Consider the following 54,546-nt stretch of genomic DNA (forward strand, 5'->3'; position numbering starts at 1 on the left):
CCCCGGGCGCGGCCGGCCCGCCGGGCGCCCGCCAGGGTCAGCGACGCCAGGCCGCGGGTGCCGCCGGTGAGGGCGTGGAGCCGGGCGGAGGACCGGCCCGCGACCCGGGCGAGGCCGACGAGGAGACGGGGTGCACGGGTCATCGGGCGGGCCATCGGGCCTCCCTCCGGTGGTGTCCGCTCATGGGGTTCTCCTCGCGTCCAGGCGGGCCAGGAGGGCGTCCTCCCGGCGGTCGAACTCCGCCTCGTCGATCTCGCCGGCCTCGAAGGCCGCCACGAGTTCGGCGAGTTCCCGCTGGACGACGCCGGGGTCGTAGTACTCCCGCTCCGCCACGTCCACGACCTGCCGCAGCACCCAGGCGGTACCGCGCACGGGCGCGGCCGGCAGCAGGAGGATCTCCTTGAGCAGTCCCATGAGGTCAGTCCGTCTCGACGAAGCTGTACGGGGGCAGCGGCCCCGTCACCTGCTCCTGGAGGTGGGTGTGCTCCTGGTGCAGGTCGCGCACGGCGTCCAGGAACTCCTGCCGCCGTTCGCGCTCCACCAGGAACGACAGGTTCGCCAGCCGGCCGGTGCCCTCGGGGCCGTGCACCATCGCGGCCGCGTACGGGGCGAGGGTCCGCTCGACCAGCTCCGCGTCGGTCCGCTCCCGTTCGGCGACGGCCCGCGCCACCAGCTCGCCGAAGGCCAGCTTGTCCTCGTGACTGCCGCCGCCCGCGGCCTTGTTCGCGGCGTGGCGGGCCCTCAGGTCGGCGTCGTCGGCGAGCACGGCCTGGAGCACGGCCTCCTCGTCGTGGTGCACCTTCACGTTGAACTCGTCCTTGCCGTCGAGCGCCTTCAGCCGCTCCAGGTAGCGGTCGTGGTGCTCCGCCAGGACGGCGGCGACCGTGTCGTCGTCGGGCGACACCCCGCCGAACCGAAGCGGCAGCACCGGGCCGTCCTGGCCGGCCCGGATCACGACGTGCTGGTGCGCGAGCAGGTCGCGGCGCTTGGGCTTGAGTTCGGCGGGCGCGTCGCTGCACAGGGCCACCAGCTCGCCGCTGCGGACGGTCCGCACCGGCCGCGGCGGGTCGCCGATGCCCTCGATGTCGCCCGGGACCGTCCGGTCGGCGGGCGCGATGGCGTAGACGTACGTGCTCATTCCTTCTCCTCCCCGCGGGTCGAGGTGCGCCGGCGCGAGCTGCTGCCGCTCTTCTCCTCCGCCTCGTCACGCGCCTGCGTGAAGGCGTCGGAGATGGTCTGCGCGGCTCCGCTGAGGGCGCCCTTGGTCTTGCTGCGCGCGCCGGACTCGGTGGCCTCGCCGACCAGTTCGGGCAGGCCGGGGTTCTTGCGCGGACCGGCTTCCAGGTCGAGGCGGTTGCACGCCTCGGCGAAGCGCAGATAGGTGTCGACGCTGGCCACGACGACCCGTATGTCGATCTTCAGGATCTCGATGCCGACCAGCGAGACGCGCACGAACGCGTCGATCACCAGGCCACGGTCGAGAACCAGTTCGAGTACGTCGTAGAGGCCGCTGGAGCCGCCTCCGGAGGCGGCCGGAGCGGTCTGGGTGGGAACGACGGTCATGATGCTCGGTCTCCCTCTCGTCTCGGGACGGACGGACGGGTACGGGGCGGGGGCGGGCCGCCGGGCTCAGCGGCGGTCCGCGCGCCCCCGCTCGTACCGGTGGGTGCGCCGGTGGCCGACGAGCTGCCCGTCACGGTCGACGTCGACCTCGTACGACGCGAGCAGGCTCATGGTGTCCGGGACGCGCCTCAGTTCGAGGACCTCCACGGTGAGGTGCCAGCCGCCGTCCTCGCCGCGCGCGCAGGAGCTGACGGACTCCGCCGGCTGGTCGAGCAGCTGCGCGAGCTGCTCCATCGCCGTCCGGCTCACCTGGGCGAGCGGCGGCGGACGTTCGGGCTCGGCGTCGGCCGCCTTGCGGTCGGTGCGGCTGTCCGCCGGGCTGTCCGATGACTGGGCCACGGTGCTCTCCTCTCTCGTGTCTCTCCCGTCATGGGGTGCGTTTCGGGCGAACGCTCCCGATCCGCCTGCCCGCCGCGCGCCACTCCACGCCCGGTCCTTCGGCATTCGCGTCCCGAGACGCACGGGTAGGGTCGGCGGTCGGGGGAAGCCGGGCAGGGTCCGCCCGATCAGGGGAACGGTCCGAGCGCGTCGCACGGGCCGGCCCCGCGGCCGCCGTAGCGTGTGCGAAGTGGAGGCACTGAGATGACCGGTCTGCCCGGCACTTACGAGTCGTACTGGATGGAGTCCGCACCGGGGTCCGCGTACTCCGGCCCGGCCGGTGACCTGGAGGTCGACGTCGCGGTCGTCGGCGCCGGCATCGCCGGCATCTGCGCGGCCTGGGAGCTGGCCCGCGCGGGCCGCCGGGTCGCCCTGCTCGAAGCGGACCGCGTCGCCGCGGGCGTCACCGGCTACACGACCGCGAAGCTCTCGGCCCAGCACGGCGCGGTCTACGCACGGCTGCGGGACTCGCTGGGCGCCGAGAAGGCGGCGCTGTACGCGCGTTCCCAGCTGGAGGCCATCGACCGGGTCGGCCGGGTGGCGGCCGAGCTCGGGATCGACTGCGAGCTGGAGACCGCGCCGAGCCACGTGTACACGCAGCGGCCGGACGCCGTGGACGAGCTGAGGGAGGAAGCGGACGCGGCGCGCGAGGCGGGCCTGCCGGCCTCCTTCGTCACGGAGACCGAGCTGCCGTTCCCGGTCGCCGGCGCTGTGCGGGTGGACGGGCAGGCGCAGTTCCATCCGCGGAAGTACCTCCTGGCGCTCGTCGCCGACCTCGTCGAGCGGGGCGGCATCGTCCGGGAACGCACCCGGGTCGTCTCGCTGGCCGAGGGCGAGCCCTGCCGGCTCACCACCGAGCAGGGCGCCGAGATCGTCGCCCGCGACGTGATCGTGGCCACCCACTACCCCGTCTTCGACCGGGCGCTGCTGTTCTCCCGGCTCGAACCCCGCCGCGAACTCGTCGTCGCGGCGGACCTGCCGGCGGAGCTCGCCCCGCAGGGCACGTACCTCACGCACGAGCAGAGCACCCGCTCCGTGCGCACCGCGCCGTACGGGGACGGGCGGCGGCTGCTGATCGTCACCGGCGAGTCCTTCACCCCGGGAGAAGGCGAGGTGGGCGCGCGCTACGAGCGGCTGGCCGCCTGGACCACGGAGCACTTCCCGCAGGCCCGTATCACCCACCGGTGGGCGGCGCAGGACAACTCGACGACGGACAAGGTGCCGTTCGTCGGCCGCTTCCACCCGGGCGCCCGGCACGTGTACGTGGCGGCCGGGTTCGGCGGCTGGGGCATGAGCAACGGCGTCATGTCCGGGCGTCTGCTGGCGGCCCGCATCGCGGGCGAGGAACTGCCCTGGTCCGCGCTGTACGACCCGGGCCGCTTCCACGTCCGGGAGACGGGGTCCCTGCTGAAGCTTCAGGGCACGGTGGCCAAGCACTTCGTCGGCGACCGGCTCGCCTCCTCCCACGTGGACGGCGTCGAGGACATCCGGCCGGGGACGGGGGCGGTCGTACGGGTCGCCGGACGGCGCTGCGCCGTCTACCGCGACGAGCAGGGCACGCCGCACGCGGTCTCGGCGCGCTGTACCCACCTGGGGTGCCTGGTGCACTTCAACGACGCGGAGCGGGCCTGGGAATGCCCCTGCCACGGTTCGCGGTTCGCCCCCGACGGCAGTGTGCTCCAGGGCCCCGCCGTCCGCCCGCTCGAACCCCGCCCGCTCCCCGGCACCGACGGCGCCGGGGACGACAAGGGCGAGGAGCGCGGCGACGGCTGAGGACGACAAGGGCCGCGAGCACCGGCGAGGGCGGGGACGAGAAGGGCGGCGAGCACCAGCGAGGGCGGGGACGAGAAGGGCGGCCAGCACCGGCGAGGGCGGGGACGAGAAGGGCGGCCAGCACCGGCGAGGGCGGGGACGAGAAGGGCGGCCAGCACCGGCGAGGGCGGGGACGAGAAGGGCGGCGAGGGCGCTCGTCAGCGGACCGCTCCCGTCCCTGACGCCGACGCACGGTCCTCGTCAGTGCGGCGGCGGCAGCGGGTCCAGGGCGTTGCCGACGGTGCAGCCGCCCTCTCCGGGCATCCGCTGGATCCGGGGCGGCGACCACACCTCGGTGGCGCCGGGGCCCACGCGGGCCAGCAGGCAGTCCTGCGGGTCGAAGCCGTTGCCCTGGACCGCGAGGAGCACACCGACCCGGTCGCCGTCCGTCTTCACCTCGGTGCGGATCGCCGGGTCCAGGTCCAGGGCGTCGAGCGTGCGGCGCACCTCGGCCTCGTCCGCGCGGCCGCCCTCCGGCACCCGGGGAAGCCGCGCGCGGAGCTCCTCGTACGGCAGCCGGGGCGGGTCGGGCGGCGGGGCGAACGTCAGCGGAGGGCCGCTCGGGCAGTCCACGTCACGGGGCTCCTCACGCCACTCCGACTTCGGCGAGACGCGCACCGCGAAGCAGCGCCGTACGGTGACCTCGTCGACGTCGAGCCATCCGTTGTACGCCGAGCCGTACGTACGGACGATCACGTCGACGCCGTCCCCGTCGTGGGTCGAGGTGCCCGACAGCCGCAGGACCTCCACGCCGTCGATCTCGGACGCGGAGCGCCCCACCTCCTCCGCCGTGCGCGGACGCTGGCCGTAGAGCCGCTCCCCCGCCTTCCTGGCCACCTCGCGCGCGGCGTCGGTCGCCTCGCCCTCGGAGGACTGCACCACCCCGCAGGCGGCGGTGCACAGCAACAGCGGGGCGAGCAGCAGCAGTCGGCGCATGGCCCCATCCTCAGGAAAACTTCTCCGGGAGGCGAATCCTTTCCGGTGTTCCCCGCCTCTTATGTGCGTCCCGGCCGAACGGGCCGGCCGAACCGGGAGGAAACAGCGATGATCACTGCCCTCGTCGTCGTGGGAGTGCTGCTCGTGGGCGCGTGCGCCTGGCATCTGACGCGGCGCCACCGGAGCCGGGGCTGAGCCGGGCCCGCCCCGTGAAGCCACGTTTCGCCTGGCCGGACGAGCCGCTGATCCGGGCCGCCCAGGACGGCGACCTCACCTCGCTCACCACGGTCGTCCTGGCGTCGCAGCCTCATGTGCGCCGGTTCGCCCGGTCGCTGTGCGCCTCGCCACAGGACGCGGAGGACGCGGCGCAGGAGGCGCTGATCATTCTCTACCGGAAGATCGGCACCTTGCGGGCCACGGGCGCGCTCGCCTCGTGGATGTTCCGGATCGTGCGCAACGAATGTCTCCGGCAGGTGCGGCTGCTCGTCTCGCGGAGCGACGACGAGCAGCCGGCCGGGCCCGGAGCGGACACGGCCGCGGAACCGTCCGCCGAGGACGCGGTGCTGCGCCGGCTGGAGGCCGAGCGGATCGCGGCCGCGGTCGCCGCCCTGCCGCGCGACCAGCGGCAGGTGCTGGTCATGCGGGACGTACAGGGCCTGCCCGGCCGCGCCGTCGCCCGTGCGCTCGGGCTGAGCGACGCGGCGATGAAGTCACGGCTGCACCGGGCACGCGCGGCACTGCGCCACGCGCTGGCCGCCGGCCGCCCCGTCGAAGGAGACCCACGACCGTGAAGCCCGTGAACCCCGTGAACCCCGTGAAGCCCGAGAAGACAGTGAAGGCTCTGGAGGCCGTGGAGGCCGTGGAGGCCGAGAAGACAGTGATGGCCGTGGAGGCCGTGGAGGCCGTGCGGCCCGCACCGGCCACGAGACCGGCCGGCTTCGCGAGCGCGTCCGTCCCGCGCCATCTGGCGCGTGGCGCCGTCGGCTTCGGACTGATCGTCGGCGCGGTCGCGCTGGTGCCCGTCGCCGGGCTGGCCGCCCTGCTGGCGGCCGTACCGGCCCTGATCGCCTTCCGGGGCTGCCCCACCTGCTGGCTGGTCGGCCTGGCGCAGACCGTCTCGCGCGGCCGTCTGGAGCGGCGGTGCGCGGACGGCGTCTGCGGCCTTGCCGCGGCCGCCCCGCGTCAGGGGGAGGTCGTGGAGACCACGTAGACGCGGGGGAAGGCCGGGTCGGTGAGGTTGACCGTGATGTCGCTGGTGGGGCGGGGCTTCTCCCGGGTGACGGTGGTGCCGGACCAGTCGTGGTCGGGGCGGAAGTCCCAGCCGACGATGCCCGCGTCGCGGCTGCCGATGGTGACGTCGCCGGGGGTGAGGGCGGCGCGGCTGGTGCCGCTGTCGTGGAGGTAGGCGTCGAGGCCGGCGGCGGTGGTCGTGAACTGGACGTAGAGCCGGCTGGTCTTCCAGTTGCTGGTCTCGTAGTAGGCCACGTGCCAGGCGTCGGAGGGGATCGGGATCTCGTAGATCCGGCGCTTCATCAGGGAGGGCCGGTTGTCCTGGAGGCCGACGACGGAGGACTCGCGCTCCTTGTCGCGACCGCTGGCGCGGCTCTGGCCGGCGGAGATCACCAGATAGCCGGCCGGGATGCCGACGAGGAGCACGATGATGATGGCGGTGAGCCAGCGGCGGCGCAGCATGTGCCGCCGGTCCTCGGGCAGCTTGCCGTCCGGGCGGGTGGGGGGCGACGTCGGGTGGGTCACGGTCATCAGTGCGGGTCCTGGGTGGTGCGGGCGTTCCGGTCGGCGGCGGCAGCGGCGGCGCGCAGGGCCTGCGCGTAGCGGCCGTACCGCTCGTAACGCTCGACGCGGCGCCGGTTGGCGCGCCGGAAGCGGCGGGCGACGAGCCGGGAGAGGTCGGCGGCGCCGACCATGCCGGCCTCGGGGCCGAGCTGGGCGCGGGCGATACGGGCCTCGGGGCGGTAGCCGCGGCCGGTGAGGTGGCGGCGGAAGGCGTCCCTCGCGGGGCCGATCAGCAGGTCGTCGGCGGCGGAGACGCCGCCGCCGATGACGAAGCAGGAGGGATCGAGGGCGGCGGCGAGGTTGGCGAGGCCGACGCCGAGCCACTGGCCGATGTCCTGGAGCAGCTCGACGCACATGGCGTCGCCCTCGCGGGCGAGCTCGGTGATGAGCGGGCCGGTGATGTCGGGGACGCTGCCCTTGACCCGGTCGATGATGTTGTACGCGACCGGGGAGTCGGCGGCGGCGAGCTCGCGGGCCTCGCGGACGAGGGCGTTGCCGGAGCTGTACTGCTCCCAGCAGCCGCGGTTGCCGCAGGGGCAGCGGTGGCCGCCGGGGACCACCTGCATATGGCCGAACTCGCCGGCGACGCCGTACTTGCCGCGCTTGACCTGGCCGTCCTCCAGGATGGCGCCGCCGATGCCGGTGCCGAGCGTGATCATGACGAGGTGGTCCTCGCCGCGGCCGGCGCCGAAGCGCCACTCGGCCCAGGCGGCGGTGTTGGCGTCGTTGTCCACCATGACGGGGACGGCGAGCCGGTCCTGGAGGGCGTCGCGCAGGGGCTCGTTGCGCCAGGCGAGGTGCGGGGCGAAGAGCACCCGGGCCCGGTCCGCGTCGACCCAGCCGGCCGCGCCGATGCCGACGGCGTGCACGTCGTGGCGGTCGGAGAGGTCCAGGACGAGTTCCACGATGGTGTCCTCGACGACCTTGGGGCTCTTGGACTTGTCGGGGGTCTCGGTGCGGACCTTCTCCAGGATGTTCCCGTCCGCGTCGACGACGCCGGCCATCACCTTCGTACCGCCGATGTCGATGCCGACGGTCGGCACCCGGGGCGCCGTCAAGTGCGAGCGCCGCTCCCGGGGACCGATGGTCCGCAGGACCGTACCCCGGGCGGAGCCTCGGCCGGTCAGGTCACGGTAGGTACTCATCGGCTCGATTCTGCCAGGTGGGAGGTGAGAGGGGCGTCACGAAGCGGAAGGACGTTCCAGTTCGTGGCGCAGGTCTTCGAGCTCGCTGCCGCCGGCCATCTGCCGGGTCAACTCGTCCAGGGTGATGGAGCCCTTCGTATGGCTGCCCGCCATGACACCGCGCTTGAGCAGCAAGAAACGATCACCGACGAGGTAGGCGTGGTGCGGGTTGTGGGTGATGAGGACCACGCCGAGGCCCTGGTCACGTGCTGCCGCCACATACTTCAGGACCATCCCGGACTGCTTCACGCCGAGTGCGGCGGTCGGCTCGTCCAGGACGAGGACCTTGGCGCCGAAGTGGACGGCGCGGGCGATCGCCACGCACTGGCGCTCGCCGCCGGAGAGGGTGCCGATGGGCTGGTCGACGTCGCGCAGGTCGATGCCCATCCGGAGCAGGGCCTCACGGGTGGTGGTCCGCATCAGCTCGACGTCGAGCCGCTTGAAGGGGCCCTTGCCCCGGGTCGGCTCGGAGCCGAGGAAGAAGTTGCGCCACACCGGCATCAGGGGGACGACGGCGAGGTCCTGGTAGACGGTGGCGATGCCGCGGTCCAGTGCGTCGCGCGGGTTGGCGAGGGTGACCTCCTCGCCCTCGATGCGGAAGGTGCCGCCGTCGTGCCGGTGCAGACCGGCGACGATCTTGATGAGGGTGGACTTGCCGGCGCCGTTGTCGCCGAGGACGCAGGAGATCTCCCCCGCGCCGACCTCCAGGGACACCCCTTCGAGGGCCCGGATGTTGCCGTAGTACTTGCTGACGGCGTCGAGCTCGACCAGGGGCGCGGCGGTCTTGGTGGTCGTGGTCACTTGGCGGCCTCCACGCGCTTGCGGATCCAGGCGTTCAGCAGGGTGGCCAGGAGGAGCATCGCCCCCAGGAAGAACTTGAACCAGTCGGGGTTCCACTCCGCGTAGACGATGCCCTTGCCGGTCATGCCGAAGATGAAGGCGCCGACCGCGGAGCCGATGGCGGAGCCGTATCCGCCGGTGATCAGACAGCCCCCGATGACGGCCGCGATGATGTAGATCAGCTCGTTCCCGACGCCCTCGCCGGACTGGACGACGTCGAAGGAGAGCAGCAGGTGCTGGCCGGAGATCCAGGCGCAGAACGCCACGCCCATGTAGAGGCCGATCTTGGTCCGGTGGACCGGGACGCCGACCGCGCGGGCGGCGTCGGCGCCGCCGCCGACGGCGAAGATCCAGTTGCCGAAGCGGGTCCGCAGCAGGATCCAGGTGGCGGCGGCGACCAGGACGAGCCACCACAGGATGGTGACCTTGAGCTCCACGCCGCCCACCGTCCAGGTGGAGGCGAACAGCGCGCGGGCGGAGGGGAAGCCCTCCATGTCGGCGATCGACTTGGTGGAGACGGTGCCGCTGATGAGTTTGGTGAAGCCGAGGTTCAGGCCGGTCAGCATGAGGAAGGTGCCGAGGGTGATGATGAAGCTCGGCAGCTTGGTGCGGGTCAGCATGAAGCCGTTGAACGCGCCGATGGCGAGCGTGACGAGCAGCGAGACGCCGACGCCCACCCAGACGTTCGCGGTCATCTGGTAGCTGAACATCGAGGAGATCAGCGCCGAGGTGGTGACCAGGACGCCGGCGGACAGGTCGAACTCGCCGCCGATCATCAGCAGGGCGACCGGCACGGCCATGATGCCGATGGTGGACGCCGCGTAGAGGACCGTGCCGAGGCTGGAGGCGCGCAGGAAGCTGTCGGCGACCACGGAGAAGAAGACGAAGACGGCGATCGCGCCGACGACCGAGCCGAGCTCGGGCCGGGCGAGCAGCTTCTTCAGCGGCGAGGTGCGCAGCAGGCGTTCGTCGACGTGGTCGAGCCCGTCGGAGGGCGGGGCGGCGGCGCTCATCGGGTGCCCCGCTCGGTGTAGCCCTTCAGCGCGCCGGCCTGGTCCTTGGTGATGATCTGGGGTCCGGTCAGGACGGGCTTGCCGCCGCCGAGGACGTCGGCGTTGTAGCGGTAGAGCCAGAGCAGGTCGACGGCCTGGTAGCCCTGGAGATAGGGCTGCTGGTCGACGGCGAAGCCGAGGGTGCCGGCCTCCAGGGCGGTGGCGACCTTGGCGTTGAGGTCGAAGGTGTCGATCTCCGCCTTGCTGCCGGCGGTCTTCTTCGCCTGGACGGCGGCGTCGGCGAAGGGCGCGCCGAGGGTGACGACGGCGTCGATCGACGGGTCGGACTGGAGCTTGGCGAGGACGGAGGCCTGGACGTCGGGCATGTTGGTGCCGTCGACGTAGAGGTTCTGCAGGTCGCCGCCGAAGGTCTTCTTCGCTCCGGCGCAGCGCTGCTCGTGGCCCACGTTGCCCTGCTCGTGCAGGACGCACAGGGCCTTCTTGCGGCCCCGCCGGTCGAGCTCCTCGCCGACGGCCTCGCCGGCGACGGTCTCGTCCTGGCCGATGTGGGTGAGGGCGCCGAAGGCCTTGGACTGCTCGGCGCCGGAGTTCACGGTGATCACCGGGATGCCGGCCTTGACGGCCTTCTCGACGGCCGTCTTCATCGCGTCGGGCTTGGCGAGGGTGACGATGAGGCCGTCGACCTTCTTCGCCACGTACGAGTCGATCAGCTGGGCCTGCGCCTGTGCCTCGTCGCTGTGGGCGTAGAGGAAGTTGATGTTGTCCTTCACGGCGGCCTGTTTGGCGCCGTTCTGGACGATGTCCCAGAAGGTGTCGCCGTCGCCCGAGTGGGTGACCATGGCGAAGGTCCAGCGAGGGGTGTCCACGGCCGCCCTGCCCTGGGCCGCGGCCGCCTTGCGGGCGTCCTCCGCGCGCTTGCCGCCGGTGCTGCTGCATCCCGCGAGCGCGGCGGTCAGCGCCACCGCGAGCACGGCGCCGACCGCCGCGCGTACCCCTCCAACAGGAACCCTGGTCACGAGGTCGTGCCCTCCTTTGTGTCCTTCTGCGTGCATTGCAGTATCGGTCATGGGGGTCGCGCCGATCTTCAGCGGGTCCTGCGTCACCTCCGGCGCGGCGGGCGGGCCGACGCGTCGGAGCGTAGCCCTGGGGGCTGGCGGCGGGAAGGTGACCGTGGCGGGGTGGTGGGGCGCGGCGGTTACGGTGGGCGGGTGATCGGGCTCGATGCCGTGGAGCGCGGCTTCCTGAACTTCCGGGGGCACGCCTTCGCCGAGCGGGGCGCGCACGCCTACCGCTGGGTGGACACGAAGGTCTTCCGCTGCCCGGCCGGGGAGCCGGACGAGGCGCTCCTCGCCGCTCTGGTCGCGCACCCGTGGTTCCGCGACGACTACGCCGGCGGCGACGTCGACCCGGACGGCACCCGGCACGGGCCGTATCGCCTCGACGCGGTGACGGCCGGGGCGTACCGGCCGGTGGAGGCGGAGGAGGCGCGGCGGGTGCTGCGCGACTGGGCGGACGAGCACGGCCCGGTGCCGGCGTCCTTGGAGGCTGAGCTGGCGGCGGTGTTCGCGGTGGTCGCGTCCGCCGACCGGTGCTACCGGCTGGCCGACCTGGGCGACGGCGCACTGCACGACTGGGGCGGGGTGCACTGCCAGTTCCACGAGTTCGTCGCCGTGGACCGCGGGCGGGCGCGGCTCACGCTGCTGGTCGCCGCCGACGACTGAAGCGGGGCGCCGGGGCCGTGGGCCAGTCTGCCGGGCGTTCCTTGACACCCGATCCGTTCCGCACCACCTTGGGCCCATGCGGATCGGACTGGTCGGGACGGGGCGGATCGGCGGCTTCCACGCGGGGGTGCTCGCCCGGCACCCGGAGGTGGAGGGGCTGGTGCTCGCCGATGCCGACGGAGAGCGGGCCGCGCGGGTGGCGGGCGCGCTGGGGGCCGAGGCGGCGCCGACGGTCGAGGCGCTGTTCGTGCACCACGCGCTGGACGCGGTGGTGATCGCGTCCGCGACGGCCGCGCACGCGGAGCTGATCGGGCGGGCCGCCGCGGCGGGGTTGCCGGCGTTCTGCGAGAAGCCGATCGCGCTCGACGTACCGGGGACGCTGGCCGCGCTCGACGCGGTCGCGGCGGCCGGCACCGAACTGCAGCTGGGATTCATGCGGCGCTTCGACGCCGGGTACCGGGCGGCGCGGGAAGCCGTCGGATCGGGCCGGCTCGGGCGGCTGCACACCGTACGGGCGGTGACCTCGGACCCGGCGCCGCCGCCCGCCTCGTACCTGCCGCTGTCGGGCGGGCTGTTCCGGGACTGCCTGGTGCACGACTTCGACATCGTGCGCTGGGTGACGGGCAGGGAGGTGGTGGAGGTGTACGCCACCGGGTCGGACGCGGGGCCCTCGATGTTCCGCGCGGCCGGGGACGTGGACACGGCCGCCGCGCTGCTGACCCTCGACGACGGCACGCTGGTCACGGCGACCGCGACCCGCTGCAACGGCGCCGGGTACGACGTACGGATGGAGCTGGCCGGGGAGCGGGCGCAGCTGGCCGTCGGCATGGACGAGCGCACGCCGCTGGAGTCGGTCGAGCCGCAGGGCCCACCGCCGCCCGCCAAGCCCTGGACCGGTTTCCTGGAGCGGTTCGCCCCGGCGTACGAGGCGGAGCTCGACGCCTTCGTCGGCCTGGTGCGCGGGGAGCGCGACAACCCCTGCGACGGGCGCGAGGCGCTCGCCGCCCTGCGGATCGCGGAGGCCTGCGAGCGCTCACGCCGCGAGCGGCGCCCGGTACGGCTCGACGAGGTCCCGGGCCAGGTCGGGCTCAGAGGCCGGTGACCTGTCTGGTGGTCGTCCGCTGAAGTCGCGGCGGCCAACCAGACGGTGAGGCCTGGGGTGATGTCGTCGATACTCGTCGCTGTGATGACCTCGTGCGCCGACAGACCGGCACCCTCACGGCAGCAGCCTCCGTCCTACAGCGGCGGTAACTTCCGGACTCCTGCAGCCCGTTCCTGAAACCCGCCCCATCAGGGGCCTGCCGTCAGGGCAGGGCCCCTCGCCGCCCCGCCCTGACCTCGGCAAGGACCACGACCCGTGTTTACCGCGATCTTCCAAGACCACTTCCGATACCTGGCGCTCTGCGTGTTCGCCGCCCTTGTGCTGGGTGGTGCGGCGTGGTGGCTCGCGCGCCGGCTGGGCAACCCGTACGGCGTGGCGTGGGCGGGGCTGGTCGGCGCCGTCGCCGGCGTTCTCGGGGTCACCTTCATGGGGGCCGGCCCGGCCGAGGGCACGTGCGTCGTCAACCACGATTTCGGCCAGCCGTTCCAGACCGTCCAAGGGCTGTGGAACCTCGCGATGATGGTCCCCCTCGGTCTGTTCGCCGCACTGGCCGTCCGCCGGCCGCTGCCCGTGCTCGTCGGCGTGATCACCCTGCCCTTGGCCATCGAGTTCACCCAGGCCACCGTCAACGGCCTCGGGCGGGTGTGCGACAGCGCGGACGCCGAGATGAACATCCTCGGCGGTCTGCTCGGCGTCGCCGCCGGTGCCCTGATCCTCTCCCTCCGGCATCGGCCGCTCGACTGGCGTGCGAGGTCGACGCCGTCACTGATCACGGCCGCTGTGATCCTCGTGCTGGGTGCGGGCGTGGCGCGTCCGGCGGTCAGCTTCACCCACGTCGACGGCACGGGCCTCTCCGCCGCGAGCACCGACCAGCGCGAAGCCGTGCAGCGGGCCGTGGAAGAGGCGTTCGGGGACCGGTACGAACTGGCACACGTCCAGGACCAGCCGTGCGTCGGCGCACCCTGCACGAACGTCATCTTCATCCTGCTCAGCCGCGACAGGAAGCACCCCCAGGTCTACGGCCACGGCACCCTGTCCTGGCCGGACGGCAAGCACCTCAACGTGCTGCTGCAAGACGGCGACCGGCCCACCGTCATGGGATACCCCGTCCCGGGCGCCAAGGCGCCCACCGACGAGGAGAGCGCCTTCCGAATAGCCGAGTCCTACATGCACGAGCGCTACCCCTGGGCCAAGCACGCCGTCACCCACAAGACGCACCCGGTGGGGGCGAGAGCCGAGCTGGGGTGGGTGACCAGCTGGCAGTGGCTCGACGGCGACGTGCTGATGCCGAGGATGCTCGACGTCGAGGTAAGCAGGACGGGCACCGTCTCACAGGTGGATGTGACCCTCGGGCCCACCGACCTCGACCTGGAGAAGCCGAAACTGAACGCGGCGCAGGCCGAGAAGGCCGTGAGGGAGGCGATGGCCGCACGGTCCCGGGCCCGGGGACACGACGCCCCCGCCGGCTTCCAGGTCAAGGCGGTCACCCTCAAGGCCCATGAACGGCAGGGAAAGTGGCGGGCGGAGTGGCTCGTGAACGTGAGCCTGGGCGCCGAAGGACAGCCGAGCGACCCCGCGGGAACGTCGGCATCCGACATGTGGCGGGTGGATGCCGTGACCGGGCAGACGTACGACGGCGTCGACACCGCGGTGGAAACCGGCTGAACGCGGCGGGTCGACGCCCCCGGCGCGTCGGCGTCGACTGTCCGCCCCCCGACTTCAGCCGCCGGCCGGCATCACCGTGCCCTGGGCCACCGCGCACAGCGTCTCGGCCCCCTCGGCGTCCACGGTCAGCAGGTCGCAGCGGACGACGGCCTGCCGCCGTCCCGCGTGGACGACGGACGCGCGGGCGCGCAGGACGGCTCCGACCGCCGGGCGGAGGTACTGGATGGTGAAGCCGCCGGTCAGGACGGCAGGGCCGAGGGCCGCGCCGCCGGCGAAGGTGAGGGCGTTGTCGGCGGCGTAGGAGAGGACTCCGCCGTGCAGGAAGCCGTTCTGCTGCTGGAGTTCCTCCCGGATGTCCAGCTCCAGGGTGGCGGCACCGTCGCCGAAGGCGGTGATCCGGGCGCCGAGGAGGCGGCTGAAGGGCTGGCTGTCGAGGACCTTCTGGGCGAGGGAGAGGGAGAGGGCGGGGTCGGGATCGGGGCCCGGGGCGGGGGCGGACGCGGGGTCGAGGTGGTCCGTCGCGGGGCTGGTGGGGTTCACGGGGTTCATTGGGCTCACAGGGTTCACGGGGTTCATGGGGTTCACGGGGCTCCTAGCGGCTCACCAGATCACGGGAAGGCGGCGGGTGCCGCGGATCAGCAGACCGGGCAGCCACTCCAACGGACCGGCGGTGGGGTCGAGTTCCAGCCGGGGGAAACGTTCCAGGAGCGACCGGATGGCGATCTTGCCCTCCAGGCGGGCGAGCGGGGCGCCCAGGCAGTAGTGGATGCCGTGACCGAAGGCGAGGTGGCCGCGCGGGTCGCGCCGGATGTCGAAGCGGTCGGGGCCGGGGAAACGGCCCGGGTCGCGGGCGCCCGCGGCGAGTCCGACGAGCACGACGGAACCGGCCGGGATGACGGCGCCGCCCACGGTGACGTCCTCGGTGGCGAAGCGGTACGTGGCGGCCTCGACCGGGCCGTCGTAGCGCAGCCCCTCCTCGATCGCGCCGTCGATGAGGTCGAAGTCGGCGCGGAGCGCGGCGAGTTGATCGGGGTGGTCGAGCAGCGCGCGGACCGTGTTGGCGATCAGATTGACCGTGGTCTCATGGCCGGCGATCAGCAACAGATAGACCAGGGCGCGCAGTTCGGGCAGGGAGAGCCGGTCGCCGTCCTCGGCGCGGGTGGCGATGAGGGCGGACAGCAGGTCGTCGGCGGGGCCGGCGGCCCGCTTGTCCTCGATGAGTCCGTCGAGGTAGCCGCCGAAGCCCTCGACGGCTTCCCGCTCGGTGATGGCGCCGGTCGGGGCGACGAGCTCGTTCGACCAGGCCCGGAAGGAGTCCCGGTCGGCGGCGGGGACGCCGAGGAGTTCGCAGATGACGGTGATGGGCAGCGGGAAGGCGAAGGCGTCGACGAGGTCGGCGCGGCCGGCCGGCGCCATCGCGTCGAGGAGTTCGTCGGTGAGTTCCTGGACGCGCGGGCGCAGGGCCTCGACCCGGCGGCCGGTGAACTCGCCGGCGACGAGTCCGCGGAGCCGGGTGTGGTCGGGCGGGTCGACACCGAGCAGGTTGGGGCCGATGACCTCGACCTCCAGCGGGACGAAGTCGACGACGGCGGAGGGGTTCTTGACGAACCGCTGGTCGGCGAGGGCGGCGCGGGCCTCCTCGTACCCGACGATCAGCCAGGCCGGGATGCCCTCGGGCGTGAGGATCTCGTGGACGGGTCCGGACTGGCGGAGCTTCGCGTAGTACGGGTACGGGTCGGCGGTGAAGTCCGGGCCGTACGCCCCCAGGTCGATGACGGACATCGCTCCAGGCTAGGCGCGGCCGTCCTGGTCGGGGAGGTCGAGGAGGCCCGCGTCGTGAACGAGCAGCGCGATCTGGACACGGTTGTTGAGGCCGAGTTTGGCCAGAATCCGCGAGACGTGGGTCTTGACGGTCGGGACGCTCATGTAGAGCCGCGCGGCGATCTCGGCGTTGGTGCTGCCCTGTCCGACGGCGAGCGCGACCTCGCGCTCGCGTTCGGCGAGCAGGGCGAGGCGTGCGGTGGCGGCGGCGCGGCGGGGAGGTTCGTACGGCGGGACGGAGGGACCGCCGGAGGCGGAGGGGCCGCCGGGGCCGCCGGAGGCGGAGGGACCGCCGGGGCCGCCGGGGTCAGCGGGACCACCGGCGCCAGCGGGACCACCCGCGCCACCGGGGGTAGAAAGGCCGCCGGAGGCGGAGGGGCCGCCGGGGTCAGCGGGACCACCGGCGCCAGCGGGACCACCGGCGCCACCGGGGGTAGAAAGGCCGCCGGAGGCGGAGGGACCACCGGGGCCGCCGGAGCCGGACCGCCCGACGGGCCCGGCAGCTCCGGACGGTCCGGCGGACCGGGACGGTCCGGTGGATCCGGCGACATGGGCCATCAGCTGGCGGGTGACGGCCGGCGAGAGGACGGGGTCACCGGCGGCGACCCGGCGTACGGCCGCGACGATCTCGGCGGGTGGGGTGTCCTTCAGGACGAATCCCGCCGCCCCTGCCCGCAGGGCCCGCAGGACCTGTTCGTCGGCGTGGAAGGTGGTGAGGACGACGACCTCGGGGGCGCCGGGCCGGGAGCGCAGCTCCTCGGTGGCGGTGAGGCCGTCGACGTACGGCATGCGGATGTCCATGAGGACGACGTCGGGGGCGTGGCGCTCGACGAGGGCGGGGACGTCGGCGCCGTCGGCGCCCTCGCCGACGATCTCGATGTCCTCGGCGCCGCCGAGCATCAGAGCGAGGCCCGCGCGGACCAGGGGGTCGTCGTCGACGACGATCAGCCGGATGGTCATGCGGGCCACGGTAGCCAGGCGTGCACGGCGAAGCCGCCGTCGGGGGTGGGGCCGTGCCCGAGCCGGCCCCCGGCGAGGGTGGCGCGTTCGGTGAGTCCGATGAGGCCCTGGCCGGAGCCGGGCACGGGCGGCACGGGCCCGACGGGGGCGGCGTTGCGGACGTCGACGGTCAGGCCCTCGCCGGGGCGGCCGCGCAGGGTGACGGTGACCTCGGCGCCGGGGGCGTGCTTGCGGGCGTTGGTGAGGGCTTCCTGGACGATCCGGTAGACGGTGCGGCCGGTGGCGGCGGGGGCGGTACCGGGGTCGGTGACCTCGGAGTCCAGCGTGATCCGCATCCCGGCCTCGCGGACCTCGGCGACGAGTCCGTCCAGGCTGGCGAGGGTGGGCTGGGGCCGTTCGGCGGCGCCGCCCTTGTCCTCGTCGGGGGCGCGCAGCACGCCGATGATCTCCCGCAGGTCCTGGAGGGCCTCGTGGGCGCTCTCGCGGATCACGCCCGCGGCGCGGGCGATCTGCTCGGGCGGGGCGTCGGGGCGGAACTCCAGGGCGCCGGCGTGCACGCTGAGCAGGGTGAGCCGGTGGGCGAGCACGTCGTGCATCTCGCGGGCGATGGCCTCGCGGGCCAGGCGCTGCGCCTGTTCGACCCGTAGCTCCGCCTCGGCCTCGGCGCGCAGGGCCCGGTCGCGCAGCGCCTCGACGAGCCGGCGGCGGGAGCGGACGAGCATGCCCCAGGCTGTGACGAGGAGGATCAGGACGATGCCGAGCACGGCGTTGAGGACGATGTTGATCTCGGGGTCGGGGCGGACGAAGACCTGGACGGTCGAGGAGGTCATGGCGACGGCGCCGATCCAGGCGACCTCGCGGAAGGGGCGGCGTACGGCGACGCTGAACAGGCTCGCGAGGAAGGCCCCGCCGGCGGTCGGCGCGACGACGCCGACCGCCGACAGGGCGAGGGCGAGCCCGACGGGCCACCGTCGGCGCAGCCAGAGGGCGCAGCAGGCGAGGCCGCCGAGGATCTGGTCGGCGAGGGCGACGGCCTCGCTGCTGTGCTGGGCGCTGGTCTCGGCGGCGAGCAGCCCGACGAACGCGGCGAGCAGGAACAGCGTGGTGTCCACGACCCAGTCCCGCACCGTCCGCCGCGTCCGCCGTCCCTCCGCCCCACCGGGCCCGCCGGGTCCGCCGGCGCGGGCGGCCTCGACCAGGTGGGAGGGGAGCAGCCAGGTGCGTGTCATGACGGCAATGTACGCAGGTGGGGGCCGGGAGGCGGGGGTGGAGCGACCGGTCGATACCAAAGTCGCGAGAGGGGCGACTTCTGTCGTACGAACGTCGTACGCGAGCCCCGCGAAACGGATACCGACGGCCGACGCGGGGCGGGCCGCGCATGGATCATGATCGGGGCATGAAGAGGTTTCTCGAAGTCGTGGGCTTCCTGGTGATGATCTTCGGCATCGCCGGAGTGATCCGCGAACTGACCGACGGCTGGTTCAAACTGCTCGGCATGACCCGCTTCCTGACGGAGAACGTCGGGTTCCTCCAGGGCCACGAGGTCTTCGCGAACATCGTGATAGCCGCCCTGGGCGTGGCGATCCTGGTGATATCGGACCGGGTGCCACGCCGCTGACCGGGCCGCCGGGCGTCAGTCCCACTGCTGGTCGGCGAGGGAGGTGACGGGCTGGGGCTTGCCGATGACGGCGAGGGCGATGAAGAAGTTGATCTGGCCGATGGCGATGGTGAGGGTCGCCAGCGCCTTCTCGTCGTAGTGCCGGGCCACCTCGGCGTACAGCTCGTCGGTGACGCGCTCGCGGCCGTGCGGGGCGGGCTGGAGGGTGGCCTCGACGAGGGCGAGGGCGGCGCGCTCGGCGTCGGTGAAGTAGGGGGCGTCCTGCCAGGAGGCGACCGCGGTGATGCGCTCCTCGCTCTCGCCGGCCTTGCGCAGGAAGCTGGTGTTGAGGACGGTCAGGTAGGTGTTGCGGACGATCTGCCCGGCGCGCAGGTGGATCAGGTTGATGGTCGTCCGGGGCACGGACTGGTTGCCGGTGGCCCGGAACAGGGCCGCGCTGACGTCCTTCACCTCCGGCACGAACTCGGCGGGGTCGGGCATGCGGGAGAGGGAGGCGGTGGTGTTCGTCATGGCTGTTCTCGCTTTCGTTCGGGCCCCTTGCGGCGGGGCCTCTCCGGCGTCTTCACAGCACTGACGGACCCGCGCGCGACGATGTGACGGGATCCGGGAAGTTTTTTCTCCGGATGTTTTCCGGGGCCCGGATCCGCACCGCGGGATCGCCCGCTATGCCTCCGTCCGGTCCTCGTCGAGGTCGGCGAGGAGCGGCGCCAGGCGGTCGGTGAGGGCGCCGCGGGTGTGGACCATCGCGCCGGCGACGGCGAAGGGGACGGAGGTGGCGAGGAGGCCGAGGAGTTCGGGCCAGTCGCGGGACTCGTAACAGTCCTCGTCGTGGTGGTACTCGTCGGCGAGCAGCGTGCCGCAGCCGTTGCCCGCGGCCGTCTCGTACGGGGTGAGGAGCAGCACCGCGCACCACACCCACAGCAGCGCGGCGACGGTCAGCAGGCCGAGCCCCCAGCCCTGGGTACGGACGGCGCGTGCGCGGAGCGTTTCGACGGGCGAGGGGACGGGACGGGGGTGGCGCGGGTGGCGTGTGGTCATGACCGGAGAACCTACCCGGCGTCCCGGTCGGCGGCCCGGCGGCCCCAACTGGTGCCCGCGAGCACCAGGACGGCGCCCGCGAGGCCGAGCGGGCCGAGGCGGTCGCCGGCCAGGGCGATACCCGCGGCGGCGGCCCACAGGGGCTCGGTGCCGAGCAGCAGGCTGACCCGGGACGGGGAGGTGCGGCGCACCGCCCACATCTGCACGAAGAAGGCGAAGAGGGTGCAGAAGACGGAGAGGAAGAGGAGTCCGGCCCATTCGCGCGGCCCGAAGTCGAGCGCGACCGCCCAGGGCGAGGCCCCGGTGCCGGGCGCGGCGGCCAGCAGAGCGAAGACGACGACGGCGGCGCCGAGTTGGACGGTGGTGAGGGAGAGCGAGTCGGCGCCGTGCACGGCCTTGATCCGGGACATCGCGAGGACGTGCACGGTCCGCGCGAGGGCGGCGAGCAGCATCAGCAGGTCGCCGAGCGACGGCGCGGTGAAGCCTGCGCCCTGGGTCAGCAGGATCACGCCCGTCACGGAGAGCGCCGCGGCGGCGAGGAAGGCACGGGGCGGCCGGACGCCGGTCACGGCGGCCTCGGCGAGCGGGGTGAAGATCATGGTGAGGCTGATGATCAGACCCGCGTTGGTGGCGGAGGTCTGGACGACACCGTAGGTCTCCAGGAGGAAGATCCCGGCGAGGATCAGCCCGAGCAGGCCCGCCCCGCGCCACTGTGCGGCGTCCAGCGCCCGCAGCCTGCGCCATCCGGCGGCCACGAGCACCGGCAGCACGACGGCGAACCGCAGGACGAGCACGGCGAGCACGGTGTGAGTGGTGGTGATGCCCTTGGCGGCGAGGTAGCTGGCGCCCCAGACCACCGCGACGAGGAGGACGGGCAGATCGGTGAGCCAGGCCCGGCGCGGGGCGCCGAGGGGCAGGGGTGCGGCAAGCGAGGACATGAGGGCGAGGTCTCCGACTCTTCGTGCGGGGTGGAGACTTCGGCGGCTCTCACGCGGGCGCGATCACGGTATCCGGCGGACACCGGTGGTGGCTACATCATTCGCCGACGGTGCCGAAGCGGGGCGGGCCGGCGAGCTCGTACGTGTGGATGCTGACGCCCGCGGCCGTGGTGCGGGCGTCGAGCAGCCGGAAGGCGCTCGGCGTGGCGCCCTCGGGGAACAGCCGGCGGCCGGCGCCGAGGACGACGGGGAAGACCAGCAGGTGGAGCCGGTCGATGAGGCCGTGGGCCAGCAGGGTCTGCGCCAGGCCGCCGCTGCCGTGCATCTGGATCTCGCCGTCGACGCGCTGCTTGAGCGCGGCGACGGCGTCGGCGGCGTCGCCCCGCAGCACCGTGGTGGTGGGCCAGTCGCCGGAGGTGAGCGTGGTGGAGACGACGTACTTGGGAAGGGAGTTGAGGGTGCTTGCCACCCGGTCGTCGGAGTCGGTCTGGTGCGGCCAGTAGCTCGCGAAGATCTCGTAGGTGCGGCGGCCGAGGAGGAAGGCGGCGGGCCGGGCGAAGACCTCGTCGACGAAACCGCCGAAGTCCTCGTCGACGTACGGGGCGACCCAGCCGCCCTTGTCGAATCCGCCGCTCGGGTCCTCCTGGGGGCCGCCGGGGGCCTGGTAGACGCCGTCGAGGGTGAGGAACTGGGTGAGGCTCAGGCTGGCCATGACGAATGCCCTCTCTTCCGCTCTTTCCGGACCATCGTGTCTCACCCGTATCGACCGCGCCCGCCCACGGATCTCATCGGTGGGCGCCTTGCCGTCCGTTTCCCGCCAGCACCGGGCTCGGCACCCGCGTTTGATTGAACTGGCAACGACAACCGAGCGTGAGGAGTACGGGGATGTCCCCGACGACGGCGATGAACGGCATGAACGGCATGAACGGCAAGGCGGTCCTGGTCACCGGCGGCAGCAGGGGCGTGGGCGCCGCGACGGCCGTGCGGCTCGCCCGGGAGGGGGCCGACGTGGCCTTCACCTACGTACGGGACGAGGTCCGGGCCAAGGAGGTCGCCGCCCGGATCGAGGCGCTTGGCCGCACGGCCCTGCCGCTGCGGGCCGACGCGGCCGACGCCGGTGACGCGGCGGGCGCGGTGGCGTGGGCGGCGGACGCGCTCGGCCGGCTCGACGTCCTGGTCAACAACGTCGGCGTGGGGGTGCTGGCGCCGCTGGAGCAGCTGGACCTGGCCGACGTGGACCGGGTCCTCGCCGTGAACGTCCGCTCCGTCTTCCTCGCCTCGCAGGCGGCGGCCGCCCGGATGACGGACGGCGGGCGGATCGTGACGATCGGCACCTGCATGACCCAGCGGGTCCCGGGCCCCGGCGGCACCCTGTACGCGATGAGCAAGGCGGCCCTGGTCGGCCTGACGAAGGCGCTGGCCCGCGAGCTGGGCGGCCGGGGCATCCACGCGAACATCGTCCACCCGGGCCCGACCGACACGGACATGAACCCGGCCGACGGCCCGTTCGCGGCCAGCCAGGCGGCCATGACGGCCCTGGGCCGCTTCGGCACCGCCGAGGAGGTCGCCGCCATGGTGGCGTTCCTGTCGGGCCCGGAGGCGCGGTACGTGACGGGCGCGGAGTTCTCGGTGGACGGCGGCCACGCGGCGTGACACGAGAGGGTGGAAGGGAGCGCGCGGCCCGGCCCCGAACCGGTCCGACGTGCTGCCCCACCCCAGGGAGTCCCGTGACGTGCGGCCCGGCCCAGGTGACCCCCGGCGTCCGGTCCCGTCCCCAGGCGATCCCGTGACGTGCTGCCCCGCCCGGCACCGATCCGACGTGATGCCCCGCCCGGCACCGATCCGACGTGCTGCCCCGCCCTCGGCGCCCACGAGCACCTCGGCGAGTGAGCCGAAGGGGTGCGCCGGGGGAACAGTGACGAACGCGCGCAGCCTCCCGAGGAACGAGGGAGGCGAGCACGTACGGCGCTGTGAGTCCGGCTCAAGCACCCCGGAGGCGAACCGAGCCACAAAAAAAATACGGGGCGCACCGGTGCTGTCGGGCCGGTGCGCCCTCGTGGGCCGGGCGGGGTGTCGTGCCCGCCCGGTTCCGGTGGGCGGGTGGGGTCAGCCGCCCAGTTCCTGGTGGCGGGCGGTCAGCCGGGCCGCGCCGGTCTCGGTGAGGGAGCCGAAGAGGCGGAGCCGGGAGATGCCGCCGTCGGGGTAGATGTCGATGCGGACGCGGGAGCCGATCGCCGGGCTGTCGAGGACGAAGCGGTGGTTGGTGTCGGGCTGGAGGCGGGTCCGGGGCAGGATCTCGGTCCAGTCCTCGGAGCCTTCGGCGGCGACGGAGAGCGCGGCCCAGCCCGCGCTGTTGCCCTTGAGGTAGGCGGTGTCGATCTCGACGGCGCGGATCTCGGACTCGGCGGCCAGGGAGTAGCGGATCCAGTCGTTGCCCTTGTCGCGGCGGCGGCGGGTCTCCCAGCCGTCGTCCATCTTGCGGGAGCGGCCGGGCTGGATGGTGTTGGTGGCCGGGGAGTAGAAGCGGTCGGAGGCGTCTTCGACCTGGCCGCCGTTCTCGAGGGCGGCGAGGTCGAAGGTGCCGAGGACGGCGAGCCATCGCGGGTCGGGGGCGACTTCGCCGTACACGCGGAGGCGGGCGATGCCGCCGTCGGGGTGCTGGTTGACCCGGAGGTGGGTGAAGCGCTGTTCGACGTCGACGGCGAAGCCGTTGGCGGCGTGGCCGCCGATGGCGGTGCGGGGGACGAGGGTGGTCCACTTGACGTCGTCGGCGAGCAGGTCCTCGGGCGAGGGGGAGCCGGCGACGGAGGTGGCCTCGATGGACACGGCCTGCGGGTAGTTGCCGCGGAAGTGGGCGGTGTCGACGACGATGCCGCGGATGACGCCGGGGGCGCCGAGGCGTACGAGGGCCCAGTCGTGGTCGTCCTCGGTGGGGTGGGGCTGTTCGGCGGAGACGCCTCGGCGGCGGCGGGTCTCCCAGCCGTCCATGATCTTGCCCTTGTGTCCGAAGTGCTCGGGGTCGAACTCGGCCGCCTCGGGCTTCAGGAGGTTCTCGCGCTCGGCGAAGAACTCGTCGTTGGCGGCGATGACGCCCGCGCCGAGGCGACGGTCGGCGAGGTCGGCGTACTGGGTGAAGGGGAAGTCGGCGGTGCGGTAGTCGGCGTAGGGGTCACCGCCGCCGTAGGGGCTGGCGTCACCGGTGAAGCGCGGTATGGCGGACACGTCAGTTGTTCCTTTCGAGGAGGCGGCCGGTGGGCTCGGTGAGGGTGCCGTGGTCGGCGATCCGCTCTCCGCGCAGCCAGGTGGAGGTGACGACGCCCTGCAGGGTCTTGCCCGCGTAGGCGGTGATGCGGTTGCGGTGTTCCAGCTCGTTGGGGTCGACGGTGAAGGTGGCGTCGGGGTCGAGGACGGCGAAGTCGGCGTCGCGACCGGCTTCGATGGCGCCCTTCTGGTGGAGGCCGGCGATCCGGGCGGGGGCCGTGGACATCCAGCGGGCGACGTCGTTGAGGTCGTGGCCGCGACGGCGGGCTTCGGTCCAGATGGCGGGCAGGCCGAGCTGGAGGGAGGAGATGCCGCCCCAGGCGGAGGCGAAGTCCGGGGTCTTGAGGTCGGCGGTGGACGGCGAGTGGTCGGAGACGATGCAGTCGATGGTGCCGTCGGCGAGGCCCTGCCAGAGCAGGTCCTGGTTGGCTGCCTCGCGGATGGGCGGGCAGCACTTGAACTCGGTGGCGCCGTCGGGGACCTCTTCGGCCGTGAGGGTGAGGAAGTGGGGGCAGGACTCGACGGTGATCCTGATGCCTTCGGCCCTGGCGGCGGCGATGAGCGGCAGCGCGTCGGAGGACGACAGGTGCAGCACGTGGACGCGGGCGCTGAGCCGGCGGGCCTGGTTGATCAGGTTCTCGATGGCCGTGTTCTCGGCGACGCGGGGCCGGGAGGCGAGGAAGTCGGCGTACTTCTCGCTGCTCTTGTGGGGTGCCGCGTCGAGCTCGTGCGGGTCCTCGGCGTGCACGATCATCAGGCCGTCGAAGCCGGCGATCTCGGCGAGGGAGGCGGCCAGCTGGTCCTGGTCGAGCTGCGGGAACTCCTCGACGCCCGAGGGGCTGAGGAAGCACTTGAAGCCGAAGACGCCGGCGTCGTGGAGCGGCCGCAGGTCCTTGACGTTGTCGGGGAGGGCGCCGCCCCAGAAGCCGGTGTCGATGTGCGCCTTGGGGCGGGCGACGTCCTGCTTGACGCGCAGGTTCTCGACGGTGGTGGTGGGCGGCAGGGAGTTGAGCGGCATGTCGAGGAGGGTGGTGATGCCGCCGGCGGCCGCGGCGCGGGTGGCGGTCCAGAAGCCTTCCCACTCGGTGCGGCCGGGGTCGTTCACATGGACGTGGGTGTCGACGAGTCCGGGCAGGACGACGTCGTCGCCGACGTCTTCCAGCCGGGCGCCGGCCGGTACCTCGGCGTCGTACGGAAGCACGGCCGCGATCTTCCCGCCGGAGACGGCGATCGACGCCGCGCGGGTCCCCTCGGGGGTGATGACGCGCGTCGAGCGCAGGACCAGGTTGACGTCCACCCGTACCCCTTCTTCTTCGGTGCTTCTTCCGCGAAGCAGAATTTCAACGAACTGTTGAAGGAGTCTGCGCGCGAGACGACATGTCGTCAAGGGCACACTTCCAGCATGGGGCGCCGAGGAACCCCACTTGGATGTTTCCATGAAGTGGAAGGGAAATTTCGTACAGTAGAACGTAGCTCCGCACATGCGGGGCGGACCAGGGCCCCTCCGAGCAGCCGCCGACAACGGACAAACACCCCCCTGACCGGCCCGGACGCGGGGACCTGGGCCGTGTGTCCGGCCCGGCGGCCCGGTAGGCTGCTGACTTGCCCGCCTGCCCCGAAAGGACCGTTGACGTGCCGACGTCCAGCGCCAGCACCACCGACGCCGCCAAGCCCGCCGCCGCGAGCGGAGGCGTCCAGTCCCTCGAGCGTGCCTTCGACCTCCTGGAGCGGATGGCCGACGCCGGCGGCGAGGTCGGGCTGAGCGAGCTCTCCGCCAGCAGCGGGCTGCCGCTGCCCACCATCCACCGGCTCATGCGCACGCTGGTCGCCTGCGGCTACGTCCGCCAGCAGCCCAACCGCCGCTACGCCCTCGGCCCGCGCCTGATCCGGCTCGGCGAGTCCGCCGCCCGGCTGCTCGGCACCTGGGCCCGCCCGTATCTGGCCCGGCTCGTCGAGGAGACCGGCGAGACGGCGAACATGGCCCTGCTCGACGGGGACGAGATCGTCTATGTCGCCCAGGTGCCGTCCAAGCACTCCATGCGCATGTTCACCGAGGTCGGCCGCCGGGTGCTGCCGCACTCCACGGGCGTCGGCAAGGCGCTGCTCGCGCACACCCCGGCCGACGAGGTCCGCGCGCTCCTCGCCCGTACCGGCATGCCGGCCGCGACCGAGAAGACCATCACCACGCCCGAGGGCTTCCTGGACGCCCTCGCCGTGGTGCGCGAGACGGGCTACGCGGTCGACGACAACGAGCAGGAGATAGGGGTCCGCTGCCTCGCGGTCCCCGTGCCCAACTCCCCCACCGCCGCCGCGATCTCCATCTCGGGCCCGGCCGGACGCGTGACGGAGGCCGCCACCGAGAAGATCGTCCCGATCCTGCACCAGGTCGCCGAGGAGCTGTCGGCGGCGCTCGCGAACACGGCGGGCAACGGCCAGGGCTGAGCCGCCGTTCCCCGCCCCGTGCGTGCGAAGGGCGCCCGGAACCGTGAGGCTCCGGGCGCCCTTCGCGTACGCGCGACCGTGCCCGGCCACGAGGCTCCGGGCGCTCGTCACCTACGCGCGACCGCCGGGCGGCGGCTCGGACCGCCGGGTGCCGGCTCAGACCGTCGCGGCCTGTGTCAGCCGACCGTCCCGCACCGACACCACCCGCCCCGCCCGCCCCACGTGCGTGCGGTCGTGCGTCACCAGGACCGTCGCCGTGCCCCGCTCCGCCGTCAGCGTCGCGAGCAGGTCCATGACGGCCGCGCCCCGCTCGTGGTCCAGGGCGCTGGTCGGCTCGTCCACCAGGAGCACCGAGGGGTCGTTCATCAGCGCCCTGGCGATGTTGACGCGCTGCCGCTGGCCGCCGGAGAGCTGGTGCGGGCGGCGGTGCGCCTGCTCGGCCAGGCCGACCGCGTCGAGCAGGTCGCGGGCCCGCTCCCGGGCCGCGCGCGGGTTCCGGCCGGAGAGGTGGGCCATGACCTGGAGCTGTTCGAGCGCGGTGAGCGAGGGCAGCAGGTTGGGCTGTTGGAAGACGATGCCGATCCGCTCGCGGCGAAGCAGCGCCTTCTCCGCCGGCCCGAGGGGCGCGGTGTCGGTGCCGGCCACGACGACCCGGCCGCGGTCCGGGGTCACCAGGGTCGCGGCCACCGCGAGGAGGCTGGACTTGCCGGAGCCCGAGGGCCCGACGACGGCGGTGAGCGCGCCCGCCGGGACGTCCAGACGGACGGCGTCGAGGGCGGTGAGGCGGCCGTCGCCGTCCGGGTAGGTCAGGGTCACGTCTTCGAGCCGCAGGCTCATCGGGCACTCCCGAGGGCGGTCAGGGGGTCGACGGCGGTGATCCGCCGGATGGACAGGGCCGCGCCGAGGACGCCGAGCACGATCATCACGGCGGCCGGACCGAGCACGGTCAGCGGCTGGAGGACGAAGGGCACGTCCCCACCGCTGATCAGCGCGCCGACGGCGACCGCGAGACCGGTGCCGAGCAGCGTGCCCGCGGTGAGCATCACCACGGCCTGGCCGAGCGCGTCCTTCAGGAGGTACGGGGTGGAGGCGCCCAGCGCCTTCAGGACGGCCACGTCGGCGCTGCGCTGGATCGTCCAGACGGTGAAGAAGGCCCCTATGACCAGGGCGGAGATGACGAAGAGGAAGCCGCGCATCATCTGCAGCGAACCGTTCTCGGCCTGGTAGGACCCTATGGCGGTGAGGGCCTCGTCGACCGTCCGCGACCGGGTGCCGGCGGCCTCGTCACCGGCCGCCCAGTCCGCGCCGGAGCCGCCGAGCGCGATGACGGTGGCCTGGGCGCCGGGCCTGGTGCCGCTGAGGCCGAGCTTCTGCCAGTCGTCGAGGGTGATCCAGACGACGGGCGTGTGGCTGTACGAGGCGTCCCCGGCGATCGCGGCGACGGTGACCTGCAGGGGGCCGAGGCGCACCGCCTCCCCGGTCCTGGCGTCCAGCTCCTTCGCGGCCGACTCCGACAGGACCGCGCGCCCGGGGCCGAGCCGCCCGCTCTCGGGAGCGAGGCCGTCGCCCGGCCGCGTACCGAAGGCGGAGAGCGCGGCCGTGCGGTCGCCGGCGGTGGCGTTGAGGGTGCGGATGCCGAGCGGTTCGGCGGCGGTCACTCCGGGCCGCTGGGCCCACCGCAGCCACTGGTCCGCCGTCACCGTCGAGTTGGTGAAGGAGACGGACTGCCCGGCGGGCGGCGCCGCGAAGGCCAGCCGGTCGGCGGGCAGGCCGGTGATGGCCGAGACGTTCTCGCGGGCGAGCCCGGCGGTCAGCCCGGACAGCAGTCCGACGAGCAGGGTGATCAGCACGATCACCGTGCCCATCAAGGTGAATCGCCCCTTGGCGAATCTCAGGTCTCTCCATGCCACGAACATGGGACCAAGCCTGCTCGTCCGGGGGCGCGTCGGGCATCGCGCCACGGATGGCTCGGCAATCAAACTTTCGGTTGAGTCCGGATCGTCCGGACCCGCCCGCGCCCGCGCATACGCTGGACGGACCATGGATCCCCGATCGCTCACCCCCGCCCTGCGCGTCCTGCGCCTGTGCCTCCATCTGCTGATGGCGGGCCTGCTCGCCCTCGCGGCGCTGCGCGCCCACGCCGCCCCTGGGGTCGCGGCGGCGGTGGCGACCGGCGCGGTCTACGGGGCCGGTTCGCTGCTGCCCCGCGTACGGGACGCGGTGCGGGCGTCGCGGCGGGCGGCGGCGGTGTGGCTGGCCGGGCTGTGCGCGGCCTGGCTGCTGCTGCTCGCGGCCACGCCCGAGGGGCTGTGGGTGGCCTTCCCGCTGTACTTCCTCCAGCTGCACCTGCTGCCGGGGCGCTGGTCACTGCCGGCGGTGGCGCTGACGGCGGGCGCGGCGATCCTGTCGTACGTGGGTCACGGCGCCCCGCTGAACCCCGGGGTGTTCATCGGGCCGCTGCTCGGCGCGGCGGTCGCCGTCGCCACGGTCCTCGGCTACCAGGCGCTGTACCGGGAGAGCGAGCGGCGCCGCCGGATGGTCGAGGAGCTGATCGCCACCCGGGCCGAGCTCGCGGCGGCCGAGCGGCACGCGGGGACGCTCGCCGAGCGGGAGCGACTGGCCCGGGAGATCCACGACACCCTGGCGCAGGGCCTGTCCTCGATCCAGCTGCTGCTGCGGGCCGCCGAGCGGGCGCTGCCCGAGGACTCGGCGGCCGCCCGGCACATCGAGGAGGCCCGGCGGGCCGCGCAGGACAACCTGGCGGAGGCGCGGCGCTTCGTACGGGCCCTGACGCCGCCCGGCCTGGAGCACGGTTCGCTCGCCGGGGCGCTCGAGCGGCTGTGCGGGACGACGGGGCCGGACGGTCCCCGGGTGCGGCGCTCGGTGAGCGGGACGCCGGTCGCGCTGCCCACCCCGTACGAGGTGGCGCTGCTGCGGATCGCCCAGTCGGCGCTCGCGAACACCGTTCGGCACGCCTCGGCGTCGCGGGCCGAGATCACCCTGTCGTTCATGGGCGGTTCGGTGACGCTGGACGTGGTGGACGACGGCAGGGGCTTCGACCCGGCCGCGGTGCGCGGCGGGCGGCCGTCACCGGAGGGCGGCTTCGGCCTGACGGCGATGCGTTCGCGGGCCGAGTCGCTCGGCGGCTCCTTCACCGTCGAGTCGGCGCCGGGCCAGGGCACCGCCGTGGCCGTCTCCCTGCCCCTTCCGCTGCCCCTGCCCTCCGCCTTCCCCCTGCCCACCGGAGCCGACGCATGACGATCCGACTGCTGCTCGCCGACGACCACCCGGTGGTACGGGCCGGGCTGCGGGCCGTCCTCGACACCGAGCCCGACTTCGCGGTGGTCGGGGAGGCGGCGACGGCCGAGCGGGCGGTCGAGCTGGCCGCGGCCGGGGGCGTGGACGTCGTCCTGATGGACCTCCAGTTCGGCGCCGGGATGCACGGCTCGGAGGCGACGGCCGCGATCACCGCCGTACGGGGCGGGCCGCGGGTGCTGGTCCTGACGACGTACGACACGGACGTGGACATCCTGGCGGCGGTGGAGGCCGGCGCCTCGGGCTATCTCCTGAAGGACGCCCCGCCGGAGGAGCTGGCCGCGGCGGTACGAACGGCGGCGGCCGGCCAGTCGGCGCTCGCCCCCGCGGTGGCACACCGCCTGATGGACCGGATGCGGACGCCCTCGGAGGCCCTGACCAAGCGGGAGCTTGAGGTGCTCCAGCTGGTGGGCGAGGGCCTGTCGAACCAGCAGATCAGCAAGGCGCTGTTCCTGAGCCAGGCGACGGTGAAGTCCCACCTCGTGCACATCTTCGCCAAGCTGGGCGTCGACTCCCGCACGGCGGCGGTGGCGGCGGCGACGGCCCGCCGGCTGATCAGGCGGTAGGCGCCAGGACGACGTCCGGTGGGGTGCGGGGGCGAGGGCCCGGGGGCTCCGGCGGGCCGGCGACCGGGGGGCTCCGGCGGCCCGGCGGCCGGGGGGCTCCGGCGGCCCGGCGGCCGGGGGGCTCCGGCGGCCCGGCGGCATCGCTCACCCGCTCACGTTCCCGCGCGCGGGCCGGGGACCGGCGGGTCGGGTGTCTGGCCGCCGGTGACGGGCGGGCCGAAGAGCTCGACGGCGCCGCGGACGGCGGCGAGGCCCTCGGCGAGGGCGCTGACGGAGCCGACGGCGCCCGCGATCAGCAGGAGCGCGCGGCGCAGCCGCCACACCTCGGGGGCGCCGCTGGTCGCCATCGCGTCCAGCGCGGCGAGCTCGTCCTCGGCGATCCCCCGGTCGGCGAACTCCCTGCGGTGCCCGGCGAGGTCCCGCCGGAGCCGGGACACGGCGGCGCGCAGCTCGGCCACCCTCGGGTCCACGCCGTCAGCGGTCACTCGCCTCTGCCCCACGCCTCGCAACATGGTTCTCCCCCCACGCACGACTCTGTGCCGACCGTCGAGCGGTGGTCAGGCGCTCGGGGTCGCGGGCCAGTTAACTCCCTCGCGCGCCCGGCGCGCCAGCGGGCGGACACAGTTTCAGGCATCCGAGTGGTGCGCCCCCGATGCGGTATGCAGTCCCCATGATTCATGAGACCTCTGGGACGGAAGAAACCTCCGCCCGCACCGCGCCCGGCCGCACCGAACCCGCACCCGCGCCCGCCCGCCCCGCCGTCGCCGGCGAGCCGCTCGTCGCCGGGCTGCTGCTCGCGGCGGGGGGCGGTCGGCGGCTCGGAGGGCGGCCGAAGGCGCTGCTGTCGCACCGGGGCCGGCCGCTGGTGGAGCACGCGGTGCGGGTGTTGCGGGAGGGCGGTTGCGAGGTGGTGCACGTGGTGCTCGGGGCCGCGGCCGACCGCGTACGGGCGGAGGCGAGGCTGCCGGGGTGCGTCCTGGTCGACAACCCGGAGTGGGCCGAGGGCATGGGCTCTTCGCTGCGGGCGGGGCTCGCGTCGCTGGAGGCGGAGGCGCTGCCGGTGGAGGCGGCCCTGGTGTCGCTGGTGGACCAGCCGGGGATCGGGGCGGCGGCGGTGGCGCGGGTCCGGGAGGCATACCGCGGTCCCGGGAGCCTGGCGGCGGCCTCGTACGAGGGTCGGCGCGGCCATCCGGTGCTGTTCGGCGCGGACCGCTGGGCGGGGATCGCGGCGGGCGCGGTCGGGGACCAGGGGGCGCGGGACTATCTGAAGGAGCACGGGGATGCGATCACGCTCGTGGACTGTTCGGATGTGGCCGAGCCCTATGACATCGACACGGAGGCGGACCTGGTGCACCTGGAGTGAGTGGCGTGGCACTGAGCGCCACGTTGTGTCGAGCCAAAGAATCTCGACATCAACAAACCATTGAACTTCCACCATGAGGAAACTAGTATCCACTGTTCAGAAGCGCCTGATCCTCCGTGACGGCGCTCCCGGCCGTATCCCGGCGCCTGTGGCACTGCGTGCCGCACGACGACGCCCGGCGGCCGGATGGCACCGCCCGTGAAGTCCGCTGAAGGAAGTGACAGTTCATGTCCGCACCAGCGCCGTCCTCCCTGGTCGTCGTCGAAGCCGAGCCCCTGCCGCGCCAGGAGGAGGTGCTCACCGACGCGGCCCTCGCCTTCGTGGCCGAGCTGCACCGGCGGTTCACCCCGCGCCGCGACGAGCTGCTCGCCCGCCGGGCCGAGCGCCGCGCCGAGATCGCCCGCACGTCCACGCTGGACTTCCTGCCGGAGACCGCGGCGATCCGCGCCGACGACTCCTGGAAGGTCGCTCCCGCCCCGGCGGCCCTGAACGACCGGCGCGTGGAGATCACCGGCCCGACCGACCGCAAGATGACGATCAACGCGCTGAACTCCGGCGCCCGCGTCTGGCTCGCGGACTTCGAGGACGCCTCCGCGCCCACCTGGGAGAACGTGGTCCTGGGCCAGGTCAACCTGATCGACGCCTACACCCGGAACATCGACTTCACCGACCCGAAGTCGGGCAAGTCCTACGCGCTGAAGCCGGCCGAGGAGCTCGCCACCGTCGTCATGCGCCCGCGCGGCTGGCACCTGGAGGAGCGTCACCTCACCGTCGACGGCCGCCCGGTGCCCGGCGCGCTGGTCGACTTCGGCCTCTACTTCTTCCACAACGCCCAGCGTCTGATCGACCTCGGCAAGGGCCCGTACTTCTACCTGCCGAAGACCGAGTCGCACCTGGAGGCCCGCCTCTGGAACGACATCTTCGTCTTCGCCCAGGACTACGTCGGCATCCCGCAGGGCACCGTCCGCGCCACGGTCCTCATCGAGACCATCACGGCCGCGTACGAGATGGAGGAGATCCTCTACGAGCTCCGCGACCACGCCGCCGGTCTGAACGCGGGCCGCTGGGACTACCTGTTCTCCATCGTCAAGAACTTCCGTGACGGCGGGCAGAAGTTCGTCCTGCCGGACCGCAACGCGGTCACGATGACGGCCCCGTTCATGCGCGCGTACACCGAACTCCTCGTCCGCACCTGCCACAAGCGCGGCGCCCACGCGATCGGCGGCATGGCGGCCTTCATCCCGTCCCGCAAGGACCCCGAGGTCAACAAGGTCGCCTTCGAGAAGGTCAAGGCCGACAAGGACCGCGAGGCCGGCGACGGTTTCGACGGCTCCTGGGTCGCCCACCCCGACCTGGTCCCGATCGCCATGGCCTCCTTCGACGCGGTCCTCGGCGACAAGCCGAACCAGAAGGACCGGCTGCGCGAGGACGTGTCGGTGGCCCCCGGCGACCTCATCGCCATCGACTCGCTGGACGCGAAGCCGACGTACGAGGGGCTGCGCAACGCGGTCCAGGTCGGCATCCGCTACATCGAGGCCTGGCTGCGCGGCCTGGGCGCCGTCGCCATCTTCAACCTGATGGAGGACGCGGCCACCGCCGAGATCTCGCGCTCGCAGATCTGGCAGTGGATCAACGCCGAGGTCGTGTTCGAGAACGGCCGGAAGGCCACCCCCGAACTCGCCCGCGAGGTCGCCGCCGAGGAGCTGGCCGCGATCCGCGCGGAGATCGGCGAGGAGGCCTTCGCGGCCGGAAAGTGGCAGCAGGCGCACGACCTGCTGCTGCACGTCTCCCTCGACGCCGACTACGCGGACTTCCTGACCCTCCCCGCGTACGACCAGCTGGTCGGCTGACCGCACAGCAGCCGCCCGGCCCCGTCCACGGCCTCGAGAAGGCCCCGCCCCCGGTGTTCGCACAGCACCGGGGGCGGGGCCTTTCGCCGTTTGCACACGTTCGATCCCCGTTTCGATCCATGGTGTTTCACAAGTCACGTGACGCAACCGAGACGCGCAGCTACCTAGCGGTAACAAGCCACGGCATGCGAAATTCCGCCATGCCACCGGCCGGCGGCTGTCCCCCACCGCTCCGCGTACGACGCCGTACGCACACCGCAGGAGTACAGCCATGCCCTCGTCCCCTCACCGTGCGCTGCGCGGGTCGCTCGTGCTGTGCCTCGCCGCCGCGCTCTCCGCGCTGGTCCCCTCCCCCGCCGTCGCCTCGCCCGGCTCCGGCCCCACCGCCGTCGTCGCCATGGGCGACAGCTACATCTCCGGCGAGGCCGGCCGCTGGCAGGGCAACAGCCTGACCACCAGCGGCAGCCGCAACGGCACCGACCGCGCCTGGACGGGCAGCGGCTACGACCCCTCGCGGGTCTACGGCACCACGGCGGCCAACGGCTGTCACCGCTCGGACACCGCCGAGGTGAAGAGCGCCGGGCCGATCGCCTCCGCGCTCGTCAACCTGGCCTGCTCGGGCGCGACCACCGACAACGTCTTCCGGGCCGCGCAGGGCGGAGTCGCGTACAAGGGCGAGGCCCCGCAGGCCGACCAGCTCGCCACCGTCGCCCGTACGCACGACGTGAAGCTGATCGCGCTGTCGATCGGCGGCAACGACCTCGGCTTCGCCGACATCATCACCACCTGCGCGACCGACTACATCGTCTGGTACTCCTACTGCCACGACGACCAGCAGGCCGAGGTGGACGCGAAGATCGACGGGGTGATGGCGGACGTCGGCAAGGCGATAGACGAGATCCGGACCGTGATGACCGGTGCCGGCTACGCCTTCGGCGACTACCGGATCGTGCTCCAGTCGTACCCCTCCCCCATCCCCCGGGCCGCCGAGAACCGCTACTCCGAGAGCGGCTGGAGCCGGACGAACACCGGCGGCTGTCCCTTCTGGGACAAAGACTCCGACTGGGCGCGCGACTCGCTCGTGCCGCAGATCGCGAACCGCCTCAAGGGCGTGGCGGCGGCCAAGGGGGCGCAGTTCATGGATCTGCGCGACATGCTCCAGGGGCGCGAGGTGTGCGCGAAGGCCAGCAAGCAGGTGAGCGCGACCGTGCCCGCCTCGGCGGCGACCAGCGAGTGGGCCCGCTGGATCGACCAGAACCAGACGCAGGGACCGCTCCAGGAGAACATGCACCCCAACGCCTACGGGCAGGCGGCGCTCGGCCGCTGCCTGGCGCTGGTCAACGAGCGCACCAGCGGCAACCACAGCTGCCGCAACACGGCGGGGACGGGCGCGTCGGGGATGTACCTCACGGCAGGCTGATGCCGAGGGGGCCGAGGACCCGGGCCGTCTCGTCCCGGTCGGCCTCCGCCATCGCGCGGACCAGGGCCGCCGAGCCGCCGGGCCAGTCCGCAGCGGCCGCGTCGAAGGCGGCGCGCCGGGACTCCAGGGGGCCCCGCTTGCCGGGCAGGCGGTCGAGGACGTGCAGGGCCAGGGCGGCCCGGGGCACCGCGTCCGGGTCGACCGTCTCCCCGCGGGCCCGCAGCTCCTCGGCCGCCCGGGCGCCGGCCACGGGGTCGCCGACGGCCCGGCGCAGCGCCGCGGTCGGGGCGGCGGACCAGTCGAGGAGGCCGAGCAGCGCGCGGGTGGCGGCGGCGTCGGACGTACCGGCATGGACGCTGCCCACGGCGCCGAGCAGCTCGCTCCAGGCGGCTTCGGCACGGTCGCCGTTTCCGTCTCCGGCGCCGTGTCCGGGGGTGCCGCCGGGAGCCACGACGGTGCTGTCCCGGAGGGTACCGCCCGGGGTGTCGCCGTGTGCGCGCAGCCACTCGGCGAGGACCCGGGCCGCGACGGCCGGGGGCCAGCCCTGGGCGGCGGCCACGAGCGTGGGCGCGTCCCAGGCGGCCGTCTCGGTGGCGTCGGGCACGGCGACCCCGCGCACCGCGAGGAGGTAGCGGACGACGGCTGCGCCGTGCGGGGTGAGGCCGAAGGCGTCGCCGCTGCGGAAGACGAGCCCGGTCGCCGCGAGCCGGTCGACGACCGCGGCCAGCTGGTGCGCGGGCCGGTCGAGGCGGGCCCGGTCGGTGTCGTTGGTGCCGGGCGCGCCGAGCAGCCGGGCGAGTTCGCCGGCGGTCGGGGTGGTGTATCCCGGGGAGGCGGGCGGCGGTACGCGGACGGGCGCGTCCTCCAGGGCCGGGTCCACCGTCCAGTCCTCGAACTCGGCGGCCCGGCGGGCGACGGACTCGGCGGAGCAGCCGCGCTGGTAGAGGGTGTAGAGGAGGTGCGCGGCCTCGCTGCCGTACGTTCCGGTGCCGGGGGCCGCCGCCGAAGGGGCCGCCCCGGCTCCGGCCTCGGGCCCCGCCTCCGGTCCGGTCTCGGAGCCCGTCCCGGGTCCGGCCTGGGGCCCCGCCTGCGCGAGGGCGTCGACGGCGGCGGCGAGCAGATCGGCGTCGCGTTCGAGGTCTTCTTCGAGGGCTCCCCGGACGGCCTCCGCGGCCTCGGGCACCGGTGGCGGCAGGGGTACGGACGGGTCCCCGTAGTAGTCGAGGTGCTCGTCGAGCAGGGCGTCGGCGAGGGCCAGGTGGGGGAAGTCGTCCGGTCCGGGCGCGAGGTGCGCGTAGTCGCCGGCGAGGCCCTCGGCGAGCCCCGCCGCGGTCCAGCGGTCGAGCAGCGCGGCGGCGACGGCGCCGATGCCCCGGGCCACGTCGTGGTCGCTCAGGACCGGCCCGGCGGCCGGCGGCCGCTCGGCGTCGCGGACGTACGCCCGGGTCAGGGCCTCGGCGAGCAGCACGTCGGCGAGGGCGGTGCGCCCCATCAGGTCCGCCCGCCGCACACCGTCGGGCAGCGGCGGCGCCTCCAGCCTGCCCAGCCACGCCCGGACGGCCTCGGGGTCGTCGGGATCGGTGCCGTCGGCGCGCAGGAGCTGGGCGTACCAGCGGGGCCAGGTGAGGTTGCCGGGGTCGCGCATGGCCCGTTCGAAGTCGCCCGCGGCCTCGCCGATCACGCTGTCGACCCGCGCCCGCCGCTCCCCGTCGAACCGCGCGGCGAGCGCCCTGAGCACCGCCGGGTACAGGTCGAGCTCCTCGGGTGCCGCGCACACGAAGGCGGGCAGGTCCTCCAGGAGCAGCCGCTCGGCCAGCTCGGGCGTCGGCTCGGGCACCCCGGCCGCCCGGTCCGCCCCGCGCAGCGCGAGCAGCCCGAGCACGGCCTCCACGGCCCGGACGGCTGCCGGGCCCCGGAACTCGGGGCTCGCCTCCAGGAAGGTGTCGAGCCCGGTGTTGGTGAGGACGATCTCGGCCACGCTTCCCAGCGTAGTTCCGGGCGGGTCGGGACGCTCAGACCGTGACGGCGGTGCGCGGGGCGGAGAAGTCGCCCCAGGTGCCGTCGGGGAGCTTCGCGCGGAGGGTGAGGGTGTGGCGGACGCCGGGGGTGGCGGGGACGGTGAGGGTGTAGCTCACGGGGCCGGGCGGCGGCTGGGCGCCCCAGACGATGGTGGTGGCGAAGCGGCCGTTCAGGTGGAGTTCGTACTCCTTGACGGGGGCTCCGGTGCGGGGCGGGGTCCAGGTGAGGGTGATCGCGCCCTTGGCGGCGCGGGCGGTGAGGTGGGTGGGGGCGGTGCTCGGCCGGGCGCCGGGGGCCGGGGCGGTGGTGAGGTCGGCGGGATCGCTGTCCGGGGAGGAGTTCTCGGCGGCGTCGCGGGCGCGGACGGTGAAGGAGTAGGCGGTGCCGGGGCGCAGCCCGGTCAGGCGGGCGGTGGTGGCGGTGCCGGGGACGGTGTGGACGCGGGAGTCCGCCTGGTAGACGTCGTAGGCGGTCACCCGGGTGTCGTCGCGGGCGGGGCGCCAGCTGAGGGTGGCTCCGTCGCGGCCGGCCGGGGCGACGCCCAGGGCGGTGGGGCGGGTGGGCGGCGTGCGGTCCTCGACGGTGGCGGCGAGGGTGGTGGCGGTGACGGCCGCGCTGTCCGGGGAGACGTTGCCGGCGGCGTCGCGGGCGCGGACCGTGAAGGTGTGCGGGGTGGCGGGGGCGAGGCCCGTGACGTCGGTCATCAGGGTGCCGGCCGGGAGGTCGCGCACCTTGCGGCCCTGGCGGTAGACGGCGTAGCCGGTGACGGCCCGGTCGTCGGTCGCGGCGGCCCACATGACGTGGACGGTGGTGGAACTGCCGGCGGTGGCGGTGACGGCGGTGGGCACGGAGGGGGCGCGGGTGTCCTTGGCGGCTTCGGCGGCGCCGGAGCAGGCGGTGAGGGCGGGGGCGGCGAGGGCGAGTGCGGTGAGCGTCAGCAGGCGTGCGGCAAGGGGGCGTTGCACGGGGTGCCTCCGTCCGGCCGGGCGGTCCGTGAAAGGTCTGGACCTGTATGACACAGGGGTCGGGGGCGCGACAAGGGGGCGGCGGGCGGGGCTGAGGAGAGGGCGTTGTCAGTGGGGTGCGCTTCACTGGGTTCATCACTCTCCGTAGTCGAATCTGGGGGAATCGTGACGGACCGTACGACATATGTGTCCCTGGCCGGGCTGCGCGGGCGCGGCTGGAGCGACGCCATGGTCAACGAGCTGCTCGGCCAGGCCGACGTGCAGGGCCGCGACCCGCGGCGCTGGTCGCCCGCCCCGGTGCGGCTCTATCTCCTCGCGCGCGTCGAGGCGGTGGAGCGCACCCCTGAGTTCACGTCCGGGCGGTCCTCCGCGGCGACGGGCGTGGCCGCCGAGCGGCGGCGCCGCGCCGTGCTGGCCGCGATCCGGGCGGAACCGATCGAGGTCCCCCGCATCCCCACCCCCGAGCTGGAGCGCCGTGCGGTCCGCCACCGCCACCTGCTCGGCGCGCGCGGCCCCGGCGGCGTCACGGCGGGCGCGATGGTCCGCTGGCAGGTGGGCTACCTCCGCCACGCCCTCTCGCGCTACGAGTCCCTCCTCGACGACCTCTACGGCGACACCGGCCGCGCCGAGGCCGAACGCCTCCTGCGCCGCCGCCTGTACGAGGCCATCGCGGCGGCCTATCCGGCGCTGGCCCCGGAGTGCCGGCGGCGGATGGCGGTGGAACGGTGAGCGCGGTCGGAGGGTGCGGGGTGCGGGGCGCCCGGCGGGGCCGGACCGGGGCCGGTGCCCGGATCGGGTGCCGCGCTGGGGCGGTGGCGTGCCGGGGCGGTGCCGTGCCGGGGCGGTGCCGTGCCGGGGCGGGGCGCCGTTCGGCATCAAGCGGTCGGGGGGCGCCCGGCGGGGCCGGGCCGGGGCCGGTGGGGCAATCGGTGCGCGCCAGCCCGACGCGTGGTCCGACGGGGGCGCCGCTCGGCACCCCGCGCTCGGGGCGGGGCGCGCGATGGGCCCGGTGGTCCGGGGACGTCAGTCCTCAGGTGCGGCCCCAGCCAGCAGCAGCGCGGCCACCCGGCGGCACGCTGCCGGGACGGGTGCGATGACCGGCACGGCGAGGCGAGTCTGGAGGGCGGTGGCGGCGTCGCCGAGCGGGCCACCGCCGATGACGACGGCCTCGGCCCCGTCCCGTACGACACAGGCGCGAACGGCCGCTTCCAGGGCGGTGAGGAGCGCGTCGGGGTGGGCGGCCAGGCGGTCGGGAGCACCTGCGGTGAAGCGTGCGCCCGTGTACGAGGCGGCGAGGCCGAGGCGCTCGACCTGGGCGGCGAGGGAGCCTTCCAGGCGCGGGGTGGTGGTGGCGATCCCGAAGCGCCTGCCGCCGACGGCGGCCTCGGCGAGGGCCGCCTCGCCGATGCCGACCACGGGCACGGCGATCACGGGCACGGCGACCGGAGGGACGGCGACCGGACCGCTCGCCGGGCCGAAGGAGGGACCGCTCGCCGGGGTGTCCACCGGCCCCGGCACCGCCAGGCCGTACACCGACCGGGCGCCGTCAGATCGGCCCATCCGCTCCGGCACCGCCGGCCCGTACGACGACCGCGCGCCGTCAGGCCGGTCCACCGGCCCCGGCACCGCCAGGCCCGACACCGACCGGGCGCCCTCAAGCCGGTCCGTCCGCCCCGGCGCCGCCGGGCCGTACGGCGGTGGTACGGGGCCGTCCGGTCCCGCCGGCGGGGCGAGGGCCGCGCCCCCGGCCGGCGGGGCCGCGAGCCGGACGGGCGGCCACGCGCCCCTCAGCTCCGACACGCCCGGGTCGCCGAACGCCGCCACGATCAGGGCCGCGCAGTCGCCCGAGGCCAGGGCCTGGTGGGCGGCGGTCAGGACGTGGGGGACGGCGGCCCGGAGGGCGGTCGGGGTGGTCAGCACGGCCGGGCCGTGGGCGGCCGTGACGCCGCGGACGCGCAGGCCCGTGCCGGCCAGCGCGCGGCGGGCGATCGCCGTCATCATGCGGGTCGTGGCCGTGGCGGTGTTGGGGTTGATCAGCACCACGGCCGCGGCCCCGGGCCCCGCGGGGTGCGCGGGGGCCGGGGCGGTGGGGTGCGGACGGTGGCGGCGGTGGCTCAGTGGACGTGCGCCGCCTTCGCCGTACGGGTCTCCGAGATCTCCTCGCCCGGCTCCATCGGAGCGGTCACCTCGTCGTCGTCCCGGCGTCGGCCGAGGTGGTTGAAGACCACGTTGAGCAGGACGGCGGCGACACAGCCGGTGGAGATGCCCGAGTCCAGGATGATCTTCGCCGTCTCCGGGAAGGCGTGGTAGAACTCCGGCTTGGTGATCGGGATGATGCCGACCGCGAGCGAGACGGCCACGATCAGGACGTTGTTGTCCTTCTCCAGACCGGCCTTCACCAGGGTCTGGATGCCGCTGGCGGCGACCGAGCCGAAGAGGACGACGCCCGCGCCGCCGAGCACCGGCCGCGGCACGACCGAGATCAGCGAGGCGGCGACCGGCGACAGGCCCATGAGGACCAGGAAGCCGCCGCCGGCCGCGACCACGAAGCGGCTGCGGATGCGGGTCATGGCGACCAGGCCGATGTTCTGCGCGAAGGCGCTGCACATGAAGCCGTTGAAGAGCGGGCTGATGGCGGAGCCGAGGGTGTCGGCGCGCAGGCCGGCCGCGATGGTCTTCTCGTCGGCGGGCCGGTCGACGATCTCGCCGAGGGCCAGCATGTCGGCGGTCGACTCGGTCATGGAGACCAGCATGACCACGCACATGGAGATGATCGCGGCGAGGGCGAACTGCGGGGCGCCGAAGTGGAAGGGGGTCGGGAAGCCGACGATGTCGGCCTCCGTCACCGGGCTGAAGTCGGTGACGCCGAACGGGATGGCGATGAGGGTGCCGATGACGAGGCCGACCAGGACGGCGACCTGCTTGAGGAAGCCGCGGGTGAAGCGGCGCAGCAGCAGGACCACCACGAGGGTGATGCCGGCGAGCGACAGATAGGTGGTCGACCCGTAGTCCTTCGCCGCGGGGTTGGGCCCTTGTGCCCAGCCGAAGGCGACCGGCAGCAGGGAGACGCCGATGAGCGTGATCACGGAGCCGGTGACCACCGGCGGGAAGAACCGCACGAGGCGGGAGAACCAGGGGGCGGCTATGAAGCCGAGGAGTCCGGCGACGATGATCGCGCCGAAGATGACGGGGAGGGCGTCGGCCTTGTCCTTCGTCGTGTCGATGATCGCGAGCATCGGGGCGACGCCGGCGAAGGTGACGCCGTTGACGAAGGGCAGCCGGGCGCCGATCTTCCAGACGCCGAGGGTCTGGAGGAAGGTGGCGAGGCCCGCGGTGAAGAGGCTCGCGCCGGTGAGGAAGGTCAGTTCGGTGCCGGAGAGGCCGACGGCCGCTCCGACGATCAGGGGCGGGGCGACGACTCCCGCGTACATCGCGGCCACGTGCTGCAGGCCGCTGGTGAGCATCTTGATGGGTGGCAGCGTCTCGTCGACCGGATGCTTCTCGCGGTCTTCGGGGGCGGAGCCTTCGTCTGGTGCATTGCGAACCTGGGGCTTGGCGGCCACGGCGGTTCCTCCGGTCGGTTACACGTCGGCGGCGACGAGGATGTCAGGGAGGTGGTGCGATGCGGTGCGGGTGCAAGGGTGCGGCTCGTTGCTCGGGGGGTGGTGCGGTGCGCCTGGCGGAGGGGTGCGGCGCGGTGACGGTGCGACCGGTGGGGGCGGCGGTCGCTGTTCACCGTCCCGGAGGGTGCCGTACGACATGGTGTGTACGGCACCCCCCGGACCGGCTGCCGTGTACCCCGCTCGGGTCCACGGCGACCGACCGAGGGCCGTCCCCCTCGGTCGGACTCCTTGGGGAGGATCAGGCCTGGGCCGCGATGCGGGCCAGGCGCTGGGCCTCCGTGCGCGCGTCGCGCGCGATCTGGTCCTCGTCGGCGGTCAGCAGTCGGTTGTTCTCGACGATCTGCTTGCCGTTGACGAAGGACGCGGTGACCGGGGCCGCCGCGCCGAAGACGATGGCGGTGACCGGGTCGGCGATCGACGAGTGGCCGATGCCGTCGATCTTCCAGAGCACGAAGTCGGCGAGCTTGCCCGGCTCCAGGGAGCCGATGCTGTCGGCGCGGCCGAGGACCTGCGCACCGCCGTAGGTGCCGAGGCGCAGGGCCTGGCGGGCGTTGAGCGCGGCCTCGCGGTGGGCGCCGAGGCGGTTGATCAGCAGCGCGTTGCGCAGCTCGGTGTGCAGTTCGCCCGACTCGTTGGAGGCGGTGCCGTCGACGCCGAGGCCGACCGGCACGCCCGCCTTGAGCATGTCGGGTACGCGGGCGATGCCGGCGGCCAGACGCGCGTTGGAGGACGGGCAGTGGGCCACGCCGGTCTTCGTGCGGGCGAAGGCCGCGATGTCGGAGTCGTTCATGTGGACGCAGTGCGCCATCCACACGTCCTCGCCGAGGAAGCCGGTGGACTCGAAGTAGTCCGTCGGGCCCATGCCGAACAGCTCGTGGCAGAACTTCTCCTCCTCCACGGTCTCCGAGCCGTGGGTGTGCATCCGCACGCCGAGCCGGCGGCCGAGGGCGGCGCCCTCGCGCAGCAGCTCGGTGGAGATGGAGAAGGGCGAGCAGGGGGCGACGGCGACCTGGGTCATCGCGTCGAAGGAGGCGTCGTGGAACTTCTTCACCGTCTCCTCGGTCGCGGCGAGCGCGCCCTCGGTGGTCTCGACGGCGAAGTCCGGCGGCAGGCCGCCGTCCTTCTCGCTGCGGTCCATGGAGCCGCGGGCGAGGGTGAAGCGGACGCCCATGTCGCCGGCGGCGCCGATGATGGCGCCGGACAGGTCGCCCGAGCCCTTCGGGAAGACGTAGTGGTGGTCCATCGCGGTGGTCACACCACCGCGGGCCATCATGGCGAGGGAGCCCTGCGCGGCGACGCGCACCATCTGCTCGTCGATCCGCGCCCACGTCGGGTAGAGCGCGACCAGCCAGTTGAACAGGTTGTGGTCGGTCGCGAGACCCCGGGTGATCCACTGGTAGAAGTGGTGGTGGGTGTTGATCAGACCCGGCGTGACGAGGTGGCCGGTGGCGTCGATCCGCCGGACCACGTTCTCGAGGCCCTCGGGCGCCTTGCCGGCGCCGACGGACTCGATCCGGTTGTCGGCGACGACCAGGTGGCCGGTGGCGTACTCGGTGTCGTTCGCGTCGACGGTCGCGATCGCCGCGTTCTCGATGACGATGCGCTGGGGGGCTGCCGAAGGTGCTGCCATGGCGGTGCTTCCTTCATTCCAGGGGAGATGGTCGGGCACGGCAGGACCCTAGGAGGATTTGAGTGCCGGGGCCGTGTGACGGCTCCGGGTGCCGAGATGATGGAAGAACAGGTTCAGCAGGACGGCGACGAGCGCGCCCGCGCTGATGCCGGAGCCGAGCACGGTCTGCGCCCAGGCGGGGAATCCGGCGTAGAAGGTGGGAGCGGCGAGCGGGATGATGCCCGCTCCGAGGGCGACGGCCACCAGGATGATGTTGGAGCTGTCGTCGAGGCCCGCTTCCGAGAGGGTGCGGATGCCGCTGACGGCGATGGAGCCGAAGAGGACGATGCCCGCTCCGCCGAGGACCGGCATCGGGACGAGGGAGACGACCGCGCCGAGGACGGGGAAGGCGCCGAGGACCAGGAGGGCGCCGCCGGCGACGGCGACCACGTAGCGGCTGCGGACCCGGGTCAGCGAGACGACGCCGACGTTCTGGGCGAAGGCCGAGGTGGGGAAGCCGCCGAAGACGGGGCCGAGGAGGGTGGCGATGCCGTCGGTGCGCAGGCCGCGGGTGATGGTCCGGCCGTCGCTGCGCCGCTCGCAGATCTCGCCGAGGGCGAGCATGCCGGCGCTGGACTCGGTCATCAGGACCAGCATCACGATGCACAGGGAGAGGATCGCGGCGGGCTGGAACTCGGGGGTGCCGAAGGCGAAGGGGGCGGGCAGGGCCGCGACCGGCGCCTCGCGGAGGGCGGTGAAGTCCGCCATGCCGAAGGGGATCGCGGCGAGCGTGCCGATGAACAGGCCGAGCAGCAGGGCGATCTGCTTGACGAAGCCCTTGCCGAAGCGCTGGAAGAGCAGGATGACGACGAGGGTGAAGGCGGCGAGCGCCAGGTACTTCATGGCGCCGAAGTCGGCGGCCGTCTTGTCGCCGCCCTGGGCCCAGCCGACGGGGACGGGCATCAGGGTGACCCCGATGAGGGTGATGACGACGCCGGTGACGAGCGGCGGGAAGAAGCGCAGGAGCCGGCCGAAGAAGGGGCCGACGGCGAGGCAGAAGACGCCGGCGACCATGACCGCGCCGTAGATGGCGGGCAGCTGGTGGCCGGGGGCGCTGGTCTCGGCGATGGCGAGCATGGGCGCGATGCCCGCGGAGGAGGCCGCGTTGACGAACGGCAGCCGGTTTCCGGCGAAGCGTCCGAGGCCGAGGGTCTGCAGGATGGTGGCGCAGCCGGCGATGAGCAGGCTGGCGGCGATGAGCCGGGTCATCCCGGCCGCGTCGAGGCCGACGGCCTGGCCGATGATGAGCGGAGGGGTGACGACGCCCGCGTACATGGCGGCGATGTGCTGGAGTGCCGCCGGGACGAGCCGAGAGGCGGGGAGTTTCTCGTCCACGGGGTGGCAGTCGGCCGAGGTGGACGGCGGGGTGGAACACGGGCCTTCGGCGGTTGCCGGCCCCTTTGCAGGCTGAGCCATGGGAGGTTCCCTCCGGTCTGGTGCACCGGCCCCGCCCGACTGCGGGCGGACGGGGCCGGTGACTCAGTGCCGCTTAGAGGTTGGTCATGTCGACCGGGATCTGCGCCGTGGCGCCGTCCCGGAGGACGGTGGCCTCGATGAGGCCGTACATGCGGTCGGCGGCGTAGTAGACCTCGTTGTCGTTCTTCAGACCGAAGGGCTCGAGGTCGACCAGGAAGTGGTGCTTGTTCGGCAGCGAGAAGCGGACCTCGTCGATCTCCGCGCGGTGGTTGATGATCCGCGTGGCCATCTGGTAGAGCGTCTGCTGCAGCGAGTACGAGTACGTCTCCGCGAAGGCCTCGAGCATGTGCTTGCGGGTCTGCTCGTAGGACCGCTCCCAGTTGGGCATGCGCTGGTCGTCGTCGGTCCAGTTGAACCGCCAGCGGCCCGACACCTGGGTGGCCAGGATGCGGTCGTACGCCTCCTGGAGGGTGGTGTACTTGTCCTTGATGTAGCCCCAGAACTCCGAGTTGGTGGAGTTCATGACGACCAGGTCCTTGAGGCCGGAGATGACCTCCCACTTCTGGCCGTCGTAGGTGATCTGGGTGACGCGGGTCTCCTGGCCCTTGCGGACGAAGGAGTGGTTGACCTCGTCCGAGCCGATGAACTTGGAGTTGGCGTCGGAGCTGGCGATGCGCTCCCAGGCGTACTCCTCGATCCGGATCCGGGCGCGCTTGATCGGCTCCTGGCTCGTCACGAAGTGGCGGGCGAGGTGGATGCCGAACTGCTCGGCGGACTCGATGCCGTACTCCTTGGCGAACGCGAAGACGGTGTTCTTCGTCGTGTCGGTGGGGAGGCAGTTGGCGTTGGAGCCGGTGAGGTGGACGTCGTCGAGGTCACCGGAGAGGGCGACGGAGACGTTCAGGTCCTTGATGTGGTGGGTGGCGCCGTCGCGGGTGATCTTGACGACGCGGTTCTCTGCTTTGCCGTACTGGTTCTGGCCGAGAATCGTGGGCATGTCTGCTAGCTCCCTCGGTAAACGGAGTAGCCGAACGGGTTGAGCAGCAGCGGTACGTGGTAGTGCTCACCCGGCACGACGGCGAACGTGATCGCCACCTCCGGGAAGAACGCGACCGGAGCACCACTGTCCCGATTCGCGGGGGCGTCCTGCTGCGCCTCGGCTTGCTTGTTCTGCTTGCTCAGGAAGTACGCCTCGGTCTGGAAGTCGAGCCGTACGTGGGTCGTGCCCTCCGGCAGTGCCGGGAGGTCCTTGCAGCGCCCGTCCGCGTCGGTGGCGGATCCGCCCAGGGCGACCCACTCGGCGTCGGAGCCGGCGCGGGCCGCGAGCGTGATGGCCACGCCCTCGGCCGGCCGGCCGATGCTGGTGTCCAGGATGTGCGTGGACACCGAGGCGGTCGTGTCGGTGCTCATCAGTTCTCTTCCTCGGTCTCTACGAGACGGGTCAGACGGATGCGGTTGATCTTGCCCAGTTCGGTGCGGACGATCTCCCGCTCCTGCTCGGGCGAGTTCTCGATCCGGATCCGGATCGCGTCGCGCATCTGCTCGCCGGTCCTGCCGGTGGCGCAGATGAGGAAGACATGGCCGAACTTCTCCTGGTAGGCCAGGTTGAGTTCGAGCATCTCGGCCTTGAGCTCCGCGGAGGCGCCGGCCATCCCGCTCTGCTCGCGGGAGGAGGTCGGGTCCCCGGCCTTCGGACGACCGATCGGCGGGTGGCCCGCCATCGCCTCGGCCAGGTCCTCGGCCGTCAGCTCGGCCATGGCGGCGTCGCTGGCGAGGAAGAGGGCTTCGGCGGTGGCATACGGGCGCTGGGCGAGGATCTTGCTCCCCCACGCCGAGCTGGAGCACACCTCGTGGAGCGTGGCGAGGGCGTCGCCCTCCGCCGAGGTGTTGAACCGGGTGAGGCCCGGTGTCGTACCTGAAGTCACGGGAAGCCTCCGTGGCTGTTTTTCGCTGTGCGTCGGACGGGCTGCGGATAGCTAACGCCCTCCGCAACACCACGTCAACACTTTGTTGAAAACTCGGTGACACAAAAGCCGTCGTCCCGACATCTGGACGACGGCTTCCGGTACGGATTGATCAACTAGCTGTCCTTCGGGGCTTTTTCCCTGTTCAGGGCGGTCTCCCGGTTCAGGTAGTTGTACACGGTGAAGCGGCTGACGCCGAGCGCGCCGGCCACCGTCTCGACCCCGTGGCGGACCGAGAAGGCACCGCGTGCCTCCAGGAGCCGGACCACTTCCTGCTTGCTCTTGCGGTCGAGCTCGGCCAGCGGCATCCCGTGCCGCCGCTCCATGGCGGCCAGAATGTGGTCCAGGGATTCGGACAGCTGCGGCAGCCGCACCGCGAGCACGTCCTCGCCCTCCCAGGCGAGGACGACGTCGTCCGCCTCGGCCTGCTCGGGGCCGAGCAGCTCGGCGCCCATCGCGTCGACCAGCGGCTTCACCGCGGTGACCAGGGGATGCTCGGTCACTTCGCCACCTCGTCGATCGCGTCGCCGCCGCCGTCACCGATCACGTTGACCTGCAGCGAGACGCGGGTGGCGCCGGCCGCCAGGGACTGCCGCAGCAGCGCGTCCACCGCCGTCAGCACCTCGTCGGCCCGCCCTTCCGCCGTGTTCCCGAAGGGCCCGACGTCGACCGCGTCCAGTTCGGCCGACTGGATGACCTCACGAGCCACGACCGCGTGCGCCGGCGCCTCGTCGAGGTCGAACGGCTCGGTCGTGAACTCCACTCTCAAACGCACCATGCCCCCACGCTACGGGCCCTGCGCCCCCTACGGGAGCCCCGGACCCGACCTACGGGAGCCCCGGACCTGCGGGGACCTCTTGACAAGCCGAGCTCTCTGCTTGCAACATTCCGTCAGACAGAAAGTTACTTCCGCAATACGGAAGGAGCGCCGACCCCTCATGGGATACACGGACCAGCGCTTCGATGTGAACCTGTCGATCCTCTTCACGGAACTCCCGCTCCTGGAGCGCCCCGCGGCCGCCGCCGCGGCGGGCTTCACCGCGGTCGAGCTGTGGTGGCCCTGGATCGACACCGCCACCCCCGACCAGAGCGAGCTCGACGCCCTCAAGAAGGCTCTGGAGGACGCCGGCACCCAGCTGGTGGGCCTGAACTTCTACGCCGGACAGCTCCCCGGCCCGGACCGCGGCGCGGTCTCGGTGCCCGGTGAGGAGTCGGACCGCTTCCGGGCCAACATCGACGTCGCCGCGGACTTCGCCGCCTCGGTGGGCTGCAAGGCGCTCAACGCGCTCTACGGCAACCGCGTCGAGGGCGTGGACCCGGCCGTCCAGGACGAACTGGCCCTGGAGAACCTGGTGCTCGCGGCCCGCGCCGCCGACCGGGTCGGCGCGATCCTGCTGATCGAGACCCTCAACAAGCCGGAGTCGCCGCTCTACCCGCTGGTGAGCGCCCCCTCCGCGATCGAGATCGTCGACAAGGTCAACGCGGCCACCGGCCTCGGCAACGCCAAGTTCCTGCTCGACATCTACCACCTGTCGATGAACGGCGAGAACGTCAGCGAGGTCATCGCGGCGTACGCCGACAAGACCGGCCACGTCCAGATCGCCGACATGCCGGGCCGCGGCGCGCCGGGCACCGGCGAGCTGCCCCTCGAGCAGCTCCTCGACGAGCTGAAGAAGGCCGGCTACGACGGCTGGGTGGGCCTGGAGTACAAGGCCGCCGACGCCGCCGCCTCCTTCGCATGGTTGCCGGAAGAGGCCCGCGCGGCCAAGTAACTCCAGGCGTTCCGCCAGGCGACCCCCGACCTTTTCGTACGAAGCTTCAGAGAAGGACCCTCCCCAATGAGCAACCTCCCCCGTATCGCGTGGATCGGTCTCGGCATCATGGGCTCCCCCATGTCCGAGAACCTGATCAAGGCCGGCTACTCCGTCACCGGTTACACCCTGGAGCAGGACAAGCTGGACCGTCTGGCCGCCGCCGGCGGCACCGCGGCCGGCTCGATCGCCGAGGCCGTCAAGGACGCCGACGTGGTCATCACGATGGTCCCGGCCTCCCCGCAGGTCGAGGCCATCGCCTACGGCCCCGAGGGCATCCTGGAGAACGCCAAGTCGGGCGCCCTGATCATCGACATGTCGTCGATCACCCCGCAGACCTCCGTGGACCTGGCGAAGAACGCCGCCGAGAAGGGCCTGCGCGTCCTGGACGCCCCGGTCTCCGGCGGCGAGGCCGGCGCCATCGAGGCCGTGCTGTCGATCATGGTGGGTGGCGAGAAGGCCGACTTCGACGCGGCCCTGCCGATCCTCGAGGCCCTCGGCAAGACCATCGTCCTGTGCGGCCCGCACGGCTCCGGCCAGACGGTGAAGGCGGCCAACCAGCTCATCGTCGCCGTCAACATCCAGGCGTGCGCCGAGGCCGTGGTCTTCCTGGAGAAGTCCGGCGTGGACCTGAACGCCGCCCTCGACGTCCTCAACGGCGGTCTGGCCGGCTCCACGGTCCTGACCCGCAAGAAGGACAACTTCCTGAACCGGGACTTCAAGCCCGGCTTCCGGATCGACCTGCACCACAAGGACATGGGCATCGTCACCGACGCCGCCCGCAACGTCGGCGCGGCCCTCCCGGTCGGCGCCGTGGTCGCCCAGCTCGTCGCCTCCCTGCGCGCCCAGGGCGACGGCGGCCTGGACCACTCGGCCCTGCTGCGCGCCGTCGAGCGCCTCTCCGGCCAGCAGGTCTGATCCGCCCCCCGTCCTGACGGGGCCCAGATTTCCGGGCGGCGGCGGCGCTGACACCTGTCCTGTCGCGCCCAGGCGCCGCCGCCGTCCGGAACACCAGACTTCATTTTCAACAAACTGTTGACGTCGTTCGAGGGGCGTCCTTACGCTCCAGAGCACTCACCCGCAGTCAGCAGTGCAGCTCCCGTACGGAAGGTCACCATGTCGAAGCGTGTGCTTACGACCGAGTCCGGCGCCCCCGTCGCCGACAACCAGAACTCCGCCACCGCCGGCGTCGGTGGCCCCATCCTGCTCCAGGACCAGCACCTGCTGGAGAAGCTCGCGCGCTTCAACCGCGAGCGCATCCCGGAGCGCGTGGTGCACGCCCGCGGTTCCGGTGCGTACGGCTTCTTCGAGGTGACCGACGACGTCACGGCCTACACCAAGGCCGCCTTCCTCTCCGAGGTCGGCAAGAAGACCGAGCTGTTCCTGCGCTTCTCCACCGTGGCCGACTCGCTCGGCGGCGCGGACGCGGTCCGCGACCCGCGCGGCTTCGCGGTGAAGTTCTACACCGAGGAGGGCAACTACGACCTCGTCGGCAACAACACCCCGGTGTTCTTCATCAAGGACCCGATCAAGTTCCCCGACTTCATCCACTCCCAGAAGCGCGACCCGTTCACGGGCAAGCAGGAGCCGGACAACGTCTGGGACTTCTGGGCGCACGCCCCCGAGGCGACGCACCAGGTGACCTGGCTGATGGGCGACCGCGGCATCCCCGCCTCGTACCGCCACATGAACGGCTACGGCTCGCACACCTACCAGTGGACCAACGAGGCGGGCGAGGCCTTCTTCGTCAAGTACCACTTCAAGACGAACCAGGGCATCCGCTGCCTGTCCGCCGAGCAGGCCGCCGAGCTCGTCGGCAAGGACGCCAACTCGCACCAGACCGACCTGCTGCAGTCCATCGAGCGCGGCGTGAACCCGTCCTGGACGCTCTACGTCCAGATCATGCCGGCCGCCGAGGCCGCGGACTACCGCTTCAACCCCTTCGACCTCACCAAGGTGTGGCCGCACGCGGACTACCCGCTGCAGCGCGTCGGCCGGCTGGTCCTCGACCGCAACCCGGACAACGTCTTCGCCGAGGTCGAGCAGGCCGCCTTCTCCCCGAACAACTTCGTCCCGGGCATCGGCCCCTCGCCGGACAAGATGCTCCAGGGCCGCCTCTTCGCCTACGCGGACGCCCACCGCTACCGCCTCGGCGTCAACCACACCCAGCTGCCGGTCAACGCCCCCAAGGCGACCGTGGCCGACAACTACGGCCGGGACGGCTTCATGGCCATCCGCAACGGCTCGCGCCACGACAAGAACTACGAGCCCAACTCGTACTCCGGTCCGCGCCAGACCGACGTCCCGCTCTCCGCGCCGCTCGCCGTCCACGGCTGGACCGGCACCCACGCGGCCCCGCAGCACACCAAGGACGACGACTTCTTCCAGGCCGGTGAGCTCTACCGCCTGATGTCCGAGGACGAGAAGGCCCGCCTGGTCGCCAACATCGCCGGCGGCCTGTCCCAGGTCTCCCGCGAGGACATCATCGAGAAGAACATCGCCCACTTCGCCGCCGCCGACCCCGAGTACGGCCGGCGCGTCGAGGAGGCCGTCCGCGCCCTGCGCGAGGACTGAGCCTCGACACCCCGACTGCGTACGGCACCTGACGGGAGGTCAGTGCCGTACGCGGTCCGGATCGCCGGCCCGGATGAGGGGTGGTCGGCGAACCGGACAGCGTGAGGACCGCGGTGGCGCCGAGCCAGTGCGGTGGTAAGGGCCCGCGAGCTCCCCTTCTTGACCTGAAGGAAGGGGACGACCGCGGCGCCCGTCGGCGCCACCGCGGTCCCAACGCCCCCCCCTTCTCGCACGGAAGGGGGCACCAACTCCGCCCGGCGGCGCGAACGTCCTGTCGCGCCAGCCTCGCACCGTCGGGCGGGCATCACGAGAGCGCGGAACCAGGTTTACGGTCCCTGGTTCCGCGCTCTTCTGTCGTGTAGGTCTATGGGGGGGCCGCCCGGCTTCGACGAGAACGGCAACGCAGGGAAGGCGGTCAGGCGATGACCCCGGAGGAGCAGGATCTGGTCATGGGCCTGGTGTTCGTGCCAGGTCAAGGCAGGACGCGCACGCTCGACGAGGTGCTCGCCCACTTCGGCGAGTCCGACGGCTCGGCCCTGGCGTTCCGGCTGCTTAGGGACGCCATGGAGCGCCGGGACGCCGACGACGTCGAGATGGCGTTGATCGTCCGGGCCGCCGCAGGCGCCCCGGGCGAGGAGTTCCTGGAGCCGTTGATCGAGCTGTTCCCCGCCGACTGGCACACTCGCCACGAGGACGTCGTGTCCGTGCTGGGCAAGCTCCGCTCGCCCCGGGCGGTGCCGACGCTGGCCCTGGCGACCCGCTGGGTCCCCGAGCACCTGGACTGGGACGAGAACCGGGCGCTCGCGGTGAAGGCGATCTGGGCGCTCGGCGCCGTTCCCGGCCCGGAGGCGCGGAAAGCCCTCGAGGACGTGCGCGACGACGAGAACGAGATCATCCGCGAGAACGCGGTGAAACAGCTCGCACGGCGCGGCGAGCTCTGAGCCGGGGCTCCGACGTGGCGGTCAGGGCGAGGGTCACCGCCAGCGAGCCGGCCGCGAGCAGCGTCATCGCCGTGGGCGGCGAGGTGAGCTGGGCGAGGGCCGCGCTCACCCCTTGGAGGGCGAGCATGCCCGAGGCGTGCAGGCCGAGGGCGTGGCCGCTCAGCTCGTCGGGCACCAGGGCGGTCAGCCGTTCCTGGTGGAGCAGGCTCGCGCTGTAGCCGACGGCGGACACCGCGACCGCGGCCAGCGCGAGCGGAAGCCCGGGGCGCAGCGCGAAGAGGAGGTACGGGGCCGCCAGCAGCGCCTGCAGGGGCATGGCGAGCCGGTCCCGCCACCGGGACGGCACGAACCGTCCGACCAGGGTGTCCCCGGCCAGCATGCCGACGGCGGCGCCCATGAAGAGCAGTCCGGCGCGCTCGGGGTCGTACGGCACGAAGAGCGACTCACAGCCGACGATCAGGCCGTTCGGCACCCACAGCGCGAGGTAGGCGTGCCGGCGCGGCCTGGCCGACCACAGCAGGGCGTTGGTCCGCCAGGTCTCGGCGGCCGAGGCGCGGCCGGTGGCCCGTGGGGCGCGGCGGGAGAGCCCGCAGCGGGCGAGGAGGGCGCCGATCAGGTAGAGCAGGGCGCCCGCGAGCAGGGTGCCGCGCGGCGAGAGCAGCGCGATCAGCACGCCGCCGGTGGCGAAGCCGATGATCTGGCAGACGCCGACGGCCATGTTGAACACGGAGCGGCCGATCAGGAGCCGCTCGCGCGGCAGGATCTCGGTGACGAGCCCGTACCGCACTCCCCCGCCGACGGAGCCGACGAGCCCCTGGATCAGGAGCAGCGCGAAGACGGCGCCGACCGGCAGGCCGGGGACGGCCTGCGCGGCGGTGCCGGCCGCGAAGACGAGGGCGACGGCGGTGAGCGCCGCGCGGGGCGGCAGCCGGTCGGCGGCCGAGAGCAGGGTGGTGGCGCCGACGAGCTGGGCGAGCGCGGGGCCGAACATCGCGAGGGCGGACAGCAGCGGGGAGCCGGTGGACCGGAAGACGTGGGTCGCGAGGCCGAGGGGGTGTCTTGTCGATCAGGCCGGATCAGGGAGCGGCGTCTGGTGCGTGCGATCGCAAGGCGGAGGAGGGAGTCCATGCGGAGCATCGGCGACCGACGACAACGCAGCGAGCGTGCGTGCCAGACGTCGCGAGCCCGGCAAGATCGGCAAGACACCCCCTGAGCCTGCGAGGGTCTGGGCGGCCGCGGTCGCGGTGCCGCTGAGGAAGAGCGGGGTGAACTCGGGCGTGCGGAAGAGATCGCGGTAACGGGGCATGCGGCGGAGTCTCGGGCACGGCCGTGCGGCGCCGATATCGTTTCGCACGGAGGCGAAAGAAAGACGGGTCCGGGGACCGAGGGGGCGGGGCATGGGCTGGTGGCACATCGGTACGGACGCGCTGGCGCGCAGCCGGTTCGTGGTGTCGCCGCTGGCGTAGACCGTCGCGGCGCTCAAGACCCTGCACGCGGGCGTGGGCGTCGGGGGCCGGCTGCTGTTCGTCCCGGTGACCCCGGGCACGGGCTGGTCGTCGTGGGAGGGGACGGAGCGGTCCGCGATCGTCTACCCCTGCGCGGGCGTTCTGGCGGACGCCACGGGCCCGGTGGTGCCGGAGGCGCTCGGCGCGCTCCTGGGGCGCGGCCGGGCCGGGGTCCCCGTGCGGCTCGGATCGCCCAAGTCGACCAGTCAGCTGGTGGCGCTGACCGGGCAGGGCCTCGGTTCGGTGGGGCGGCACCTGAAGGTGCTCCTCGACGCCGGCCTCGTCCGGCGCAGGCGGGCCGGGCGGTCGGTGCTGTACGACTGGACGGAGGCGGGCGCCGTGCTCGTACGGGCGCGGGAACGGTGAGGCCCCCGTCCTCCCGGTGCTCGGCGGGAGGACGGGGGCCTTCGCGTACGGGGTCCTGATCAGACCTTCAGGGCCTTGATCGCAGTGGGCGCGTGGCCGGGCTCCGTCGCGAGCTCCTCGAACTCGGTGACGTCGCTCATGTCGACCGTCTTGCTCATCGCGATGTTGGTGATGCGCTCCAGGATCGCCTCGACGACGACCGGCACCTGGAACTCGACGGCCATCTTCTTGGCCTGCTCCAGCGCCTCGCCGAGCTTGTTCGGGTCCTCGACGCGGATCGCCTTGACGCCGAGGCCCTCGGCGACCTTGACGTGGTCGACGCCGTAGACGCCGATCTCCGGGGTGTTGATGTTCTCGAACTCGAGGTTGACCTCGAAGTTGATGCCGAGGCCGCCCTGCGCCTGACGGATCAGACCGAGGTAGGCGTTGTTCACGAGGACGTGGACGTAGGGGACCTTGTGCTGGGCGGCGACCGCCAGCTCCTCGATCATGAACTGGAAGTCGTAGTCGCCGGAGAGGGCGACGACCGGGGTCTCCGGGTCGGCGGTGGCGGCGCCGATCGCGGCCGGGATGGTCCAGCCGAGCGGGCCGGCCTGGCCGCAGTTGATCCAGTGGCGCGGCTTGTAGACGTGCAGGAACTGCGCGGCCGCGATCTGGGAGAGGCCGATGGTGGTGACGTACCGGGTCTCCGGGCCGAAGGCCTTGTTCATCTCCTCGTAGACGCGCTGCGGCTTCATGGGGATGTCGTCGAAGTGCGTACGGCGCTGCAGGGTGGCCTTGCGCTCCTGCGCGGAGGCGGCCCAGGCGGAGAAGTCCGGCAGCGTGCCCGCGGCCTTCCACTCCTTGGCGATCTCGACGAAGAGCTCCAGGGCGGCCTTGGCGTCGGAGGCGATGCCGTAGTCCGGGGCGAAGATCTTGCCGAGCTGGGTCGGCTCGATGTCGACGTGGACGAACTTCCGGCCCTTGGTGTAGGCCTCCATGTTGTAACCGGTGTGGCGGTTGGCCCAGCGGTTGCCGATGCCGAGGACGAAGT

General features: G+C 73.0%; 53 protein-coding genes and 4 pseudogenes (1 of these 57 only partly in view). 20 read left to right on the top strand and 37 right to left on the bottom strand.

The features are described 5' to 3' along the window. Positions 1-180: 180 nt before the first annotated feature. The 4 genes from ABTZ91_RS26190 to ABTZ91_RS26205 form a co-directional block, all read right to left on the bottom strand. Positions 181-414: a gas vesicle protein GvpG gene (locus ABTZ91_RS26190; RefSeq protein WP_352079694.1), complete on the bottom strand. Its 234-nt coding sequence runs from the start codon at positions 412-414 to the stop codon at positions 181-183. A gap of 4 nt (positions 415-418) precedes the next feature. Next, positions 419-1,138: a GvpL/GvpF family gas vesicle protein gene (locus ABTZ91_RS26195; protein ID WP_352079695.1), complete on the bottom strand. Its 720-nt coding sequence runs from the start codon at positions 1,136-1,138 to the stop codon at positions 419-421. Continuing rightward, on the bottom strand, positions 1,135-1,563 hold the full coding sequence (locus ABTZ91_RS26200) for a gas vesicle structural protein GvpA (RefSeq protein WP_352079696.1): 429 nt from the start codon (positions 1,561-1,563) through the stop codon (positions 1,135-1,137). The genes ABTZ91_RS26195 and ABTZ91_RS26200 overlap by 4 nt, the downstream gene beginning before the upstream one ends. Positions 1,564-1,629: 66 nt before the next feature. Beyond that, a complete protein-coding gene (locus tag ABTZ91_RS26205) occupies positions 1,630-1,962 on the bottom strand; it encodes a gas vesicle protein (RefSeq protein WP_352079697.1) in 333 nt (110 codons plus the stop codon). Between the two features lie 243 nt (positions 1,963-2,205). Here ABTZ91_RS26205 and ABTZ91_RS26210 point away from each other — a divergent pair, with 243 nt between their 5' ends. After that, positions 2,206-3,774, top strand: a complete 1,569-nt coding sequence (locus tag ABTZ91_RS26210) for an FAD-dependent oxidoreductase (protein WP_352079698.1) — start codon at positions 2,206-2,208, stop codon at positions 3,772-3,774. Between the two features lie 240 nt (positions 3,775-4,014). On the opposite strand, the gene ABTZ91_RS26215 is transcribed toward ABTZ91_RS26210, so the two are convergent. Further along, positions 4,015-4,749: a translation initiation factor IF-2 gene (locus ABTZ91_RS26215; RefSeq protein WP_352079699.1), complete on the bottom strand. Its 735-nt coding sequence runs from the start codon at positions 4,747-4,749 to the stop codon at positions 4,015-4,017. A gap of 209 nt (positions 4,750-4,958) precedes the next feature. Here ABTZ91_RS26215 and ABTZ91_RS26220 point away from each other — a divergent pair, with 209 nt between their 5' ends. Beyond that, positions 4,959-5,540 carry an RNA polymerase sigma factor gene (locus tag ABTZ91_RS26220; RefSeq protein WP_352079786.1) on the top strand — a complete coding sequence of 194 codons (582 nt, stop codon included), beginning with the start codon at positions 4,959-4,961 and terminating at the stop codon, positions 5,538-5,540. An 89-nt stretch (positions 5,541-5,629) separates the two neighbouring features. Beyond that, a complete protein-coding gene (locus ABTZ91_RS26225) occupies positions 5,630-5,959 on the top strand; it encodes a hypothetical protein (RefSeq protein WP_352079787.1) in 330 nt (109 codons plus the stop codon). Here ABTZ91_RS26225 and ABTZ91_RS26230 read toward each other — a convergent pair. The 5 genes from ABTZ91_RS26230 to ABTZ91_RS26250 are packed head-to-tail and all read right to left on the bottom strand — an operon-like array spanning position 5,932 to position 10,596. Continuing rightward, positions 5,932-6,510, bottom strand: coding sequence for a hypothetical protein (locus ABTZ91_RS26230; protein WP_352079700.1), 579 nt, complete (start codon positions 6,508-6,510; stop codon positions 5,932-5,934). The genes ABTZ91_RS26225 and ABTZ91_RS26230 overlap by 28 nt on opposite strands. Then, on the bottom strand, positions 6,510-7,688 hold the full coding sequence (locus ABTZ91_RS26235; protein WP_352079701.1) for an ROK family glucokinase: 1,179 nt from the start codon (positions 7,686-7,688) through the stop codon (positions 6,510-6,512). Before ABTZ91_RS26235 ends, ABTZ91_RS26230 begins: the two co-directional genes overlap by 1 nt. A gap of 36 nt (positions 7,689-7,724) precedes the next feature. Continuing rightward, positions 7,725-8,558: an ATP-binding cassette domain-containing protein gene (locus ABTZ91_RS26240; RefSeq protein WP_352079788.1), complete on the bottom strand. Its 834-nt coding sequence runs from the start codon at positions 8,556-8,558 to the stop codon at positions 7,725-7,727. Beyond that, positions 8,525-9,580 (bottom strand): ABC transporter permease, encoded by a 1,056-nt coding sequence (locus ABTZ91_RS26245; RefSeq protein WP_352079702.1) that lies wholly within the window; start codon positions 9,578-9,580, stop codon positions 8,525-8,527. The genes ABTZ91_RS26240 and ABTZ91_RS26245 overlap by 34 nt, the downstream gene beginning before the upstream one ends. Beyond that, a complete protein-coding gene (locus tag ABTZ91_RS26250; RefSeq protein ID WP_352079703.1) occupies positions 9,577-10,596 on the bottom strand; it encodes a sugar ABC transporter substrate-binding protein in 1,020 nt (339 codons plus the stop codon). Before ABTZ91_RS26250 ends, ABTZ91_RS26245 begins: the two co-directional genes overlap by 4 nt. Before the next feature lie 192 nt (positions 10,597-10,788). On the opposite strand from ABTZ91_RS26250, the gene ABTZ91_RS26255 reads away from it, so the two are divergent. The 3 genes from ABTZ91_RS26255 (at position 10,789) to ABTZ91_RS26265 (ending at position 14,068) form a co-directional block, all read left to right on the top strand. Further along, entirely contained in the window at positions 10,789-11,301 is a 513-nt protein-coding gene (locus ABTZ91_RS26255; protein ID WP_352079704.1) for a hypothetical protein, read from the top strand. A 76-nt stretch (positions 11,302-11,377) separates the two neighbouring features. Next, complete coding sequence (locus ABTZ91_RS26260) at positions 11,378-12,403, top strand: Gfo/Idh/MocA family oxidoreductase (protein WP_352079705.1); 1,026 nt, start codon at positions 11,378-11,380, stop codon at positions 12,401-12,403. 255 nt (positions 12,404-12,658) lie between these two features. Continuing rightward, positions 12,659-14,068: a VanZ family protein gene (locus ABTZ91_RS26265; protein ID WP_352079706.1), complete on the top strand. Its 1,410-nt coding sequence runs from the start codon at positions 12,659-12,661 to the stop codon at positions 14,066-14,068. A gap of 54 nt (positions 14,069-14,122) precedes the next feature. Here the strand turns inward: ABTZ91_RS26265 and ABTZ91_RS26270 are convergent, their stop codons facing one another. From ABTZ91_RS26270 to ABTZ91_RS26290, 5 genes and pseudogenes are all read right to left on the bottom strand, one after another. After that, positions 14,123-14,608 carry a PaaI family thioesterase gene (locus ABTZ91_RS26270; protein WP_352079707.1) on the bottom strand — a complete coding sequence of 162 codons (486 nt, stop codon included), beginning with the start codon at positions 14,606-14,608 and terminating at the stop codon, positions 14,123-14,125. A 60-nt stretch (positions 14,609-14,668) separates the two neighbouring features. Beyond that, positions 14,669-15,850, bottom strand: coding sequence for a cytochrome P450 (locus ABTZ91_RS26275; RefSeq protein ID WP_352079708.1), 1,182 nt, complete (start codon positions 15,848-15,850; stop codon positions 14,669-14,671). A 9-nt stretch (positions 15,851-15,859) separates the two neighbouring features. Further along, positions 15,860-16,105: pseudogene (locus ABTZ91_RS26280) on the bottom strand (response regulator transcription factor); the annotation flags it as partial. 300 nt (positions 16,106-16,405) lie between these two features. Then, positions 16,406-16,849: pseudogene (locus ABTZ91_RS26285) on the bottom strand (response regulator transcription factor); the annotation flags it as partial. Next, a complete protein-coding gene (locus ABTZ91_RS26290; RefSeq protein WP_352079709.1) occupies positions 16,846-18,078 on the bottom strand; it encodes a histidine kinase in 1,233 nt (410 codons plus the stop codon). The pseudogene ABTZ91_RS26285 and the gene ABTZ91_RS26290, both read right to left, overlap by 4 nt. 167 nt (positions 18,079-18,245) lie before the next feature. On the opposite strand from ABTZ91_RS26290, the gene ABTZ91_RS26295 reads away from it, so the two are divergent. Next, entirely contained in the window at positions 18,246-18,467 is a 222-nt protein-coding gene (locus tag ABTZ91_RS26295; protein WP_352079710.1) for a hypothetical protein, read from the top strand. A 15-nt stretch (positions 18,468-18,482) separates the two neighbouring features. On the opposite strand, the gene ABTZ91_RS26300 is transcribed toward ABTZ91_RS26295, so the two are convergent. From ABTZ91_RS26300 to ABTZ91_RS26315, 4 genes are all read right to left on the bottom strand, one after another. After that, positions 18,483-18,977, bottom strand: a complete 495-nt coding sequence (locus tag ABTZ91_RS26300) for a carboxymuconolactone decarboxylase family protein (protein ID WP_352079711.1) — start codon at positions 18,975-18,977, stop codon at positions 18,483-18,485. A 153-nt stretch (positions 18,978-19,130) separates the two neighbouring features. Next, entirely contained in the window at positions 19,131-19,505 is a 375-nt protein-coding gene (locus ABTZ91_RS26305) for a hypothetical protein (protein ID WP_352079712.1), read from the bottom strand. An 11-nt stretch (positions 19,506-19,516) separates the two neighbouring features. Then, complete coding sequence (locus tag ABTZ91_RS26310; RefSeq protein ID WP_352079713.1) at positions 19,517-20,443, bottom strand: DMT family transporter; 927 nt, start codon at positions 20,441-20,443, stop codon at positions 19,517-19,519. A 97-nt stretch (positions 20,444-20,540) separates the two neighbouring features. After that, positions 20,541-21,155, bottom strand: a complete 615-nt coding sequence (locus ABTZ91_RS26315) for a dihydrofolate reductase family protein (protein ID WP_352079714.1) — start codon at positions 21,153-21,155, stop codon at positions 20,541-20,543. A 173-nt stretch (positions 21,156-21,328) separates the two neighbouring features. Between ABTZ91_RS26315 and ABTZ91_RS26320 the strand changes: the two genes are divergently transcribed. After that, positions 21,329-22,096, top strand: a complete 768-nt coding sequence (locus ABTZ91_RS26320) for an SDR family oxidoreductase (RefSeq protein WP_407078026.1) — start codon at positions 21,329-21,331, stop codon at positions 22,094-22,096. Between the two features lie 453 nt (positions 22,097-22,549). On the opposite strand, the gene alc is transcribed toward ABTZ91_RS26320, so the two are convergent. Both alc and allB read right to left on the bottom strand, forming a co-directional pair. Continuing rightward, positions 22,550-23,665: an allantoicase gene (alc, locus tag ABTZ91_RS26325; RefSeq protein WP_352079715.1), complete on the bottom strand. Its 1,116-nt coding sequence runs from the start codon at positions 23,663-23,665 to the stop codon at positions 22,550-22,552. Between the two features lies 1 nt (position 23,666). Beyond that, positions 23,667-25,001 (bottom strand): allantoinase AllB, encoded by a 1,335-nt coding sequence (allB, locus tag ABTZ91_RS26330; protein WP_352079716.1) that lies wholly within the window; start codon positions 24,999-25,001, stop codon positions 23,667-23,669. Between the two features lie 335 nt (positions 25,002-25,336). On the opposite strand from allB, the gene ABTZ91_RS26335 reads away from it, so the two are divergent. Continuing rightward, positions 25,337-26,146 (top strand): IclR family transcriptional regulator, encoded by an 810-nt coding sequence (locus tag ABTZ91_RS26335; RefSeq protein ID WP_352079717.1) that lies wholly within the window; start codon positions 25,337-25,339, stop codon positions 26,144-26,146. 156 nt (positions 26,147-26,302) lie between these two features. Here ABTZ91_RS26335 and ABTZ91_RS26340 read toward each other — a convergent pair whose 3' ends face one another. Together ABTZ91_RS26340 and ABTZ91_RS26345 are read right to left on the bottom strand one after the other, a co-directional pair. Next, complete coding sequence (locus ABTZ91_RS26340; protein WP_352079718.1) at positions 26,303-26,983, bottom strand: ABC transporter ATP-binding protein; 681 nt, start codon at positions 26,981-26,983, stop codon at positions 26,303-26,305. Then, a complete protein-coding gene (locus ABTZ91_RS26345) occupies positions 26,980-28,062 on the bottom strand; it encodes an ABC transporter permease (protein WP_352079719.1) in 1,083 nt (360 codons plus the stop codon). The genes ABTZ91_RS26340 and ABTZ91_RS26345 overlap by 4 nt, the downstream gene beginning before the upstream one ends. Positions 28,063-28,186: 124 nt before the next feature. Between ABTZ91_RS26345 and ABTZ91_RS26350 the strand changes: the two genes are divergently transcribed. Next, a complete protein-coding gene (locus ABTZ91_RS26350) occupies positions 28,187-29,404 on the top strand; it encodes a sensor histidine kinase (protein WP_352079720.1) in 1,218 nt (405 codons plus the stop codon). Further along, positions 29,401-30,027: a response regulator transcription factor gene (locus ABTZ91_RS26355; RefSeq protein WP_352079721.1), complete on the top strand. Its 627-nt coding sequence runs from the start codon at positions 29,401-29,403 to the stop codon at positions 30,025-30,027. The genes ABTZ91_RS26350 and ABTZ91_RS26355 overlap by 4 nt, the downstream gene beginning before the upstream one ends. A 152-nt stretch (positions 30,028-30,179) precedes the next feature. Here the strand turns inward: ABTZ91_RS26355 and ABTZ91_RS26360 are convergent, their stop codons facing one another. Next, on the bottom strand, positions 30,180-30,539 hold the full coding sequence (locus ABTZ91_RS26360; RefSeq protein WP_352079722.1) for a DUF5955 family protein: 360 nt from the start codon (positions 30,537-30,539) through the stop codon (positions 30,180-30,182). A 158-nt stretch (positions 30,540-30,697) separates the two neighbouring features. Between ABTZ91_RS26360 and ABTZ91_RS26365 the strand changes: the two genes are divergently transcribed. The 3 genes from ABTZ91_RS26365 (at position 30,698) to ABTZ91_RS26375 (ending at position 34,660) form a co-directional block, all read left to right on the top strand. Beyond that, the gene (locus tag ABTZ91_RS26365; protein ID WP_352079723.1) at positions 30,698-31,390 is read left to right on the top strand and encodes a nucleotidyltransferase family protein; all 693 of its coding nucleotides are present in this window, start codon (positions 30,698-30,700) and stop codon (positions 31,388-31,390) included. A gap of 227 nt (positions 31,391-31,617) precedes the next feature. Beyond that, positions 31,618-33,240, top strand: coding sequence for a malate synthase A (gene aceB / locus ABTZ91_RS26370; protein WP_352079724.1), 1,623 nt, complete (start codon positions 31,618-31,620; stop codon positions 33,238-33,240). Positions 33,241-33,511: 271 nt separating this feature from the next. Further along, positions 33,512-34,660 (top strand): GDSL-type esterase/lipase family protein, encoded by a 1,149-nt coding sequence (locus ABTZ91_RS26375; RefSeq protein ID WP_352079725.1) that lies wholly within the window; start codon positions 33,512-33,514, stop codon positions 34,658-34,660. Here the strand turns inward: ABTZ91_RS26375 and ABTZ91_RS26380 are convergent. Both ABTZ91_RS26380 and ABTZ91_RS26385 read right to left on the bottom strand, forming a co-directional pair. Continuing rightward, positions 34,647-36,638: a hypothetical protein gene (locus ABTZ91_RS26380; protein ID WP_352079726.1), complete on the bottom strand. Its 1,992-nt coding sequence runs from the start codon at positions 36,636-36,638 to the stop codon at positions 34,647-34,649. The two genes, ABTZ91_RS26375 and ABTZ91_RS26380, sit on opposite strands and share 14 nt — an antisense overlap. A gap of 34 nt (positions 36,639-36,672) precedes the next feature. Then, positions 36,673-37,644, bottom strand: a complete 972-nt coding sequence (locus ABTZ91_RS26385) for a fibronectin type III domain-containing protein (protein WP_352079727.1) — start codon at positions 37,642-37,644, stop codon at positions 36,673-36,675. Between the two features lie 165 nt (positions 37,645-37,809). Between ABTZ91_RS26385 and ABTZ91_RS26390 the strand changes: the two genes are divergently transcribed. Further along, the gene (locus ABTZ91_RS26390) at positions 37,810-38,373 is read left to right on the top strand and encodes a hypothetical protein (RefSeq protein ID WP_352079728.1); all 564 of its coding nucleotides are present in this window, start codon (positions 37,810-37,812) and stop codon (positions 38,371-38,373) included. 294 nt (positions 38,374-38,667) lie between these two features. Here ABTZ91_RS26390 and ABTZ91_RS26395 read toward each other — a convergent pair whose 3' ends face one another. From ABTZ91_RS26395 to ABTZ91_RS26435, 9 genes are all read right to left on the bottom strand, one after another. After that, positions 38,668-39,687 (bottom strand): aspartate/glutamate racemase family protein, encoded by a 1,020-nt coding sequence (locus ABTZ91_RS26395; protein WP_352079729.1) that lies wholly within the window; start codon positions 39,685-39,687, stop codon positions 38,668-38,670. Positions 39,688-39,758: 71 nt separating this feature from the next. Continuing rightward, positions 39,759-41,108 (bottom strand): nucleobase:cation symporter-2 family protein, encoded by a 1,350-nt coding sequence (locus tag ABTZ91_RS26400; RefSeq protein ID WP_352079790.1) that lies wholly within the window; start codon positions 41,106-41,108, stop codon positions 39,759-39,761. A gap of 397 nt (positions 41,109-41,505) precedes the next feature. Then, positions 41,506-42,897 (bottom strand): 8-oxoguanine deaminase, encoded by a 1,392-nt coding sequence (locus tag ABTZ91_RS26405; RefSeq protein WP_352079730.1) that lies wholly within the window; start codon positions 42,895-42,897, stop codon positions 41,506-41,508. A 48-nt stretch (positions 42,898-42,945) separates the two neighbouring features. Continuing rightward, complete coding sequence (locus ABTZ91_RS26410) at positions 42,946-44,352, bottom strand: nucleobase:cation symporter-2 family protein (protein WP_352079731.1); 1,407 nt, start codon at positions 44,350-44,352, stop codon at positions 42,946-42,948. Positions 44,353-44,425: 73 nt separating this feature from the next. Next, complete coding sequence (gene pucL / locus ABTZ91_RS26415; RefSeq protein ID WP_345484820.1) at positions 44,426-45,349, bottom strand: factor-independent urate hydroxylase; 924 nt, start codon at positions 45,347-45,349, stop codon at positions 44,426-44,428. Positions 45,350-45,354: 5 nt separating this feature from the next. Further along, complete coding sequence (gene uraH, locus ABTZ91_RS26420) at positions 45,355-45,762, bottom strand: hydroxyisourate hydrolase (protein ID WP_352079732.1); 408 nt, start codon at positions 45,760-45,762, stop codon at positions 45,355-45,357. Further along, the gene (gene uraD, locus ABTZ91_RS26425; RefSeq protein ID WP_352079733.1) at positions 45,762-46,277 is read right to left on the bottom strand and encodes a 2-oxo-4-hydroxy-4-carboxy-5-ureidoimidazoline decarboxylase; all 516 of its coding nucleotides are present in this window, start codon (positions 46,275-46,277) and stop codon (positions 45,762-45,764) included. Before uraD ends, uraH begins: the two co-directional genes overlap by 1 nt. Positions 46,278-46,432: 155 nt before the next feature. After that, entirely contained in the window at positions 46,433-46,771 is a 339-nt protein-coding gene (locus ABTZ91_RS26430; RefSeq protein ID WP_352079791.1) for a helix-turn-helix domain-containing protein, read from the bottom strand. 44 nt (positions 46,772-46,815) lie between these two features. Continuing rightward, entirely contained in the window at positions 46,816-47,091 is a 276-nt protein-coding gene (locus ABTZ91_RS26435) for a thiamine-binding protein (RefSeq protein WP_352079792.1), read from the bottom strand. A 163-nt stretch (positions 47,092-47,254) separates the two neighbouring features. Here ABTZ91_RS26435 and ABTZ91_RS26440 point away from each other — a divergent pair, with 163 nt between their 5' ends. From ABTZ91_RS26440 to ABTZ91_RS26455, 4 genes are all read left to right on the top strand, one after another. Continuing rightward, the gene (locus tag ABTZ91_RS26440) at positions 47,255-48,088 is read left to right on the top strand and encodes a TIM barrel protein (protein WP_352079734.1); all 834 of its coding nucleotides are present in this window, start codon (positions 47,255-47,257) and stop codon (positions 48,086-48,088) included. A 66-nt stretch (positions 48,089-48,154) separates the two neighbouring features. Beyond that, the gene (locus ABTZ91_RS26445; protein ID WP_352079735.1) at positions 48,155-49,045 is read left to right on the top strand and encodes a 2-hydroxy-3-oxopropionate reductase; all 891 of its coding nucleotides are present in this window, start codon (positions 48,155-48,157) and stop codon (positions 49,043-49,045) included. A gap of 198 nt (positions 49,046-49,243) precedes the next feature. After that, complete coding sequence (locus ABTZ91_RS26450; protein WP_352079736.1) at positions 49,244-50,701, top strand: catalase; 1,458 nt, start codon at positions 49,244-49,246, stop codon at positions 50,699-50,701. Positions 50,702-51,123: 422 nt separating this feature from the next. Then, a complete protein-coding gene (locus ABTZ91_RS26455; RefSeq protein ID WP_352079737.1) occupies positions 51,124-51,642 on the top strand; it encodes a HEAT repeat domain-containing protein in 519 nt (172 codons plus the stop codon). Here the strand turns inward: ABTZ91_RS26455 and ABTZ91_RS26460 are convergent. After that, a pseudogene (locus tag ABTZ91_RS26460) lies at positions 51,593-52,693 on the bottom strand (MFS transporter); the annotation flags it as partial. The gene ABTZ91_RS26455 and the pseudogene ABTZ91_RS26460 overlap by 50 nt on opposite strands. A gap of 457 nt (positions 52,694-53,150) precedes the next feature. Here ABTZ91_RS26460 and ABTZ91_RS26465 point away from each other — a divergent pair. Further along, a pseudogene (locus ABTZ91_RS26465) lies at positions 53,151-53,513 on the top strand (ArsR/SmtB family transcription factor); the annotation flags it as partial. A gap of 59 nt (positions 53,514-53,572) precedes the next feature. Here the strand turns inward: ABTZ91_RS26465 and gcl are convergent. Next, on the bottom strand, positions 53,573-54,546 hold the 3' portion of the coding sequence (gene gcl, locus ABTZ91_RS26470) for a glyoxylate carboligase (RefSeq protein WP_352079793.1). It continues 805 nt past the right edge of the window; only the last 974 of its 1,779 coding nucleotides appear in the window; its start codon lies beyond the right edge, outside the window; its stop codon occupies positions 53,573-53,575.

Origin of the sequence: Streptomyces sp. NPDC126499 (assembly GCF_040302485.1) — a bacterium.
In the GTDB taxonomy this organism is placed as follows: domain Bacteria; phylum Actinomycetota; class Actinomycetes; order Streptomycetales; family Streptomycetaceae; genus Streptomyces.

Excerpts from the sequence above, each read along its gene's own strand:
- ABTZ91_RS26190 (WP_352079694.1), bottom strand. The coding sequence starts at position 414 with ATGGGACTGCTCAAGGAGATCCTCCTGCTGCCGGCCGCGCCCGTGCGC.
- ABTZ91_RS26195 (WP_352079695.1), bottom strand. The coding sequence starts at position 1,138 with ATGAGCACGTACGTCTACGCCATCGCGCCCGCCGACCGGACGGTCCCG.
- ABTZ91_RS26200 (WP_352079696.1), bottom strand. The coding sequence starts at position 1,563 with ATGACCGTCGTTCCCACCCAGACCGCTCCGGCCGCCTCCGGAGGCGGC.
- ABTZ91_RS26210 (WP_352079698.1), top strand. The coding sequence starts at position 2,206 with ATGACCGGTCTGCCCGGCACTTACGAGTCGTACTGGATGGAGTCCGCA.
- ABTZ91_RS26215 (WP_352079699.1), bottom strand. The coding sequence starts at position 4,749 with ATGCGCCGACTGCTGCTGCTCGCCCCGCTGTTGCTGTGCACCGCCGCC.
- ABTZ91_RS26225 (WP_352079787.1), top strand. The coding sequence starts at position 5,630 with ATGGCCGTGGAGGCCGTGGAGGCCGTGCGGCCCGCACCGGCCACGAGA.
- ABTZ91_RS26230 (WP_352079700.1), bottom strand. The coding sequence starts at position 6,510 with ATGACCGTGACCCACCCGACGTCGCCCCCCACCCGCCCGGACGGCAAG.
- ABTZ91_RS26235 (WP_352079701.1), bottom strand. The coding sequence starts at position 7,688 with ATGAGTACCTACCGTGACCTGACCGGCCGAGGCTCCGCCCGGGGTACG.
- ABTZ91_RS26245 (WP_352079702.1), bottom strand. The coding sequence starts at position 9,580 with ATGAGCGCCGCCGCCCCGCCCTCCGACGGGCTCGACCACGTCGACGAA.
- ABTZ91_RS26260 (WP_352079705.1), top strand. The coding sequence starts at position 11,378 with ATGCGGATCGGACTGGTCGGGACGGGGCGGATCGGCGGCTTCCACGCG.
- ABTZ91_RS26275 (WP_352079708.1), bottom strand. The coding sequence starts at position 15,850 with ATGTCCGTCATCGACCTGGGGGCGTACGGCCCGGACTTCACCGCCGAC.
- ABTZ91_RS26290 (WP_352079709.1), bottom strand. The coding sequence starts at position 18,078 with ATGACACGCACCTGGCTGCTCCCCTCCCACCTGGTCGAGGCCGCCCGC.
- ABTZ91_RS26295 (WP_352079710.1), top strand. The coding sequence starts at position 18,246 with ATGAAGAGGTTTCTCGAAGTCGTGGGCTTCCTGGTGATGATCTTCGGC.
- ABTZ91_RS26300 (WP_352079711.1), bottom strand. The coding sequence starts at position 18,977 with ATGACGAACACCACCGCCTCCCTCTCCCGCATGCCCGACCCCGCCGAG.
- ABTZ91_RS26305 (WP_352079712.1), bottom strand. The coding sequence starts at position 19,505 with ATGACCACACGCCACCCGCGCCACCCCCGTCCCGTCCCCTCGCCCGTC.
- ABTZ91_RS26310 (WP_352079713.1), bottom strand. The coding sequence starts at position 20,443 with ATGTCCTCGCTTGCCGCACCCCTGCCCCTCGGCGCCCCGCGCCGGGCC.
- ABTZ91_RS26315 (WP_352079714.1), bottom strand. The coding sequence starts at position 21,155 with ATGGCCAGCCTGAGCCTCACCCAGTTCCTCACCCTCGACGGCGTCTAC.
- ABTZ91_RS26320 (WP_407078026.1), top strand. The coding sequence starts at position 21,329 with ATGTCCCCGACGACGGCGATGAACGGCATGAACGGCATGAACGGCAAG.
- ABTZ91_RS26340 (WP_352079718.1), bottom strand. The coding sequence starts at position 26,983 with ATGAGCCTGCGGCTCGAAGACGTGACCCTGACCTACCCGGACGGCGAC.
- ABTZ91_RS26345 (WP_352079719.1), bottom strand. The coding sequence starts at position 28,062 with ATGTTCGTGGCATGGAGAGACCTGAGATTCGCCAAGGGGCGATTCACC.
- ABTZ91_RS26350 (WP_352079720.1), top strand. The coding sequence starts at position 28,187 with ATGGATCCCCGATCGCTCACCCCCGCCCTGCGCGTCCTGCGCCTGTGC.
- ABTZ91_RS26355 (WP_352079721.1), top strand. The coding sequence starts at position 29,401 with ATGACGATCCGACTGCTGCTCGCCGACGACCACCCGGTGGTACGGGCC.
- ABTZ91_RS26360 (WP_352079722.1), bottom strand. The coding sequence starts at position 30,539 with ATGTTGCGAGGCGTGGGGCAGAGGCGAGTGACCGCTGACGGCGTGGAC.
- ABTZ91_RS26365 (WP_352079723.1), top strand. The coding sequence starts at position 30,698 with ATGATTCATGAGACCTCTGGGACGGAAGAAACCTCCGCCCGCACCGCG.
- aceB (WP_352079724.1), top strand. The coding sequence starts at position 31,618 with ATGTCCGCACCAGCGCCGTCCTCCCTGGTCGTCGTCGAAGCCGAGCCC.
- ABTZ91_RS26375 (WP_352079725.1), top strand. The coding sequence starts at position 33,512 with ATGCCCTCGTCCCCTCACCGTGCGCTGCGCGGGTCGCTCGTGCTGTGC.
- ABTZ91_RS26400 (WP_352079790.1), bottom strand. The coding sequence starts at position 41,108 with ATGCTCACCAGCGGCCTGCAGCACGTGGCCGCGATGTACGCGGGAGTC.
- ABTZ91_RS26405 (WP_352079730.1), bottom strand. The coding sequence starts at position 42,897 with ATGGCAGCACCTTCGGCAGCCCCCCAGCGCATCGTCATCGAGAACGCG.
- ABTZ91_RS26410 (WP_352079731.1), bottom strand. The coding sequence starts at position 44,352 with ATGGCTCAGCCTGCAAAGGGGCCGGCAACCGCCGAAGGCCCGTGTTCC.
- pucL (WP_345484820.1), bottom strand. The coding sequence starts at position 45,349 with ATGCCCACGATTCTCGGCCAGAACCAGTACGGCAAAGCAGAGAACCGC.
- uraH (WP_352079732.1), bottom strand. The coding sequence starts at position 45,762 with ATGAGCACCGACACGACCGCCTCGGTGTCCACGCACATCCTGGACACC.
- ABTZ91_RS26430 (WP_352079791.1), bottom strand. The coding sequence starts at position 46,771 with ATGGGCGCCGAGCTGCTCGGCCCCGAGCAGGCCGAGGCGGACGACGTC.
- ABTZ91_RS26440 (WP_352079734.1), top strand. The coding sequence starts at position 47,255 with ATGGGATACACGGACCAGCGCTTCGATGTGAACCTGTCGATCCTCTTC.
- ABTZ91_RS26445 (WP_352079735.1), top strand. The coding sequence starts at position 48,155 with ATGAGCAACCTCCCCCGTATCGCGTGGATCGGTCTCGGCATCATGGGC.
- ABTZ91_RS26450 (WP_352079736.1), top strand. The coding sequence starts at position 49,244 with ATGTCGAAGCGTGTGCTTACGACCGAGTCCGGCGCCCCCGTCGCCGAC.
- ABTZ91_RS26455 (WP_352079737.1), top strand. The coding sequence starts at position 51,124 with ATGACCCCGGAGGAGCAGGATCTGGTCATGGGCCTGGTGTTCGTGCCA.